Below are 57,671 nucleotides of genomic sequence, written 5' to 3'. Positions count from 1 at the left end.
GGGGAGATGGTCTTGGTGGGTGTTGACGTAGTGATTGACGCCCGCGGCGAAGGCGATCGACAACTTTTTCATTTCGTCACTGAGCGTTTCGTACGTGGCGACGGAGGAGCGATACAGGCCGAGCCGTCTGATCTCATAGTCCTGCTCGACATAGGATTCGCCAAGAATTTCGGCCAGACGCCCTGCAACGAGCCTCCGGTTATATTCCATCTGCCAGAGGCGGTCACGCGCAGTGACGTAGCCTTGGGCGAAAAGAAGGTCGGCGTCATTTGAGGCGGTGATGTGGGGCACGCCGAACACGTCATAATGAATGAGCACCTCGCCCGAAAGCAGGAATTCGCTCTCCTGCTCCTGGTCTGCGGCCGCAGGAGCAGCGGACAACAACAACAGAGGAAGGCATATCAATAAATAGAGAAGGTTCTGAACTCTGGGAAAGAACATGTCTCTCTCCTTCTGCGATAGGACGCCTCACCAAAGCACCCAACAGGGGAATCCGATTTGCGAAAAACCGTTATTCAGAATAGTTTGTGCCGTCTGCCTCGCGGCGCGGCAAGCGAGATTATACCACAGCCAAAAACATTTTCCAAATAGCGGGCGCGCGTTTTTTCTATGGGACGCTGCCATATTTTAAAATCTCGCTTCATGTGCTAGAATATGACTGTTATATTTGGGAGGATGTATGCTGGATAGAGATTCTCATCTTTTCCGCGAAGTTTTTGAGGAAACGGAAATATTGAAGAAGCCGACAGCGGGCTACGTGAGCGGATACCACATGCTTCCGTATATTCTGCTGGGGCGGTCGCTTCAGAAGTCGACCAATGTGGTTGAAATCCGGGGCAGGATAACCGTTTCTCCGAAATTCGTGATATCGCCGGAAGTTCTGGGGCCGACATACGGGGATCTATTCGGCTGTGACGGCATTGACGAAAATATCGTCGGCCGTATCTTTGCTTTTCCCTATGTAAAAAAGAATCAAGTCAACATCGAATCCGAAGAATTGACGATAACTAACCTTGAGACGTGCCTGGAATCGGCGCTTGCCGCGGTTTATGACGAATTGGAACGAAAAGAGATAATAAATACCGGCGTCATCTTTACGCCTAACGTCCGGTTTTATCCCGTCTCACTTGAGAAATTCATCCTTAAGATCCTGGATAGGGAGTTTTGATCTCCCGGAGCGGCTGATGAGCGACAGCGAGAGGGCGAAGCGCTCGAAGGCGGTCGAGGTTGGCAAACATATCGGTACGCTCCATCTACGGGAAGATGCCGGCAGCCCGTATGAACTGAGAATCGATTCGGAAGGCAGATGGTTCCATGGCGGAGTCGAGATTGTCCGCCAGGATATCCTGCAGCTCTTCTCAAGGAATCTGAGGCGATCGAAGGGCGGCGCGTACTATGTCCGGCTCGGGAGAGATGAAGCGCCGGTAGTCGTCGATGACGTCCCCTTTGTGGTGGTTCGCCTGGAAGAGGATGCTTCCGGGAAGCTGGGTCTTCTTTTGTCCGACGGCGTTAAAGAAAGGCTTAAGATCAAGACCCTCACCTTTTCCCGGGATAACATCCCCTTTTGCAGTGTGCGCGGGAACCTGGAGGCCAAGTTTTCGCGGCAGGCATATTACCAGCTTGCGGCCCATATCGAATATGACGAACAGAGCGAAACCTACTATGTACGCTCAGGCGGCGAGCGCAGAAAACTGGAAATTCCAATAAGAAAATGAGAGCGTTCCATCGGGCTGGACTTTTCGAGTGTCTATTTCTGATCGCATTCCTGGTCCTGCTGAATTCGTGCGCACAGAGGAGGTCGGTAAAGACTCCTCTTTTCGAGGACCGGCGCACGGGAATAACACTTCGCGAATGGGTCGATCGAGAGAATGTTCCGGTGGCCATGGGTTACGATCACCCGACCGATGTAAGAACTGATGACTTGAAGTACCTGCTGGGTTCGATTCGCTATCAGGAAAAGGGGCTGTTCGGGTGGTCTGAGACAAGAAATGTTTTTACCGCCGACGAGCTGTATCGAATGACGCCGCATCTTGTTGAAGCTTTTACTCAGGCTGATGGCGGGAAAGAAGTCTTGTTTTATCTGCGCTCCGGGAAGCCCGGGTCGTTATTCTATTTCGAAAGGTTCACCGATGGGACCATGTTCCTCGCCGGCGGAAAGGTTAATGTAGTTTTTGGCAACGTTAATGTGCGCGCTGAGTCGGAATCATCCAATCTCTTTGAAGGGGATCCGCGCAGATATTACGGCGGCGGCCTCTGGAAGTTGATAGCAACCGGTTGGCAGAACCTTGCCGAGGATGAGGGAGGGGTCCATTACAATTGGATCCAGTTGGACATAGCACCCGCTTTGGCTGAAAAACAGCGAGTCGAGAAAATTCTGACCGAGCGAAAGCGTCGCAGGATGGCGCCTCTCCCGAAGAAAGAACGGCAGCTCCGGGAACCGGAGAGCTGGGAGGATTGGGGCGAGGATGAGCAGATATCCGAAGAGCCGTATCCGGATGTGTATTTCCCTGACGAGTTACCTGCCCGTTAGATAAAACAAGGTATTATCCTCCTGTGGTGCTATTGCAGGGTTTGCGCCAGTTTTCGCAGTTCCTTTTTTTGTATCTTTCCAATGGGGTTCTTCGGCATCGAATCGAGAAACTCAATTCGTCTGGGGCATTTGTACTTCGCCAGGTTTGCCTGGCAATGAACGATAAGGTCGGCAGCGGTGGCCTCGGCTCCGGGCGCCTTCACTACGTAGGCAAGTACCTCCTCTCCCATATACGCGTCGCTCTTGCCGACAACGGCCGCCTCCGCCACGGCAGGATGTTTGTATAACACTTCCTCGACGTCCTTCGGATAGATATTGAAGCCGCCGCGTATGATCAGATCCTTTTTTCGCTCGACAATATAAAGATAACCATCCTCGTCGAACATGCCCATGTCGCCGGTGTGCAACCAGCCGCCGCGCAGAGCCTCCTCCGTTTGCTCCGGCATTTTGTAGTAGCCTTTCATAATATTGCCGCCGCGACACAGGATCTCGCCGACAGTGTGCGCAGGGACTTCTTTATCATTTTCGTCGACAATTTTAACGTCGACGCCCACCATAGGTTTACCGACCGAGCCGGGCTTGCGGGGGAACGTATCGCGCTCCGAAGCGACTCCGGGCGACGCTTCCGAGAGACCGTAAGCGACATACATCTCGCCGCCGAACTTCTCTTCGAACTGTTTGAGAGTCGCCTGTGACATTGGCGCGGCGCCGACAAGCCAATTTTTCATTGAGGATAGCTCGTACTTATCCGCATCCGGATAATGAAGCATGTAAATGTACATCGTGGGAACGCCGGCCATATTTGCTATTTTGTATTTGTCGATGCACCGGAAAACCTCTTCAAGATTAAACCATCGCAGAAGCACGGTTTTCCCGGTCCGATCGCTGACATAGCCGCTTACCAGAAGTCCCAGCCCGTATGAATGAGAGAGGGGAAGGACTGCCAGGGAGACATCTCCGCGGTCGCTGTCGCCGGCCGTGTTCTTTATGTTGAGGGCATTCGCGTAAAGGTTCTTATGCGTGAGCATGACTCCCTTCGGAGTGCCGGTCGTTCCCGAAGTATAAAGCAAGACGGCAAGATCTTCATCATCGGCGGGATGAATACTGTCATCTCCTCCTTCCAAAAGGAGATCGTTGAAAGAAACGGAGTCCGGATGCTTTTCAGTGCCGGTCAAGATCACATGGCGCAGCGGGGATACGTTGAGCCGAGCATTTTGGAACTTATAGAGGAATTCCGGAGAGGTGATAACGGCGACCGCTTGACAATCCCGGGCAATATATTCGATCTCTTGTGATTCCAGCAGGAATAGCACGGGAACGATGATGCCGCCGGCGCGCCAGATTGCAGGATAGGATACGAGCACCTCCGGGCAGTTTGGCATGAGCACCATCACCATGTCGCCGGGCTTGATGCCCAGGCGTCTCAGCCCGGCCGAAAGCCGTCTTGATTGTTCGTGCAACTGAACATTCGTATATTCGCGATCGTCAAAAATCAGGTTTACGTATTCGCCGAATTCCTGAATCTTGTTCTCGGCTAATTCCGCTAAATTCATTGGCGCCTCCCCCTAAAACCGCGATGAGATGAACGCGCCATTCTATCATTTGCCCGCCGAAATACGCAACCGCTTTCGCACAATAATGACTTGCAATCGCAAGAAGCTGCTGATAAAATGCTTCACATTAACAGGACTGAACGACCCTGTCCGGCGCCATTGGTTTTCGGGCCGCCAGAGCGGGGATGGAGAATAAGCCGTTGGGAAATGTTGTTGTAACGGTTGAAAGAGTAGCCGGTGCGCCCGCCGCGGCCGTGGCCAATTCCTTTGGGCGATTCCCCCGAATCGAAGGATTGTTGCGGTCATGCGAAAAAGTCTTCATTAAAGTAAATGCGGTATACTTCCATCCGCATCTTCACACATCACTGGATCTCATTGAGGCGGCCGTCGAATATATAAAGAGGGTCGATTCAAAGAAGCGCATTTACTTGATGGAGAACTGCTCGCAGGGAAACTTCAGCCGGCTCTGTTTCTCCACAATCGGGCTGGACGCTCTAGCCAAGAAGCTTCGCGTTTATTGCCTGTATCTGGATGAGGAAAAATCGGTCAAGGTGATGATGCGGGATGGCAAGAACGAATCGGAAGCCCGATTCCCCCAGATTCTTTATGAGAACCTGATCGTTGGCCGCGACAAGAATCTTTACCTCAACATGCCCGTGTTGAAGGCTCACTGCCAGACCCAGATGACAGCAGGGATAAAGAACCAGATGGGCCTGCTGTATGATAAGGATAAGGCCCGACACCATAACCATCGGCTGCATCAGAAGCTTGTCGACCTGCTCGCGTTTATCAGACCTGATTTCACTCTTGTTGATGCCCTCAAAGTGGTCGCCAGAGGGCCTATTCCGGCAGTAAAGTATCTGCCCGACCTTCTCAACGAGAAAGATGTAATTGTGGCGGGGGAAGATGTCGTCGCGGTCGATGCCGTCTGCGCAAAAATTCTGGGGTATGATCCCGTCGAGGTTAAACACCTATCGCTGGCCGCCGCGCAAGGGTTTGGCGAGGGAAATTTGCAGAACATCCGGATCGAGGGACAATTGCCCACCTGCAAAGAAAGGATTCCCTGGGAATATAACCCGCATCTGCCGGACAGCATGAAGATTGTGGTCGGCAAAGGCGGCGCCTGTTACGAAGGATGCCTGGGCCATCTCGAGCAGGTGGCCGAATTGCTTGTGAATGAGCGGCAGACTCCACACGATTTTGACGGCCTGCCCCTGACGATTGTCACCGGCCGAAACCTTGAAGACGACCAGTTCAATGGACTGCGCGAGCCGATCATAGTGTTGGGAAAATGCGCCTGCAAGGAAGCGCTCGAGCGGGTCAGAAAACAGTACATCCATGTGGAGCCGCTCAATACATGCGGCCGCTGTGACAATATCATTGCGCTTCTTGCAGAAAATTTGAACGTGAGCGTGCTGGATCTGTCGCCTCTGAGCCGACTCGAGATTTACCGGCAGTTTCTGACGGGCCGCCTCCACGGTCTCCGCTACAAAATCCCGCGTTAAACCCTGTCTTGGCGAGCCGTTGCCGCGGCGGATCTGCGTCGAACGTTGCTCCAGAATCTGCTTAAACTATGCCTTTTCGAGAGTTCTTCCGACGAAAACATGAGGAATTGTGACCAGTCTCTGAGACTTGTTCACTTTTCTCTTGACCTGCCGCGCCTTCTGGAATATAGTATCTAGCGCATAAACTCGGATGTCTTGCTGAAACAGGGAAGGAGCGTCCCCGTCGTCTGCAGGAGCCGTGCCTCTGCCCCAAGCGAGGTCGGAAAAATACAAGCACTGGCTCTACTGGTGGCGGCCTTCATTCAGCTCGGGTCGGGCAACAATTTACGAGAAACGGAGGAGAGCAAAAATGATCGGTATCACTGCATACGGAGGATACATCCCTCGTTTGAGACTGCAGCGGATGGCAGTCTTTCAGGCCATGGGATGGTTCGCCCCCGCCATCATGATGGTGGCCCAGGGCGAGCGTTCGATGTGCAATTGGGATGAAGACTCATTGACTATGTCGGTCGCCGCCGCCCGTGATTGCCTGGTGGGGATGGATAAGAGCAAAGTTGATGCGCTGTACATGGCCTCCACCACGGCCCCCTTTGCTGATCGGCAGAATTCGGGAATTGTAGCAACGGCCTTGAATCTCAAGGACAATGTTCTGACCGCCGACTTCACCGCTTCCCAAAAGACAGCGACGACGGCGATGGTGACTGCCCTTGAGGCATTAAAAGGCGGCGAAAAGAAATCGGTTCTCCTAACGGCTGCCGATATGCGCATAACCAAGTCGGCCTATTTTCATGAGATGTGGTACGGTGATGGTGCGGCCTCTCTTCTGCTGGGGACGGAGAATGTCATTGCCGAATGCCTCGGGAGCTATTCGGTATCTTACGATTTTGTTGATCATTATCGCGGGTCGATGAATAAATACGATTACAACTGGGAAGAGCGGTGGGTTCGTGATGAGGGCTATTCAAAGATCATTCCCGAAGTAGTCACCGGGCTGCTTAAGAAGTGCAACATGTCTCCGGCGGATATCTCGAAGCTGGTATTCCCGTGCTTCTTTAAACGGGAGCACCAGGGTATCGCCAAGGGCATGGGGTTCAAGCGCGAGCAGTTGGTGGATAATATGCACGAAGTATGCGGCGAGACCGGAGCGGCCCACGCGCTCGTGATGTTCATCTCCGCGCTCGAGGAGGCCCAGCCGGGCGACAAGATTCTCGTGGCGAGCTTCGGGCAGGGGTCGGATGCGCTGCTGTTCCAGGTGACGGATAAAATCAAGTCTCTGCCACCGCGCCAGGGCATAAAGGGTTCTCTCGCGAACCGGAAAGAAGTGGATGTTTACCAGAAGTTCCTCCGGTTCCGCGACCTGATGCAGACGGAAATGGGGATTCGGGCGGAAGCGCCCACTCAGACGGCTCTCACCGTTCTCTACAGAAAACGCAAGTTCCTCCTTGGTTTTGTCGGCGGCGAATGCCGCAAATGCGGCACGCGCCAGATCCCGAGCAACGATATCTGCGTCAATCCCGACTGCGGTTCGGTCAAATCTCAAGAGTCGGTCGAATTTGCGGACACGCCGGCTCACATCAAGACGTTCACCGGCGACATGTTATCTGTTTCCGTCGAGCCGCCGAATTGCTACGGAATGGTCCAGTTCGAAGGAGGCGGAAGAATTCTTGCCGACTTCAGCGATTGCGAACTTGGCGACCTGAAGGTCGGAAAAACGGTCAAAATGGCTTTCCGCAAACGGTATCACGACAAGGAACGCGGCTTCCACGGCTACTTCTGGAAGGCTCTTCCGCAAGCGGAAGCATAAGGAGGAAACTGCAATGGCAACCGGAATAAAAGATAAGGTCGCAATAATCGGCATGGGCTGCACGAGGTTCGGCGAACGGTGGGACGTAGGCGCGGAAGAGCTGATGGTCGAAGCGTTCACCGAGTGCGTGGAGGACGCGGGAATCGAGAAGAAGGACATCCAGGCCGCGTGGCTTGGCACGTGTATGGACGAAGTGAATGTCGGCAAAAGCGCCCTGCCGCTTTCGATGGCGCTGCGGCTGGATAAGATCCCATGCACCCGCGTTGAAAACTTCTGTGCGAGCGGGACGGAATCACTGAGGGGAGCCGTTTATGCGGTTGCATCCGGCGCGTATGACATCTGTCTGGCCATGGGAGTCGAAAAGCTGAAGGATACCGGCTACGGCGGGTTGCCCGGCGGCGGCTCGAGTTCAGGAAGTTTGACGTGGCTCTGGTTTCCTCAGATTACCGCACCCGGCTCATTCGCGCAGCTTGCGAGCGCGTACGCCGCGAAATACAAGATTCCGGACGATGAGCTGAAGCTTGCTCTCGCGCACGTGTCTGCAAAGAGTCATGCGAATGGCGCTCTTAACCCCAAAGCGCATCTGCGAAAACCGGTGACGGTCGAGCAGATCCTGGGAGCGCCCATTATCGCGCATCCGCTCGGCCTGTTCGATTGCTGCGGTGTAAGCGATGGCTCGGCCTGCGCCATCGTGACGACTCCAAAGATCGCGAAGGATCTCGGCAAGAAGGATTTTATCACCGTGAAGGCGCTTCAACTCGCTTTGAGCAGCGGCGAGGAACTCGGTTTCAACGAATGGGACGGCGACCACTTCGTTACAACCGAAAAGGCAAGCCGGAAGGCGTATGAGGAAGCCGGAATCAAGGATCCGCGCAAGGAAATCTCGATGATGGAAGTGCATGATTGCTTCTCCATCACCGAGTTTGTCACGATGGAAGACCTCCATATTTCGCCCAAGGGAGGCGCGCTGAAGGACGTGATGGATGGCTTCTATAATCTCGACGGCGGTGGAGTTCCCTGCCAGGTTGACGGCGGGCTGAAGTGCTTCGGTCATCCGATCGGGGCATCAGGCTTGCGAATGGTGTATGAAATGTATCTGCAGCTTCATGGCAGAGCCGATAAGCGCCAGCTCAAGGACCCGAAGATCGGGCTGACACACAATCTGGGCGGCTTCCCGTTCATGAACGTGTGCAGCATAGCAATTGTCGGCAAATACGGCGTGTAATTTTTCGGTTGAGGGCGGCGGCTGCAGCAAGAGTCGCCGCTTTCACTTCTTCTCTGCAAAATTGATCCTTATTCTGGAACAGGAGTGATATTCCAGAGTTTTCAGCCACAGGGGAATATGCGAGAGTATACCCACATTCCACTGGACGAAGAGGTTCGCTCTATCGGAGGGCATTACGTCCTCGAGAAGGAAGTGCGTCTTCCATTCAATGGACGTGAGGTTCTTTATGTGGTCGGCATGGGAGTGGTGGATACCTCATGCTGCGGAATCACCGGCTGTCGCTATGCAATTGTCCCCGGCTATATTCTCGGCTGGAAGACCCGCCGCAATAGGGATAATCTTGAAGTCTCCGAAGTCGAATCCATCCGTAGCGAAGAAACAAAGCGCATATTGACTGAACAGATCAAAAAAAACGACGTCGTCCAGCACGTCGAATTTCATTAGAGGATCTCCTTCAGCGCTGCCCCACCTTTATTGGCCGATTTGCGCATTGCAGTTGCTTTCAGCATCGACTTAAACCTCCATCGCCCGGTCCGCGCAGCATCCAAATCACCCGATTTATGATATTATGGATTCCCCACGCCATCCGGTATTGAGAGGCCATGAGTCTTTGAAGCCCCACTAATTGTTTTGGAGGTAACCGTATGACTCAATACAAGTCGATCCGCTATGAAGTCTCTGACCTTGTCGGATTATTGACTCTCAACCGGCCAGACCGGGTCAATGCCATCGACGAAACCATGATCATAGAGCTTGAAGAATTCTGGAACGCGCGGCGGCATGACGACGCAACACGCGTGATCATCATGTGTGGCGCGGGAGACAGGGGATTCTGCTCCGGGCTTGACTTGAAAGAGACGGCCGGACAGCTGTTGAGCGCCGACCTCAAAATCATATATCGACTGCAGGCGCGCATCTCGCGATTGCTGCTAAAGATGCGGCAGGCGCCTCAACCGATAATCGGCGCGATCCACGGCGCCGCCGTGGGCGGAGGATTGAGTTTCGCACTCGGATGCTGCGTGCGGATCGTTTCCCGCGACGTCCGGTTCGGGGCTGCCTACATTAACATTGGGCTGGGCGGCGCGGATTGCGGCTCCAGCTATTTTCTGCCCCGAATGATCGGGGCAGGGCGGGCATATGAGTTCATGCTGCCGGCGATTTCATGGACGCTGAGACCGCACTCAAACTGGGGATGGTCAGCCGAATTGTCCGGCGCGAGACACTCCTTGATGAAGCCCGCGACCTGGCAGATAAAATGTGTCGCAAGAATCCGCTGGGTCTGCGGCTGACGAAGGAGGCAATCAACTGCAACCTGGATGCGGCGGGCCTCGAGCAGGCCTTGCACATCGAGGATCGAAACCAGGCGCTGTGCCTGGCGACGATTCGCTATGAGGGACAGCCCCCAGACACCCGCTGAGAAGTTTTCGTATGCCGGGCGCGCACCTCAAGCTCGGGGATGTTGGCTCAGAACAGTGTTGGCAGGCGGGGAGGGCGTTGCGCCGTTGTTGACATTTGACCGGCGATTGCATATATTTGGCCCCGCGGGAAGAATGCAGTTCTTGTGGTGAGTGCTCCTTATCTCAAGGACATTTGAAAGGAGTGATTGCATATGGTTGGAATAGTCGCATGCGGCACTTACATTCCAACGTGGCGGCTGGCGCGGGAGATTATCTCCCGGGAATGGGGATTCCCGGGTGCGCCGGGTGAGAAAGCGGTTGCAAATTTCGATGAAGATAGCCTCACCATGGCAGTTGCCGCGTCACTTGATTGCCTGAATGGAGTAGATCGCGAATCAATTGACGGTGCATTTTTCGCATCAACGACCGCTCCTTTCCTCGAGAGAGGGGCTTCGGTGACGATGGCGGCCGCCGCAGACCTTCGCACCGATATACGAACGAGCGATTTCTCGGATTCGTTGCGGGCCGGAACGCAGGCGCTGCGCGCCGCTGCGGATGCCGTACAGTCGGGAAGCGCAGGCCGTGTTCTTGTTGCTGCCGCCGACACGCGAATGCCGCCTCCGCGCTCGCAGTTTGAGATGCTCTTCGGAGACGCCGCAGCCGCCGTGGTGGTGGGATCTGAGAACGTGGTCGCCGAAATCCAGGGCTATTATACGATGTATCACGAGATCAGCGATGTCTGGAGAACAGACAAAGATGAGTATGTGAAATCCTGGGAGGATCGATTTGTTATCGAGCAAGGATTTGTGAGCGCCTTTCGCCAGGCTGTTTCCGAATGCATGAAAAAGTACAAATGCGCGCCTGCGGATTTTGCCAAAATCGTTTCATACGCGCCCGACTACCGGTGGCATTTGCAGATCGCGAAGCTGCTGAAAATTGAGCCGTCGAGACTGCAGGACGGCCTGTTCGGGGCTGTCGGGCTGACCGGTTGTGCGCATCCGCTGTTGATGCTGGCAGGCGCGCTCGAGGAGGCGGAGCCGGGAGAAAGGATTCTGCTGATCAGTTACGGAAACGGGATTGATATTTTCCTTCTTCGGGTTACCGATCGAATCGATACGATGAAGAAGAGGGGAGGATTCAGGCGAGCCCTGCAGTCGAAGAAGAATGTGCCTGATTATGCCTCATACGCGCAATGGAGGGGAATCCTTTCGGCCGAGGCCGCATCACGTCGTCCCGCGGCATCGCCGCCGTCGTCCTCCGCACTATGGAGGGAGCGTGATCGAATTCTGAGACTGCATGGGGTGAAATGCAGGAGTTGTGGTACGGTGCAGTACCCGCCTCAGCGGGTGTGCACGAGATGCCGCACGAAGGATGATTTCGACAAGGTGCGCTTCTCTGATAAGAAAGGGAAATTATTCACGTACTCGCTGGATTATATCGCGGGCACGATGGATATCCCGCTCGCTGTTTGTATCGTCAACTTCGAGGGCGGCGGTCGGATGCTGTGCACGATGACCGATCGCGAAATCGAAGAGATCGCAGTGGATATGCCGCTTGAAATGTCGTTTCGCAGGGTCGCTACCGTCGGGGGCGTTCCCAACTATTTCTGGAAATGCATTCCTGCCCGGATCAAGGAATGAGGTGAGAAAATGAGTGCATCAATAAAAGACAAGGTCGCAATAATTGGAATGGGCTGCTCCAAGTTCGGCGAACGCTGGGAGAGCGACGCCAGTGACCTCATGGTCGAGGCGGCATATGAGGCCTATGAAGATGCGGGAATAGATCCGAAGGACATCGAAGCGGCATGGCTGGGGACGGTGCAATCCGGCATGACCGGCCAGCCGGCCGCGGCAGCCTTGAAACTGGATTATGTGCCGATCACCCGCGTTGAAAATGCGTGCTGCACGGCGACTGATGCGTTCCGGAACGCCTGCTATGCGGTTGCTGCCGGCATACACGACATCGTGCTTGCGATCGGTGTGGAAAAGCTGAAGGATACCGGCTGGACGGGACTCGGAGGTTTCGGCGCTCCCGGCAGCAGCATGGTCGATGTCAATACACCGCCCCCGGTACAGTTCGCACTTGCGGCGACGCGCTACGCGCACCATTACAACGTGCCAATGGACGAGCTCAAGAAGACGCTCGCGCGGATCGCGGTAAAGAACCACAAGAACGGAGCTTTAAACCCGAAGGCGCATTTCCAAAAAGAGATCTCACTCGAACAGGCATTGAAGGCGCCCATGGTGGCCTGGCCGCTTGGCTTGTTCGATTGCTGCGGAGTGAGTGACGGCTCGGCGGCCGCTATTCTCACCACCCCGGAGCTGGCGAGAAAGTTCAGGGACGATTACGTGCTTGTCAAAGGCATCGGGATGGCTGTCGGCGGCCAGCAAGGGATGCTTCAGGACGATTATGATTTCGTTCATTTCGAGGAAAATGTGCGGGCGTCGCAAATGGCATATCGCGAGGCCGACGTCAAGGTGCCGCTCGAAGAGATCGACATGGCGATGGTGCACGACTGCTTCACCATCACGGAGTTGGTCATCACGGAGGACCTTGGCTTTGCTCCGAGGGGGAAGGGCCCTGAATATCATGAGGCTGGAACCTTTGATAAGGACGGCGAGCTGGCCATTAACATTGATGGTGGCCTGAAATGTTTCGGGCATCCGATCGGAGCGAGCGGGATCCGAATGATTTATGAGGTATATAAACAGCTCCAGGGGAAGGCGGGAGCGCGCCAGCGCAAGAACCCCAGGCTGGGGTTGACGCACAACCTTGGCGGCAGGCCGGGTTCTTTCACCTGCACCGTGGCCATTTTCGGAAAGGAAGATTAGAAGAGTAACAGGAAAAAAACCGCCGGCCGCTATGCGACCGGCGGTTTTTTCCTTTAGTAGTGGAAGGGGTCCTACCGATACACCAGAACCGGAACCGAGTCATTCCAGGTTCCATCGTATCGCCCATCCGCATTATTATCCAGGGAGAAATAGAGTCTGTAAGTTCCTCCTCCAAAGGGAGGGATGCCCGAGTAGATTATTTCCGACGTCATGTCAATGGGTGCGGCCTGAGCACTGGGCAACAAGCCTTTCTTCCACAATTTCTTGCCAAGATCGAGGTAATACCATCCTTTCGGAGTGTCTGCCAGAATCCACCAGTCGACGCTCCTATCAATCGCCCCGGCGTCAAGATCCAGCGTGACGGTCACGACAGTCGCTTGTGTCGTAACGAGGAATCGATCTCGTGCATTGGCCTTGATATCCGGCGCCGGAACCACATGCGGCATTGCGGTGCCGATCTGAAGAGGGCTCGGCTCGTTGATCTGGATTTCGATTGACGGCGGCAAGGTATCATAGTGATCGACTCTTGATTCTTCGACTGCCCAACCGGGCGCATCGGCACTGTGACGCCAGAGCACGTTCGGATTGGGCGTGAACTGATAGATGTCATACGCTTCGAGACCCATATCTGGAATGCCGTCCTGATTGGTATCCTGCACTTGCGCATCCGGAACGGGTAGCACGACGGTGATCGGCCCATCGAAAACTGTGGCCGGTTCGAGGTTGAGAGGGATGCCTATCGGTGTCGCCAGGTCCAGCGCGGGAATTTCATGGACAGGTCCCACGCGGGGGGTTACCGGCTCGTAATCATGAAAGATGACCCTGGCGCCTTCGAGCATTTCATCATCAATGGAGTCTGGCTCGGGAAGCACGGAGATTTCCGAGGTCCCGTCGCCGAGTGCAACTCCCGATTGAACGGGAGAGTTCAGGAGAGCCAACTGGTGCTCCATCTGTGTCTCGGTCTGGAAAACTTCCGTAAACACCAATTGATTTCCCGCCATATCGGCGAGGCTGAGCTTCACGGTGACGACCTGGTCAAATCCAAACGCGGTCGGATTCTGGAACGCAATATCGAGTTCATGCAAATCACCCTCTATCATTTCCCTCACCTTTGCAGGAACTTCTGTCTGATTCACCAGCAAGGAGATGGTTCCTTCGTCGATGCCGACGTTGTCGCCGAGTTGCGTATCATATACGCGGATTACTATCCCTGTGTCGACGGGAACTCGCGGCGTTGGGCCGGTATCCTGAGCCGTTCCCTGTTTGTCATAGGGGCGGCTCTCCAGGAGATTGACCGACGGGGGAGTGCCGTCGACAGTTACTTGCACCTGATTGCTGAGCACGCTGGAACTTCCAGCGGTTTGCTCTGCCCACAGTTGTGCAGTTCCCTCTGATTTACCCGTCACCAGACCGGAGTTCGACACGGTTACAGGTGAAGAATCCGTATGATAATCCACCAGCGACGAGAGATCATATTGAATCGGGTCGCCCTGCAAAGGAATAAACGTGCCCGAGACGGTGAGCTGCGCCGTTCCCTCGATTCCCAAGGGGGCTTCGAGCGGAGCGATCTCGATCGATGCCGCCGCGGGCTTGCTGTCGGGATCGTTCGGGTCGGTGCCCATCTGCTGCTCGAGAGTGTTCGAATAGCCGTCGCCGTCGTAATCATCGGAAGAGCCGCCGATTATATATTGACTTGTTTTAACGGCGCTTTCGTTACGTGCGCGATCAATGGCAAAATATTTCAGGGACGTTGTCTTGGACAACAAGATGGGGCTCGTGTAAACGCTGGACTGCTGAGTCGGCGTGCTTCCGTCGGCCGTATAGAAAATAGCGGAGGGCTCGCTGGCGCTAAGAGTTACCGTGACGCTGGAGGAGTACGTGCCGCCCGCAGGAGTTGCGGAAACCGAAGGGCTTAGTGTATCAATGACCGCTCCATCCGATGAAGGCGAGAGAATGCTGAGGTTTCCGCACGTATCCATAGTTTTCAATTTGTAGTAGTACGTGTTCCCCGTCGTTACAGTAGTATCAGACCATGCAGTGGTGAGAATGAGACTCGGGGAGATTTTCACGTAGGCGCCATCCGGCGCGGTTGCCCGATGTACCTCATACCCCTGCGTATCGGGTTCTGGACTGGGACTCCATGATAATTGAACGAGGGGCTGGTTGATGTAAGTGGCGGCTTGTGATGCTGCAGAGAATACGAGCAGGGACGCGAATGCTACTCCGACAATACAACTGTAGCCTTTGAAACTATGCATAACCTTCTCCCTATATCCGTTTTTGCCCAAAAACAACTTACCAATACGGAGCCTTGTCTCTTCATCTGCGCCCAGCACGAGACACGGCGCCGAAAATTAGAAGTTGCGCACAGATATGTGTTCCAAATAGCCCTCCTTAGAAAAAATTGAAACAGGGCAGGATGATCGTCCTTCTGATAATCTAATCGGCGCCGGCCGCCTATACATGCATCTTGATGGTATGCCGCACCAGGTCGTCGATTGTCGCACGAAGTGCCTCGATCATCGACAGCGACTGAATCGGCCGCGCCCTTGCCTGCCGCGCTTCAGCCGTAACATCTCCTTTAAGAGGTAAATTGGGGGGACATCAGGGATATATGAGGTATGGGTGTCGGAAGTGGCGAAATTATATCAGATGAACCGACGCTTGTCAATTCAAAATAAATTTTTCCTTTGTCGGTAAAGCAGGATAGCGCGGGGGGAGTGCCGTCGATAACGCTCTACCGGTCTGAGCGGGGATTATCTGCAAAGATAATATCGGGAGTTTTCGGCTCAATCTTCTCGATGGTTCTGCGCCTGACGGCGCTCCAGAAGAGGTTCCCCATCAGCAATACGGTGTTGAGCGCGATCTTCACGTCGAGCGAAAAACAGACATTGTCGATGTACTCGCGGTCATTTCGCAGCTTTTCGACGACGTCGTCGACCGACTGGTCCTGTTCCTTGCGCACTTGCGAAAGGCCGGTAATTCCAGGAGGAACTACGAGTCGATCACGGTAACCGTCTACGACCGTACTAAGCTGAGTTATGAAGTCCGGTCTTTCCGGTCTCGGACCGATGAGACTCATGTCGCCACGCAGCACATTACATAGTTGGGGCAGTTCGTCCAGATGAGTCTTGCGAATGTAGTACCCTATCTTCGTGACCCTCGGGTCATTGTCACCGGAGGACCACGCGGCGCCAATGCAGCATTCGGCGTCGGCCGTCATCGAGCGCAGCTTGCAGATGATGAAAGGGCGCCCGCCAAAATCGCGCCCGCGACGGTCGACGTGCCTGCGTTCCGAACGAAGGGGAGGCGGATTGCCGGAGGCGGAGCAGCACCGTCGTTCTCTCCTCCTGCTGTTCATCCCGATGCGTTCCTGAAAATAGAGGGCCGGTCCCGGCGACTCCAATTTGATGAGCAGTCCTGTAAGTAGAAGCAAGGGGAAAGAGAACAGGAGCATGAGCAGAGCGAGGGGGCGCTCCCAGAAGGCTTTGACTTTGATATATCGTTCTCCTTTGAGCCGGAGGAGCCAGATCACGTAAACGATAAGAAGCGCCGTTGCCGCCAGGAGGAGCCCGAGAGAGTTTTCCCATTGCCCGCTCACGACGGCGCTTGCACCGAGGAGATAGAATCCAGGGATCGCCCAGAAGGCGAGAAATCTCATTCCGTTTGCGATTATTTTCAGGGATTGCATGTTCAGTTATTCCTCATCTTGATTAAAAATTTACAGCGAATTCGTGACTAAACTGCAAAGCGACCCCATAGAGTCGGGCAAGCGGGAGTTCCTTGTGTACTCGATCGATCCTCAGGATATATCCCGTGCCCTCCAGTTTCGGTGGGGCGCCTCCAGGAGGCCCGTCGGAAACGATGTGGACTGATAGAAAAAGTTGGTCGCCCTTCCTGACCTTCATTCTTGTGTAGATATATGCACCCTTGGCGGAGATATCTCGAGTGAAACCCACATGCGGTTGCGAGAGCCTCTTACACTTCATGATCTTCCGCATCACCGCAAACAGATGCACTTTTATTCGATCGTTTCCTCGCCTGTCTTTGTTCCTCACGTTTTGGCCCGGTCCCGCGACAGTGTCGAAATTGCGTGCTCTTTCAACCTTCACCATGATGGCCGGAATTGCAATTTCCGAGCCGTCACCGTGAGGCGTGAGCGGCGGTATCATTAACTCGTTGCGGCGAGCCACAATGTGCAAGACAAATATTTTTCTCCATGCTTATTACCCTTACGGACAAGTTCGTAAAAATAAACAAATCGAGCGGTTATGTTGACCTGTCACAACAAGAAAAAATATCTTTTTCCTAGGTTCTCTGCTCTTGCTCAGAAGGAATGCTATGAACATAATTGACACAGGATTTAAGGGGGGTAATCACCCTCTCGTCAGAGTTAGAGGCTGGTCCGGATCTCACAATCCCAACGGCCGGTAAATTTGCAAACAATCGAGCAGCATGTTCGCAGAGCAGGCTGGTCGCGCCATAAAAGACGCTGCTCTTCCCGCCGGATCAGATTTAGCTCCTCATCCGTCATATCGACATTGAGAAAAGCAGAAGGGAGTAGTGTATTTGAAACCCGATGTTACAGACGTCATTCCGCGACAAAGTCATGCAAGGCATGTCTATCCGATGGAGAAGATCGCTGAGGAAGTAATGCTGCACTGCATGGGCGAGTTTGAGGTGGAATCGGGATCGGTATTCCTCATGAAGCCGCAGGAAGCAGCTCTGCGGCTGGTCTCCGCGGCTGGGCCGCGCGCGAATCATCATTGCGGGGACAGCGTCGCGATCGGGAACGGGATCACCGGGCTGGTAGCCAAAAAGAGACAGCCGCTCATTCTGAACGATATGCTCGCGAGAAGCTGCCTGACACCTCGGCAAGAGGAAGGCATGGTAAAGCAGTTTCTTTCTTTTCCAATCGTGAAGGAGGCAACGGTCTTTGCGGTGGTGAACGTGACGGGGCCCAAAGGCGGCCGGAAGTTCGGAAACCGGGAAATCGAGAGGTGCAAGGCAATATCCACTCACTATGGGGACAGATTTGAGCGGGCATTCAAACGCGGTAAATCGGAGCTCTTGAGAAGCAGTCTGTACGCGATCGAAGGTCGGAAGAAGGTGAAAGAAAAGGAGCAGGATCCGATGTGCCGCCTGTTGTCGTGTTTTCCAGGGTGCGTGCTTCTTTTCGACGCTTCCTTCCGTATCACCTTCTGTAACAAGGAAGAGGAATTGCACTCGCTGTTCGGAAATGCGGGCCGGCTCGTAAATGTGGGTTTCGACCTGCGCAAACTTCCGCTTGAGATTTCGCCGGATCTTCTCTCAAGAAAACTCACCGATTTGCGCGACCGAAAACTCCCATTCAGCTTGATTAATGTCAGGGCGGTAGGCTCTCGTCGCGTGCTGAAGGTGAAGTTTTCGGCGCTCGATGCACTGCGCGGCGGCAGTGGCGAAACGGGGCTGGCTGTCCTGAGCGATAACACCAGCAATTACGAGGTTCAGCAGAAGCTGATTGAATCAGAAAGGTTGTCACTTATTGGCAGCCTTACTTCGATAATCGTCCATGAGGTCAATAATCCGCTTGACGGGGTCTTTCGACTGGTGAAGATGGCGCGCTCAAATGTAAGTGAAGGTATTCCTGCCGATGAATACCTTGATCAGGCACTCAAGGGGCTCCAGCGAATGAGCGCCTTGATGAAGTCGTTCTTGGGATTGTCGGCGAAGCATGAAGAACCGTCATCATTGAATTCCGTGATAAAAAACGTCTTGGCGCTCGTTCGCTGTCGGAACAGCGAAAAGAACATAAAAGTTGACCTGAAACTGAGTCCGCGCAATCCGTTGGTGGACGCAAACCATTTTCACCAGATCTTTGTCAATTTACTCGCGAATGCTGTCGACGCGATCAGTTCGGATAACGGAATAATCACTATCAAGACGAGCGTTCGCTCACACCAACTGCGGATTTCCATCGCGGATAACGGCTGCGGGATTCCTGAGGCGCAGCAAGCTCGAATCTTCGATGCGTTTTGGACCACGAAGGAATATGGGAGGGGAACCGGCCTGGGCTTGACGATAGTGAAGAAGGCGGTTGAAAGGCATGGCGGGACCATACGGGCGGAATCCAGGGAAGATGCGGGGACGACCTTTTACTTAACATTTCCAGAGAGCCAGCTTGTCACTTGAGGGCGGAGCTATCAGCATACATGCGGCTCAAGAGGAAGAACGCGCAGATTTTTATTGTCGACGATGACCCGCTCATCCGGTATTCTTTAAGGGAACTCCTTGTTCGCGAAGGATTCGCCGTTCAGGCATTCGAGGACGGGGAGACGGCGCTCAACTTCCTGGAGAAGCAGTCGTGCGACCTGATTTTCGCCGACATTAACATGCCGGGTCTGAATGGTTATGACTTGCTGAAAAGCGTCAAGGAACATTATGGAGAAACTGCGGTCATCTTGATCACCGCGTACGGCTCAATACAAGGCGCGGTGAACGGGATAAAATTGGGCGCCTTCGAGTACGTGACGAAGCCCCTCAACGACGAAGAAGTGAAACTGTGTATTGATCGAGCGCTGGAACAGAAGAGCCTGAGGCTCGAAAACCTGGAACTGAAGAAGCAACTGAGCGAAAAATTCGGGTTCAGGAACCTGGTAGGCAACGACCACCAGATGCAGAAAATCTTCCAGCTTATCTCCATTGTCGCCGATACCGAGGCAACTATCCTGATTGCGGGCGCCAGCGGCACCGGCAAGTCCAGTATCGCGAGGGCTATTCATTATCATTCCCGGCGAAAGAATCAGCCTCTTGTTGAAGTGAGCTGTGGAGCATTGTCGGAGAATCTGCTGGAAAGCGAGTTGTTCGGCCACGTGAAGGGGGCTTTCACAAGTGCGGTCGCCGATAAGATTGGGAAGATCGAGAAAGCCGGGGAAGGCACTATTTTCCTCGACGAGATCGACACGCTTACTCTGGGATTGCAGGTGAAATTGTTGCGATTCCTGCAGGATAAGAAATTCGAAAAAGTCGGCAGCGCCGAAACGATCCAAAGCAACGTTCGTGTTATCGCGGCCGCAAACCGGGATTTGGATCAGTGTGTGGCGAAAGGAGAATTCCGCGAAGACTTGTTCTACCGGTTGAACGTAGTCAAAATTATCCTGCCACCGCTGTCGGAACGTCTCGGAGATGTGCCGGCGCTCGTCGAATATTTTCTCGACAAGTACAATCGTCTGAATTCGCGACACATCAAGGGAATTACGCCCGAGGTGATGAAACGGCTGCTTTCTCATTCTTGGCCCGGAAACGTGAGAGAACTGGAAAACACGATTGAACGGGCGGTAATACTATGTGCGGGCGATCAGATCACGCCGGAATTTCTGCCCGATCAGATTCGCACCACCAGCCGGATGGATTCAGCCAACAGGATGGTGCCGCTCCATCTTGCGGTCGAGGACGCGGAGAAACGCGCCATCGCAAAATCACTGCAGCATTTTAAGGGGAATCGCAATAAAACAGCCGAGTTTCTGGAAATCAACCGGACGACCTTATATCAGAAGATGAAGAAATACGGCTTGCTCGAGTTGACCTTCAAGGTGTAGCACTCTCACCCCCTCTGAAAAGTATCCACAGCAGGCGCTTCTGTCCTTAGAGCGAAAGCACGTTTCTCACTGAAGTAAACCGGGCGCCTGCCAAGAGGCGGCGAAGCTTCCTTTCGGTCGTCTCAATGTTGACGTAGTGCCGAAACCTCTGCAGGGGGGGGAGGGGGAAGCGTGGCTGACTTGCGTCGATTTCCCAGGGATGCAGGTAGATCACTGCCGGATGACCGACCGAATTGAAGCGCAGGATTGCCCAGCGGGACAGCCATAATGGAGCGAGGCGGAAATAACCGCCGCCGCCCAGGGGGATGTTGGTTCCCAGCACCTTTGCGGTCAACGGTGGGACCTCCAGTATGGAGGCTCCATTGCGAAGCTGGACGCGCGTGATGTATTGTGTCCAATCCGGAATGCCGTAGCGGTCGTGGCGAACGGGGAAGACACTCGAATCATAAAGAAAACCTTCCTCCACCAGCGCATCAAGGGCCCAGAAAGTATTGCGGGTTACAGAGAAGGTTGGCGCCCGGTACCCTAATATCCCCTCGCCGGTAATATCTTCAAGAATTGATTTCGCCTTATGGATGTCGTCACGGAATTCGCCCGGCGTCTGTCCGGTTACCATCTGATGCGCATAGCCGTGACTGGCGACCTCATGTCCTTGTCCGTGAATGCGGCGGACGACTTGAGGAGCACGGTCAGCAATCCATCCGAGGACGAAAAAAGTGCATCTTATTTGCTCTTCCTCAAGAATTGCCAACAGGCGGTCGACATTCGCCTCCACGCGCAGAGCAAATTGCTCCCAGGATTCGAACTTGACCAGGGATTTGAAGCTCTCCACCTGAAAGTAATCTTCAACGTCGATTGTCAGTGCGTTTCTCATAGGGCGACCAGTACACATTACTCTAACATCGGCACACCTGAAAGGAAAATGGCAATGGAGACTCTGAAGGTGGAGACCCCGCAGTCCAAGCCGAGCAAAGCTATCGTTAGGGGCAAATCGAAGACGGATTCCCGCTCCTTCGATACGCGCGGGATGGGTTTCGCAGAATGGCAAAGCATTCGGTTGCGGTCGACCTGCTTTTGATCAAGTACGGGCACCGGAAAATTATCTCCGACAATAGACATTTTCAGATTCAAATGTGGCGCAAGGAGCGGATAAGAAGAGGGTGCAGCAAGAGCTGCACCCTCGGTGCCAGAAAGGTATCCTGAGTCTATTCTATCGCTATGCTGGCCGGAGGATTCGGCGGCTGCTTGTCCAGGATGATTGTGTCGGTTATCGGCGCCGACCAATTGCCGGCGACGTCCTTGAATTTCACGTAGACCGTTCTGACTTGTTCGGTGCCGGCCGGAATATCAGTAAGATCCCATGCCTTCGTTGTCTTGTAGGGCTCAGCCAAACTCCAGAGCGTTCCATTGTTGCTGAACTGCATCTCAGCGCCGGCGCCCATTCCGCTGTCGCTGTCTGAGGCGCTCAGGGCGAGAGTTACTGACGCAGTTCCCGTGCGCTCCGTCATCCCGTTCGGTCCGCTTATCTGTATCGTTCCAGTAGGCGGGGTGCTATCCTCCGAAGAACCGCCGATGGGACCGGGCCAGCGGTCATCCCTGACTTCGATGAGCGCCACATCCCACCCGTCGTTGAGGGTACTCTCATCATACGTGCACATCCAGAGATTTCCGTGATACTCGTTGGTCCAGCTGAAGCCCTGGTCGTACAAGTCGCCCAGCCATTTTCCGTAATTAGAGCCGCCCGTGCACAGAAATTTGTCGGTGATGTCGACGCCGTCGAGCCGCATGTACCAACGTTCCCGGCTGGAGTCGATTCTATGCACATTGATCTCGTAGCAATACCACCGTTCGGCTTCCATCGTGATATTGGCTTTATAAACCTGGTCGACTGCATTTATGCCGACTCCGATGACCCACCTGGAACCGACGCCAGGCAATTCACCCGGTCTCCCTTCGAAACGCAGATAATGCTTGGTGTCCCTGTTATCGGAATTGTCAACCCCCTGAAACCAGTGATTGCTGTTATGCAGATTGTCTACCCAACTCTGGTGAACGCGGAAGTATACTCGGACGTACAGGTCGTTCGGGTCGTGGAAAATATCTGAACCATTGATAAACCAGTTCATGTAGTACGGATTGCCCCAGCCGCCGCCGCCCACCGTAACCATGTTAAGGAAATTCTGGCCGTCCGGTCCACCCGATGATACGTATGGATTTTGCAGGGGTGGCGTGTTGTAACCGGAAGTCCATTTGCCGCCATCATTGATTGCGGTTGACGAAGAGCCTGTCGCGGTGTTCCAACTACTGGAAAAAAGAATTCCTCCTTCTGCGATTCCGCTGGTGCACGTGAGCGCGATCGCAATCACACCCGCCGCCCCAGCAAACACCTTTAGCACTCGTTCGCACATGTTGCTCCCCATAATGCTTCCCTCTCGGTTTAGCCTTCTCCAATGGAAATTCAAGGTGGGGACGGCAATGAGTCTATCATATGGTTTCGATAAAATGCAAGCAGCGAGCATAGTCCTAGCATAAGTTGCTTCTTAATAGGCGGATTAACAGTGCCGGCCCCTAAAGCGACGGGCTATAATCGAGTTATCCCTCAAGTAATATAAGCGTTTGCCGCCAATCTTCTCCTCAATTACCAGTCGGTGAACTGCATGTAAAAAAGTGATCAGCGAATCCTAAAATTGTTCACATTAGCTTCAATAGTACTAATTGAGCATTGCGGTCACGCGCGAGGAAAGCGGACGGATAATGCGTAAGGCCGCTTCAAAAAAGAAATAGGACAACTAGAGCTGTGTACCTATTTGCGAGACAAAGTACAAAACCTTTCCGTTCTTCTCAGGGGGAATGTGTGCAACTTTTCGGAACCGAATGAAAAACTCCTTGCCGAAATACTTGTGGAGGCGCTTGCGGAAAATGCGCTCGAGTCCGTCCGTATACGTGTGGTCCGGGACGAATTCGACGATAAGTTCGCGCAAGTTGAGTTGGATGACGCGGAACTGAAGGATTCCCTGTTTCAGGATGTAGGCAAGCAGCGCTGCATGTACCCGGGTACCGTCGGGCCGCAGAATGAAGCTATGGTCGCGTCCGCACGAGAGTTGGACAAGCGGAAGCGGCCTGCCACACGTGCACCTTTCGGCGCGCGGTGCGCCAAGATCACCGGTCCGATACCGGATAAAGGGAATGGATCGACTATGCAGTTCCGTGACGGCTATTTCCGCGAGACAGCCGGGGGAGGCAGGTTTGCCGTTGTTGAGGAACTCGAGGATCACATTTCCGCAAAGCGCGTGCATCTGTCCTCTCTCGCACTCGAATGCCAAAATGCCATTTTCACTGTTCCCGTACTCGCTGATGACCGGGCAGCCGAATGCGTCGGTGAGGAATGAGCGGTGGTTTTCGAGCAGGGGTTCACTCGTGCAGATGATGGCTTTTAGGGAGAGGGCTCTGCCGTTCAGGCTCATATCGTTGAGATATCGGGCGAACAGGACTGCGGCATTGGGATAGCAGTAGATGAAGGCCGGCCGAAACCGTTCCAGTGCGGAGAAAAATGTGCGTGAGGTCTCGCGGGTGATTCCGAAGGCCGAAAGTCGCCGACGATTGAGCAAAAGGTCTTTTACCCCTTGCGCCATTCGCTGGCGGGGGCGAAGGGCGCGGCCCCAGATTCTCGCCTGTCTGTCTCCGATTTCGATGCCGTACCAGGAATATACTGCATGCATTGCGGCATCCATCTGGAGCAGGGAGGGACGATCCTTGCAGAAGCGAAAGGGGAGACCGGTCGACCCGCTTGTGCTGCGCCAGAAGGGAGTGTATTTGCTATCTCGAAAGAGACTGATGTCCTCTCGTATGTCCGCCTTCGAGACGATGGGAAGGCGCGCGAGGATATCAAACGGATCTTTTGTGCGGAGATCGGGTTGTTTGCGGACGATTTCCCGATAGAAGGGAACATTTGAGAATACATGATCGAGAAGCTCCTTCAAGGCCCCTTCCTGATACTTTTCCAATTCAGACTCGGGTTGGCGTTCGATGTCGGCATGAAAGCGTAGCGCAACTTTCAAGTCCCCGCCAAGCGCCCTTTGAATGGGCAAATATATGGCATGTCTTGCGATCACGGGATTCATATGGGCTCCTTAATACTCTTAGTGAGACTTTTCAATTCCGTGTCTCCCGCAGCCGGGAAACAAAATAAGAAACCTTGCCGCTTTGTTCCGGTTGGATTGCTTCCCGTTTCTTAAAGGTGATGTTCATACCGGCGCCGCAGTATTCGAGCAGCTTGTTTCGGTAGTTTTCTTCCAGACCCTTTGAATAATTGTGATCGGGCACCACTTCAACGCTAAGACTGGTGAGGGCCTCCTGCACCACCCGAAACTGAAGCACACCTTCATGAAAAATATAGGCGAGAAGAGCATCATGAACTTTGCGTCCGTCCGGGCAGGCAATGACGCTGGACCCCCGGGTAGGGGAAAGCTTTATAACAGGAAATGTCCGTCCACAGGGACATGGCTCAGTTGTCAGACTGCCAAAGTCCTCGGTCTGGTATCGGATGAAAGGAATGGAGCGGCTATGTAGTTCCGTAACGACGATCTGTCCCTCTATGCCCGGAGGAGCCGGTTTATCTTTATGACGAACCTCGAGGATCACATTGCCGGAAAGAACATGCATGTTCCCGCGCTCGCACTCGATTCCAAGAATCCCGTTTTCACTGTTCCCGTATTCATTGATTATGGAACAGGCAAATACATCCGTGAGAATATTGCGATGAAGTTCAAGTAGTGGTTCACTTGTGCAAATAATGGCTTTTAGAGAAAGCGAGCGTGCATTGAGTCGCATCTGTCGAAGGTGGCGGGCGAAAAGCACGGCCGCATTCGGATAACAGTAAAGAAACGCCGGTCGCAATTTGTCGAGCACAGCAAAGAAGAAACGGGAAGACTCAGATGTAATTTCAAAGGCCGATAATCGCCGGCGGTTGAGCAGCAGATCCTTGATGTCTTGAAGGAATTTCTGCTTTCGGTTCAGCCGCCTGCCCCAAATACGCGCCTGTCTGTCACCGATTTGTATGTCATGCCAGCTATATGCGGCATGCATTGCGGCGTCCATATGCAGCAGCGCCAGGCGATCTTTGCAAAAGCGAAAAGGAAAGCCCGTCGAACCGCTTGTGGAGCGCCACGATACTTTGTGGCCATCGGCGATAAACGATCGAAGATCGCTTCGGAGGCGGACTTTGGAGGTGATCGGAAAGTGCTGGATGATTTCCAGCGGGCTCCCTCCTTTCACATCAAGGCGCCTCATCCCCAAGTCCCGATAAAAGGGTATGTTTTTTATGGCATGATCGATGAGTCTTTTCAGGGCTTTCTCCTGATATGCTCTCAATCGATCGTGGGGCAGACGCTCGAGAGCCGTCTGGCGTTCAATGGCTGTCTCAAGATTCCCCCCGAGAGCCTTGCGGACGGGCAGATAGATGGCATGGCGCGCGATAGTCGGGTGCATGTCTCCTGTCCTCCTTGCTTTTACCAGATGTCTCGGATGTTCATCTTCAGCGAGAAGCTGGAGATGCTACCCCCTTTTCGAAAAAAGACTTTCCTCATTTCAGTATTTCTGATTTAGCGCTTCGTCTTCTCCCGAAGACCCGAAACACTGCTGCAATGTGACGGCAATAGATTTCGGACAGCGAGATGGATCGGCCGAGATAGTAGACGGCATGCAGGACTGCAAGATGAAAGAAGCTGGTTAACGACCGTCTTTGGATAGTACGGTAAGCGGTCGAAACAAGAACTACCATTATTGCTCCGCTGAGTCCGCAAATCAGAAGAATTGGATTTCCGGCGAGCAGAGAGAGGATTATTCCTGCCGCCATCCCAAAGAGGGAAACCAGAAACAGGTTGGTCAGCACAAAGGTGCGATCCTTCCAATCGTGCGAATTCATACAAGCGGCCAGGCCTTTCCCGTACCAGATTTCCTTGCGGAGGAATTTCCGCAGGGACTTCGGATTTCCAAGATGGACGTTTCTGATTGCGCCATCCGAAATGATCTGAAATCCCTCTTTGCGAAGCCGTAGGCAGAGGTCGCTGTCCTCGCCCGTCTCAAGGTGGGGATCGAAGCCGCCCACTTTTTGAAACACTGATTGCCGCACCGCCATGTTTCCCGCCGGCAGGAATGTGACGGCGCGAGCGCCTGAGTCCAAATGCAGATAAAACCAATGCCGTTCGATCCAGCAAGGAGAGGCGCCGAGCGCATATCCGCACCCGGCTGCGCCGACCGCCTCGTTCTTGAGATGGCGAAGCGCGTTAATGAGCCAGTCGGCAGCGATGACGCAATCGGAATCGACGAAGGCAAAAACTTCTCCGCGCGCCTGCTTGGCCGCCACATTTCGCATCTCGGAGACGAAAATGTCGGAGCGAACGATTACTGTTGCGCCCGCCTTGGCAGCTATGTCTCTCGTTTCGTCCTTTGAGCCATTATCGATCACGATAAGCTCGATTTTTTCTGCCGGATATTCGAGGGCGCGAATCGATTGCAGGCAGGGCCCGATCGTGGCCCGGGAATTATATGCGGGAACAATGATCGATACAACGGGAAGGTCCTCTTGCGTTCCTCCGTAATTGCTTTTCATTTGTGCGGATTGTTCGAACATTATTTAATACCTTCGCCTGGTGAGAAGATTCCGGCATCTCTTTATATATTGATAACAATTGGAAATCCTTATTGAGAATTGAATCTCCGAGAAACCGTTTTGGCCGGTATCCTGCGGATCAAAGATGTGGATGCGCCTGATGCGATAGGGAGAAGTGGTCGCACCGTTGACCCCATTAAGGCAGGTGAAGGCGGAACGGTAACCTGAATCCTTGACGAGGGATTCTGTTGCGTCGTCAAATTCACCGTTCGGATATGCAAAATGGAGGACGGGCCGGCGAAGCTTTTCCTCGATAATTTCCCTCGATCGAACAACCTCTTCCGTGCGCACCTTGTCGTCCTCGCGGGGCAATATCACATGCGACAGCGTGTGCGACCCCACTGTGACAAGGCCCGACTCGATCATTTCTTCGAGTTCATGCCAATAGGAGATGGGGCGTTCCGTTCTGATGTGGTTGCGCCTCAGTCCCGGCATCGCTTCAAGTTGTGCCAGTATTTGCTCAATACGAGCGAGCGGCTTGTCTTTCAGGGAGATGGTTGCGAGATTCGCGAATTCGGCCGGAGTTGAATGGGCGTTCGCCTTGATCGGTAGCATTTCCTTTAGGAGATCCAGGTTCGGATTGGATGATTCAATGGAAGAAAGAAGTCGCGCCAAGCGTTCCGGCCAGAAATCCTGCCCCGTTTCTATATGATTCACGGCCACAAAAAGAGTGGCGGGAATGGCGAATTCTTTGAGAATGGGAAAGGCATACAAATAGTTGTCACGCCAGCCGTCATCAAATGTGACCGCACACGAAGGCTGACTGAACCCCTTGCCGGAATGGAGCGCGCGAGCCAGTTCATCCGCAGTCACAACACGGTAGTTCTTCCGTATGTACATCATATGGCGCCGGAACGACTCCGCCGGCACCAGCAGCGAACGCTGCGTTAGTTGTCCCGAGAGAAGGTCCGCCGGCAAAACGCGATGGTAACTCAGAACTTTACAGGTGAATCTGCCCACTGTATTCCTCCTCTCCGGCAGCATATCTCGATCCTTTTTCTTCGCGTAAGCTCGGTTTATTAGACAATTTCCTTACAGTACCGATGAATAGAGCGTGCGAACTGTTCCCAGGTATAGTCGGTTGTGACTTTGCTGTATCCTCTCTCGCCCATTTGCCGCATCAACTTCGGATTTTCCAGCAGGATAATCAGCTTTTCCGCAAGACCTTTGTGATCGTCGGGTCGGACCAGAAATCCGCACTCTCCGTCGCCGATGATTTCCGGCATCGCACAGATGTTTGTCCCCACGCACGGCAGCCTATATGCCATTGCCTCAAGAAAGACGAGTCCAAACGGCTCAAACCTGGAAGGCAGCGCGAAAACCGATGCCGACTGATAGAGCTCCTCAATTTCATCCTCGCGCTCCCGCGGGATCAGGCCTTTGACGATGACACCATCCTGTGAGACGGGTGGTGAGCAGCCGAGGATGATCAGTTTTGCCCTCTTCAGCATCTCTCGCACGCGCCGAAAAGCCCGAAGGAGAACCGGCCCACCTTTTCGTTCGAAGTTCCGACCGACAAAGAGGATGGTTCGTTCATCATACCGCTTCTGGAAGTCGGTGGGGATATCAAAATTGACACCGGGCTTGGCCACTTTGGTCTTACCTTCCGGCACTTGAAAATCGCGGACCATCGAGTTTCGCACCCACTCGGAGAAGGTGACCACCCGCGAAGCGCGATTGTATACCTCCTTCTCGAGAGCTATCGCCCGCCGGAGCGTCTCTCCCCGATAATGCGAGCCCTGGGCATAGGGACCGCCGCTACTGCCAAGGATGACATTGCTGTCATGATATGTGAGCAACGGTTTATGATCATTTCGGCGGCCGGGCATCCACATGGCGCCATCCTGCAGGATCACATCGTATGAGTTGTCCAGTTCGTGCAATTGTTCTTCCGCAAGCCGCGTTCGAGCCATGAAAATGACCGGGTTCTCATAGAATCGGCGCGCCCAGCGCTTGCGGTCGGGGTGAAAGGAGCGGAGCGCCAGCGATATGCGCCGCAATCCGGCGGGTTCAACGTCGATGACTTTGACAACGGTGGCTCGACGCCTGAATTCCTTGTAGAAGCGGAAGTTAACGCCGGCTCGACTCAGCGGGTCTTCCTCGCGGCCCTGAATAAGTCCAACGACCCGGAGTGCCTTATTTTCTCTTGCGGGAGATTCCGATATTTTCATACAGTTGTACCATTTTCAAGGATGTTTCGCCGGAAGAGGGAGGAAGATGCTTTTGCGTGAGATGGCCTTTTTCGCCGGCACGATGCTTCAGAATTTCAGAGTGCAGGCAATCCGCCAGGGTTTCGCAATTGAGGTTTTCAAGCAGGACAGCTGTGTGGTCGTTCACAACTTCGGGAATGCCTCCCACCGCAGGCGCCACCACGCGAATTCCCAATGCCACTGCTTCGAGTAACCCCATCGGAACACCCTCATGATCCGACGTCATCACAAAGACATCGAAGGTAGACATTACGTCATAGATATCCGTACGGAAGCCGAGGAATCGAACTCGCTTCTCGATTCCAAGAAGCTGCGCCTGTCTCTTCAGTTGACTCAGCAATGGACCGTCGCCCGCAATCAGCAGCAGGACTTCTTTATGCTTTTGCTGAAGAAATCGCATCGTCTGAAGGAGGATATCAAGTCTCTTGATTGGTACGAGCCTGCAGGCAACTCCAATTACATAATCATCTCCCACAATGCCAAGCAGATTCTTCATTTGCTCGCGTGAAACCGTCGGTTTCACTTTCTCCGGGTCAATTCCGTTATGGATGCAGATCAGTTTTCTCGCCCATTTCCTCTGCTTAAGGCGATCTTTCATATCGTTGGAGACGACGACTATTTTTTCGGTCAGAAAGAGCGAGCAGCAATTTTGCAGTATTTGATAGCACTTCGCCCGAACACCGGCCAATCCGGAGTACGGTTCCGGCATGCCGTGCAGCGTCCTGACCACCTTCACCCTCTTGCGCAACAGCAGGCTGGCGATGCAGCCGAAAATCTGTTCCTTATGGCCGTGACAATGAATGATGTCGATCCCGTGATTGTCAACATAGCGATGAATTTCGGAAAGAATTTCGAGGGAGGAAAGTCTATCCTCGGGGAGGCAGAGCACCGGCATCCCAATGGATGTCAGCTGGTTCGTCAGCTTTCCGGGATTGAATGTGATCGCAGAAAACAACATGGTCTCGGTCTTGATGAGATCAGACAGGAGATGGTATGCCTGGCAGGCAGCTCCGGCCCACAGATCGCCCGAGATAATGTGGCAGACGTGCCCTGAAGGCTGTCGGTGCGATGCAGAGGATTCCTGGCGCGTGGAATCCGCAAACCCGTCTGCTGCCCCAGAGAAAGAGATTGGTTCATCCATAAGATAGCCCCACTTGACGGTTAAGCGTCTTTTCCGGACATTGAGAGGGAGCAACAAATGGTTTTTTGTCGCTATCTCTTTGAAGGCTCCCAGTAGACGATTCTTTCGCCTCGGAGAAACTTGAGCCAGGCAACGATGATTCCGATATTGCTGATCAGCCCGTACCGGAAAAGCGCCATCGGGCCGATCCGGGAGATTCTCCTGTTCAAGAAGGCCGCAAGTGCGAGGGCGTATGCAACGCACTGTGCGAGGAACGCCAGCCGAAAGAGGGCGCTATCGAATGCCCCGGCGGCGCTGGTAATAAGCATGAGGAACAGAAACAAAGGAACCAGCCATCTCAGCAGCTTATGGCTGATGAGTTGGAATGAAAAGAGACCGAACTGCAACGGGTTCAACAAGTCCGCGTTTGTCATCAAGGTGGTTATTCCGCGAAGGACAGTTCGTATTTTTCGGCGCAACTCATTATGCGGCGCCGCAAGCTCACGATAGTATCCGATGGCTTGCGGGTCGGCCACCCCGCGGTAGCCCAGCCGGACCGCGTTCAGGAGAGTTTGAAAGTCACTCTGCGTATCTGTCCGGATTCCCGCGCAAATGTTCGTGCGCGCGGCAAAAAATGAGCCGCTGAGACCCACGACTGAGTGTGCGCCGGTTTCCAATTTCCGCAGAAGCATTTCATACCGGACATAGATTCCTTCGCCGGAGACCGCGCGGCCGGGAGCCAGAAATACATCCCGGCTACTGACACAGCCGACTGTAGGGTCTGCGAAGTTCGATGTGATGCGGCTGATTCCGCCGATCTCTAACTCCGTGCCGACATCCGAAAAGACGATTACATCTCCTGTAGCTTTGCCCACCGCGTATTTCTGCGCATATTCTTTTCCGCCGCGGCGGTCGGGCCGGATGAGGGTGACTCCACGCTCGGCATAAGCGCCAACAATTGAATCGGTGGCATCCGTCGAGAAATCGGAGGCCACGAGGATCTGCAACCGCTCGTGCGGAAAATCCTGATTCAGCGTATTCTCGAGTTTGTCTCGAATTTTGCTTTCTTCGTTATGAGCCGTAATGATAACCGTGACTTTCCCCGGGAAAGGGTTCCGGATAATGGGACGCCGCCGCAGATTGTAGAGGAGGAGCATGCACACGGGATAAAGGAACACCGGATAGAGTAGCAGAAAGAATGAGATGAAAAAGATTTCATCGATCATTGTTTTACCCGACCGTTATGAACCAAGGCTTCGTACAGGTGTTCGTAATTGCGAAGCATTATCTCGCGACTGAAAACCGCTGCGGCGCGGGTTCTGCCGTTTTCGCCCATCCTCCGGGCGACGCTATCATTGCCCAGCAGGTAGCACACTTTTTCAGCTAAGGCCTTTGCATTACGCGGCTGAACGAGAAACCCCGTCTCTCCCTCGACGACTATCTCGTGATTCCCGCCCACATCGGTTACCACGACCGGCCTGGCGGCCGCCATCGCTTCCAGGATGGACAGCGAAAGACCCTCCGAAAGCGAGGAGAGCACGAACACGTCCATCAGCCGAAGCAGGCGGGGCACGTCCGGGCGGAACCCGAGAAACTTCAGCGAGCCCGAAAGGTTAAGATGGCGCGCCTGCATTTCAAGTTCCGCCTGAAGCTTCCCGCGACCGCAGATGATAAAGTTCGCCAAGGGGAATTTCTGCTTCACAAGGCTCATTGCTTCGAGAAAAAAAGGATAACCCTTGACCGGGTAGAGATTTCCCACCATGCCGACCAGGGGGGTTCCCGCGGGGAGATTTAATTCATGCCGCAGGTCGTCGAGCCTTTCATTGTCGCCATAGACGTCGATATCTATTCCGTTGTAGATTGTGCGAATTCGATCCCGTGATATTCCGACCTCGTTGTGAAATCTTGCGGCGACCTGGTTCGAGACGGCCACCATGCATCCGCGGGATGCGACGAGCCGGCACGCCAGCCGGCGGCGCAGCTTTTCGGCCGCATAGGGGGTTTGTCCGTGGACGGTGGCAATGCTCGGGATCCCAGCCGCTGCGGCGGCCGCAGTACCGTAGAAGTTCATGAAAAACTCGTGGGAATGCACGAGGTCGATGTGCAGTTGTTTGATGAGTTTTCTGAGACCGGCGACAAAACGCACATCGTAGGTGCGCGGGACCGTGAGAAAAGAGAGAACACACTTTTGCTCGAGCTGCCTGTGCATCCAACTGTTCTCACGAATGCATGCAACGGAATCGAACCGTTTTGGATCGAGTCCGCGCACGAGGCTTACGAGGACGGTTTCGGCCCCGCCGGGGCCGGAAGTGTCGAAGAGATGAGCGATCCGGATCATACGTGCCGTTCTCCAAATGCCTGGAGCGCGATCATCAGCGCGTTTCCATTCTCCACCAGGATGCGGAAACAATCTTGAAATGTTTCCGGACCTTTTTCGAAGGGGTCTGGGACCGTGACGGAAAGAGGGCGGTCCTCCAGAGCCCGGAGCAGCAGAAACTTTCTCCTCCATTTAAAATATCTCAGGAAAAACTCGATGTGATGAATCGGCTCCATGCCGACTACCAAGGCAGCTTCTTGAACGTCCATCACTGTAATTGCTTTTCCCCTGTGAGACGTCAGATCAATTCCGTAGTCCGCCGCGCAAAGAAGAGCATCGGGTGGAGCCAGGCTTCCGTCGCGGGTGCGAAGACCAGCCGATAGGAATGTGAAACGATCCTGCGGATAGACAATCGTCCTCAGATAGTTCGCGAGAAACGCGCTCCTGCACACGTTGCCCCTGCATATAATGATGATAATGCCGGAAGCAGGAGCGAGTTTTTTGCGGACGACGGCACTTGGCGTCTGCCTTCGCGCGCGGTAGTAAAAGGCATAGGTCCGGTCCAGGATGGCGTTCCAATGCTTCCATCCTCGAACCTTTTCAAGATTGCTGAGTAGTTTCGATGCCCAAAGGACTTGCATTATCGTTTGTTCGATCATGAGACAACTGGTTCAGATATGACCGCAACTCGAAGAGGAACGGGCGCATGTCAGACCTGTCAAGAGTATCGTAGCCGGTATGGCGCCTGCCGAATGCCGATAAGAACTGCATTACTGTTCGTGGCCGCGAGGGAAACAGTGGCGGCAGCGAGAGTGACTTATCCGGTTTGAGACAGCGCAGCAGCATGTTGTCGAGGTCGCCCAACAGCCACCTCCAACGTATATACGGCTTGTAGAAAACTTGCGGCCGCTGTTCGGCGCCATTCGAAATGGAATTCACCAGCAGGGTCGGAAAATCAATGCCCGCGTCAATCGCAAGCTGCAGGGACCCCCAGAATCTGCCATTAATTTCCATGAGCATCGGGAGATTCGTGCGGCGGTCCAGTTTGAATTCGACCATGGCGATGCCCGACCAAGCCAGGGAATTGAGGAGTTTGAGCGAAAATTCTCTGATGTCGGAACGAAGAGGAGTGCTCTCACTATAGACGCTTACGCCGCCGGCCGGCGGTTTTTCGCGTATGCGCCGGTGACTGAATTCAGCCAGCGGTTTTCCCTGATGAAGCAGAACAAAATATCCCATTCCGGTTCCGAAGATCCTTTCCTGGACGAGAAATGAGTGTCGATGGAGGTAGTCCTTTGCGGCAAGCAGCCGCCGGAGTTCTTCCCGGCTGGAGACACAGGAAACGCCCCCATGCACGAGCCGGTCAGCTTCGACAAAGAGAGAACGGGCCGACTTGACGATAACCGGAAAGCTGGAGATTTGCGAATAGATGTCTCCCGGCCGTACAGGCTGATCACAGTAAATCGTCCTCGGGATCGGGACACCACACTTCTGGGCCAATGGGAAGAGGAATCGTTTGTCGGACGCCTGCAGGGCGATCTGCAGCGGTGGATACGGTATGGAGACGCCGTTGAAGAGCGTTTCCTGATGCGTCAATATTGGAATGAGGGAAACATCAGCTGCCGGAATGAGACAGGCTATATTGCGCCGCATCACTTCACGCGACAATTGTTGCGCCGCCGCCTTGATGCTCCGGAAGGGGGAATCATAGGTAAAGGATTCGGCGCAATATTTCGAGGCGCCCGCAAGACTCGTCCGCGTTTCGGCGCCAACGGCAATCCAATGTCCGCTTTTACCGAGCGAACGGGTGATTGCCAATGCGGCGCGCGTATTGCCATCTGTTATCGCTACTCTCATGATATGCTCGCTTGGGGCTTTCTGTTTCGTCCGCCAACTGATGCAGGCGCTCCTTCAGAAGCCTATTGGTTGCCACGGTGAAACCAATGATCAACCAGAAGTGCCCGTAGTAGAGAACCGAGAGGAATGCTCCGGAGACGAGATAGGCAAGGACAGCTCCCGTGAAACCGAATCCGAAAGCCTCCAGTCTGCCGGTCTCTTCGTCTTTCTTGTCTGGCGGAAGGCGCTTTCTGATTGTCTTATTCAGTCGGCGTGATTCCATTTGACTGACCCACGTCAGTCCCAGGATCAAGAAGGTTCCCATCATGCCGAGTTCCGGCAGCATGGTAAAATAGATCGAGTGCGAGGGACGTCCGGCATGAGAACGACCGGCAAAGCCATCGGGCGGCTCGTAATAGCGCAGGTTCCAGTTGAAGTTTCCGGGGCCGACGCCGATCAAGGGATGATCCTGAAACATCTCGAATCCGCGTCTCCACAAGTACGCCCGCTGCGAACCTGTTCCCACGTTCAAGCCTTCCTCTTGGATGGTGCTCATCTCAGTCCAATACTTGTCGGGAATAAAGGAAACAACCAGGAGCGAGCCGACGAGTGCGGCCGCTATCCCGGTCTTCAGTTTCGAGTCTGTTTTCCACCAGCAGTACAGAAGAGGCGGGAGCATTCCCAGAAAACCGCCCCTGGACATTGAGGAGACGGTTCCGAGGATCAACACTGCCACGCCCGAATAGTAAAAAAGTTTCGCCCTCTTCGAGCGAGCGGCCTGACCGCTGAAAAAAGCCAGCGGGATCATCATGTTCAGGAAGAGCGCAAAATCATTTTCATCGCCGAGAAAACCTGATTCGGGGATGCGGCCTCCCTGCGCAATCCCCGCAATGCTGCAAAGGATGGCGACAGCGATCCACAGCGTCAGTACGAGGCCGAGTTTGTGGAACGTGTGGAGGTGGCCGATAATCGCCAAGAAAACAACGAATTGCAGAGTCATGCTTCTGGTTATCTGATACGCCCAATAGTTGTTGGTTGCAAACGGCACGTGCGCCGCCATCAGGCAGAGCAGCAGAAAAAAGTAAACAGTTTCTCTCTTCTTGAAACGCTCAAAGTCACACGAAAACAGCGAGAGAATGATAATGGACTGCACAATCATCGGAATATGCAGTGGCGCAAGCCCGGCAATAAAACTCTGTGGCCGAACGTACTCAAAAAACATGTAAAGGATTATGAGAAACAAACCGATATTGCTGGTTTCTTTCCGGCGTCCCATGGTTGATTTCATCATTCCGCACCTATCCCTTTGGCTGATCGGACAATTCAGTCACCATTGAGGATGCTTTTGTAGAGATTCTGTATGGCTTCTATATGCTGGCGCACGTCAAACAGCTGTTTAACCCTCTGGATGGCGCTACGCCCAAGCTGCTCGGCCTCATGGGGATTTTTTAGCAAAAAATCTATATGAGCGGCGAGTTGCTCGTCGTTGCCGGCCGCGAATAAAAGCCCTGATTCTCGGTCCTCCACAATTTCGGGAACGGCGCCAAGGTTTGTTCCAATGACGGGCTTGCCCAGACTCATCGCCTCGATCAACACGCGTCCGAAGGGCTCCGGCAGAATTGATGTGTGAACAATCACGTCCGACGCATTCATCCAGTCCGCATTTTCCTTTTTGAATCCAGCGAAGTGAAAGGAATTTTTCAATTCCAGCACATCCGCAAGTCGCTTGAGTTCCTTGGCGTAGCCCTCTTCTATAATTTCACCGAAGAGGACGCATTTAAGATTCTTGTGCCTTTCCTTCAGCCGTGCGCAGGCTCGCAAGAGAACTTCCTGTCCCTTCCATTTCTGGATGTTTCCGAAGAGCGATACTACATAATCAGAATCCTGGAGCCCGAACTCCGCGCGCAGTTCGTGTGAATTCCGATTCGGCCGGAACGTTTGACAGTCGACGGCGTTGTAAATGCGAACTACCTTTCGGGCGTCGACTCCACGGGCCAGAACATTCTGCTTGATGCAGTCGGAGATACAGATTACCTTTACCGGATAGTTCCGAAGCGGTGAGGACAGACTTCCGCTGACGCCTCTCACGTGCTGCACCAAGGGTACTCCAGCCAGCATGGCGGCAAGGCTCCAATAGGTATCGAATGAATTATTCAAGTGCAGCAAGTCGATCTTTTCGCGTTTAAGGAGATGATAATATTTCCTGATCACGGTCGCCCCAAGAAGGATATCGTTATAGAACATGCGTGAGCTGCAGTACACGAAATTGGCGGGTTTCCCGATAGGCGTCGGCCAGTTGCAGAACTTCGTATTCCATCCCTGCCGCGCCCCGAGCCCCGCAAAATAAGAGGCGCTGGGTCCCTCCCAGATGAGCACCTTGCAAACATTCTCGAATTCCGGACGGAGCGCAACATCGGAATTTAAGACAACCATCTTCTCGTATTTCGTGGGGTCCAGATTTTTGATAATGAGCAGCAGGCTATGGTGGGACCCTCCCACTTTTCCATTCAAGCTGCTCTCATGAAAAAGAATCCGTTTCATACCTGTACACGCGGCTTTATCTTGTGTGGGAAAACAATGCTTTGACCCGTTTGGACGATAGCGGAAATGTCGGACCCATTTATGAACAGAGAGTCCTTGGCCCTGATTCCTGATTGGCGCAGGAAAAAGAAAAGGAGAAGAATACTGGTGGACGAATAGGAAATGCTGGTGGCAAGAGCGGCGCCCGCAATTCCCATCCGAGGAATGAGCATGAGGTTAAGGCCGACGTTGATAAGTAAACCAAACAATCCGGCGAAAACTGTCAATTCCTGCCGGTTCCTGCTTGTAAAATTGCGCGTGAGGATCTTATAGAGACACATGGTGATGGTTCCGGGCATCAACAGGTAGAGTGCGCTGGTCGCCGGCAGAAATTCTTGGCCGTAAAGCAGCCTTATGAGAAATCTTCCGAACACGATGATTCCGGCAGCCGGCAGTATGGTTACGAAGAGGGTGTTGCGACAGGTTTGCGCGGTAAAAAGATGGGCATCTTTTTCATTGAGCGAGGCGACCTTTGGGTACATCACATGCCCTACAACGTCGGGAATGTAGAAGATCAATGATACGAGCGCGACCGCAATACTGTAATAGCCGATATCGCCTGGGGTGAGAAAGAGGGCCAGGATATATATATCTATTTTGTAATGAAGGACTCCGGTAAGACTTTGAGCATGTGATTTCAACCCAAACTTGATACTGGAGTACATGCTTCTCAAATCGGGGATCCGGCGGATTGGCTGCCTCCAGAAGCCGACAAGGAAAAAGGCGGCGGATTTGAGCACGAAATAAAGTAAGTACGCCAGTACCACTCCCATCAGTCCGAGATCGAATATGTAGAGAACTGCGACGACAACAAAAGTATCAACGAATCTTAGGGCAAGATTTATCGCTGATAGAAGCTTGAACTGTTCGAATGCCACCAGTAGAGAACTGCCGAAGGTGTCAAACAGAAAAAAAGGAACCAGCAGCAGTATGATGTAGAAGTAGATGTCCGGAAGCTCCGAGAGGAACGTTGAGCAAAGGTAAGGTTTCAGCAGGAGGAGAGTGGCCACAGTGAAGCCGCTGATCAAAATCGTAAACGCCATCGTGTTGCCGCGAATGACGGCGGGATCCATTTGGTGCGTTTGCTTTCGCAGGAAATACACATTGGCCTCGGCAACGCCGAGATGGACGAGGCAAAAGACGAGGGCGGGAAGCGTCGTTATTAACGCGTAGGAACCTTTTCCTGTCGGCCCGAGGCTTCTGGCGACCAGGATACCCGTTGCCATTCCAACAACGGTGGAAATTGCTTTCACAGTGAACACAATGAAGACATTTGAGGAGAAGGTGTCCAATCGCCGGTGTGCAAGAAGGAGCGGTGGGATCCTCGAAACGACACCGTGAGCCATCCTGTCCATGCCTCGCATCGCTGAATCTGCATCCGGGGTTATGGTCATACGCCTCCTCGTCCGACAGTTGACGCCTTGAGTGGCCGCAAAGGAAAGACGGCGCCAATCGATTTCCCTGCGCGCAACAACGGCAACCCGCCGCCTCCTGCAGGGAGAGGGCGGAGCCATTCAATCGCATTGGTTGCTTCTGATTTCCTCATACCGCATTCGTCAAGGGTGAAAGTTCTTTTGCACTCGGCGTGGCATGTTCCTCGAATACTTCCAGGATAATCCGCATATCGCTGCAGGAAACAGCACGGTGCGTCGGCAGCGTTATCAGAAGTTTCGCAAGGGCCTCTCCATTGGGACAATCCCTCTTGCAGCTTTCCGACATCTGAAGCTGTGGGATGTGCGGAATGGCCGCAGGATAGCCCATGGTCGCTCCCATCCCCATGCGAGTCAAACGTCTGTAGATGGTTTCCCGTTCAATGCCATCATGGGCAAGGACGGGGAATCGGGGATAGGCGGCGGAGGCGCCAATCGGTTCGTCCAGAGCATGGAAACCGCACGCCATAAGTTTCCTGCGATACCTGCCGCCAATTTTTCTTCGGGATTCCGTTAAGTCTCTAAGTACGGCCGGCAATCTTTCTGCGAATCCCGCGTTAAAGGCGGGCAGGCGCGCAATGGGAAAATCCGTGGAATAAAGAGTCGTGCCGATTTTCAGGAAAGGGAGACTGTAAGGCAGCCAGTAGAGGAACGGGCGCGAAAACAGATAGATAAAGAAAGCTGTCATAGCTGCCTTGATATTTTCATTCAATCGAGCGGCCGGCAGGCGCGATATCCTTCGGGCCAGCGCCCACGCTATGCGTTCGTCAGCAGTGATGATTAAGCCCGCGGAAACCAGGTACACGTTCTTGCCGCGCCCGGCGCTGAAAAAGGCGACGTCGCCCAGGCAACCTACCGGCTTACCTCTCATAGTGGCGCCCATGGCTTGCGCGCAGTCCTCCAGCACGAATGAACCATGAGTGCGCGCGACAGCCATTAGCGCGTCGACATCCGACGGAATACCGAAAAGATGATTGGCGATGATGCAGAGGGTTTTCTCGTTCACGAGGGGCTGAAGCTTTCTCGTGTCATAGTCCGCACTATCTTTTCCGACATCACACACGACAACCTTCAAACCGGCCCTCACGACTGATGCCGGTACCGAGAAGCAGGTATAAGAAGGGACGATAACTTCGTCTCTGCCGGTAATATCCGACAGCGCCCGGAGTATAACCGTCAGAGCCGCCCGGCCGGAGCAAAGCAAAAATGCGTATTTGGCCTGAAAGATGTCCTTCAGCGAATTTTCCAATTTCACCAGCACGTTCGAGGGCCAAGTCAGGCCTCTCGTGGCGCTGATCAGGGCGCGTAAAGTTACTTCAGCACCCGAAGGTGGTAAAATCCGCCTGATTTTCATGGTCCCTCTTTTTCCCGACCGCCTATAGATCCGGCTAAAACAAAGAGAATCGAATTTTGAATGGCTGCTCGATCGGCGGTCTCCTCCTTCCTCGCGATACAGAAATCTCGGCTATGCAAGTTTTTGTATTATCCGTGGGCCGAGTTTTTCGGTTACGGTGAGCGGGAGGTTTTTCCACACTCGGACCGGAAGACTGTATTTCGAGTTGGTCATGCTCAAATTCGGCAGTGTCTCGCCCGGCGCCAGCCAGTACTGCCAATAGAGTTGCACAGGAATTGCTCCCCACTGCATCTTGAACTGATATGTGCCGTCGCCGGGAGTGGATCGACCGAAATTGAACGAGGCAAAGCCTCTCTCACAGGCATATGATAAGACGGCCCAATAAAGCAGCATGTTCGGACACATCGCGTTGTACTGGCGTAATGACGATGCCCAGGGAATGCAGAGGACGTCTCCCGAGGCGATAGTAAAGCCCGCCGCAACGGGCTTGTGGTTAAGGCGGACACAGAAGACGCGTACCGCTTCCGGAAAATATTCACAGATGTTCTGAAAGAAGGACCTGCAATGTGAGGGAGAACCGAGATCACGCATGTTCCGTGCATAGACAGAAAAGAAGTCATCGATGAGATCCTGTTCTCCGGATACCACCGACAGGCCCGCCTTCCCAGCCTTCCTTATCTGATTGCGAACCTTTGCCTTCAGCGTGTGCCACAGCCGGTCCGGGTCGTCCGGCAACTGAAGCACCAAAGAAGCTTTTGATTGTTTAGAGGGCAGGAGCATTTCTTCCCGGGCGTAGCGGAACTCGATATAGCGGGCGTTTGCGCGCCGGCCGAACTCGATCGCACATAACAACAAGGATTTGCGCGCCTCTTGGCCGTCGGCACAGATACCCGCATGGTCGAAATAGGGAAGTGAGACAAAGAAATTTCCGAAAAGAAGGCTTTTCTTTGAAATCAGGGGAAGTACCCCCACGACCGCTCTTTCAGCCCTGGCAATCAAGTAGAGGCACGTGTTCGCATAGGATTTTTCGAAGACGTGCTTCCATGCATACCGGTGGAAAACGCTTCCGCTCTCGGACTGATCCACGAAGAGGTCCCATTCCTCCTTTTGTTCGTCATCACAGAGCGATGAAACCACGGTCGAAGTGGCGGGAGGAGCGGAAGCGGTGTAAGTCCTGCCGTTTGATCCAGGATGGAGGAGGTTCTCAAAGCCTGACACTTCCTTAGTGAAGGAAACGATATCGGCACTTGCAACAATTCGATCAAGCTCATGCGGATCGGAATCGAGATTATTGAAACCGAAGTTACAGGTGACGGCGAAGCGATAGCCGTTCTTTCGCAACGCTTCCTTATCGCACTGCCTGAAATCCCCTTGCATCCCATTTGGATAGGAAAAAGCGATTACGTCCTCGTTCAACTCGGTTTCGATTCGCCTTTTCGACTGCTCGACTTCTGCCTCCGCCTGTTTCGGATCGATGTGGGCCAGGATTTCATGATTCATTGTGTGGGAGCCGACCTCGAGACCTTCTCTGGCCGCCTCTCGTATCTGCTCCCATGAAGCCGCTTGATAGTCGAAACTGGGTAATTCAGGAATGCTTATGTTCAGGCCGGTGGAAACATCTTCAAGAAAGCGCTTCCGTAGTTCGGTCGACAGTTCCTTATAAGTCCTGTGAAGACGACTGCGCGCAGCCGCCTTGTCCTCCATGGTTGTGAGCCGGATGGATTCTCCGGTGACCGGCAGAAAAAGGGATTCCCGCTCGGTATGCTGAACGGCGTAGTTTATGATGTCCGGCCACAGCCATATCTCTCCATCCACAAAGCGAGTTGTGACAAAAAAAGTTGCAGTGCATCCATATTTCTTCAGCAACGGCAGGGCCACCTCGAAAAAGTCGCGATAGCCATCGTCTACAGTGAGTATTATGGGGTTATTGACTGAGATAATGCCTTGCAGGATCGCGTCGAGTTGCCGGAATGAGATAGGTGTGAAGCGCGACCTGATGTATTTCAAGTGGCTCTCAAAGAGGGCTGCCGGCAGGGCGCCATATTTCCGGGACTGCGCGAAACGGTGGTAGCAGAGTATCGGAATCGTGTTCCTGCGGAAGAACCGGCCGATTTCGAAGATACCGGTCCTGCAAGCGGCTTCGGCTCCAAACTTTTTCCATTTATTTTGAGCATTCATGGGTTCCGATCGTTCCTTTTTGTCAACGGTCTGCCGGCCTTGACGCTTTGTTGCTGGCTCGTCGATTCCTCCAGGCTCATCCGATAACCGCCACTATTGAAGGATCCCAGTCGAAGCGGGAGACTCTTTGGGCGGTTGAACAGGAATTCCCTTCCGAGCACCCGAAAATACCGTGCTTCGCCAACGGGTTCAAAACCGGCGTTGAGTGTCATTCTTATAGAGGCGACGTTCCATGCGGGAATCTGCGCCCAAACAGTGTGGAAACCAGCTTCCTTAAGGAAAGCTGCGGTTGCCGAAAGGATGGCGGCTCCGAGGCCTTTGCACCGATACGAAGGCTCAACGAACCCGTCGTAGAATATGGCGGTGGCGGGCGCCAGATGAACGGCCTGTTTATAATCAAACACGTAGACGTTGGAGATGCCGACTTTCAAATATGCCGTGATGGCGCCGTCGACAAGAAAGCAAGGAAACTTATGCCCATTGAAGGCCGCAACTTCCAGTTCGGATTCGCTGAACATCCACGGAAAGGACACATGCCTGTTTCGGAAATATTCTGTGGCCTGCTCGAGATCCATGAAATCGAATTGCGCTGCAACACGCGGCTTTATCAGTGGCAAGCAATTCCGCAACTCCAACCGGTACCAGGTGGAGCTGTTAGTGAGGAAAGCTTTCCGGATCGCGCTTGAGCAGACGAATGTGCCGGTATCCAACAGGCCATTCTCGCTGTACTCTTCCCGCAATCTGAGGTAGTAGTATTTTGCTCTTCCTGAAAGACTCATAGGTCTGAAATCGCAAGTAGTTTTCGTTGTGCCGCCCGCAAGCGAACCGTGTAGATTCTTTCCAACCTGTCGGAGAAGGAATGACTGCGCTGGACGCTCGGAATGCAGTGCCGGCACATGGGAAGTCCTTTCTCACGCAAGTGCCGATGAAAGCTCTCGTGCTTCTTGCTCCACCAGATCTTTTTGAAATCCTCCTCAAAGAGGTTCCCGAGCTTATATGTATGGAAGAAGGGACAGGCAACCACGTTTCCGCCGGGATCGACAACAACTTCACATCGCTCGGTGTAGCATTTATGTCTTGGGACCGACCCGGTAATAAGGTCGTCTTCGGAGAGACAGTCAATATTGACGCTGCTGACGGTGAAACCGGTAGACGTATGTTTGCGGTGAATCGCGCGTAGCTTCTTTTTAAGAATGACTGCCTGTGCGGGAGATATGAGCACCGATTCTCCGTCTCTGAGAAAATAGGGTGTTGGACTGAAGCCATCTACCATTGAGGAGGCGACATCCTCCTTCGTCATCTCGCCAACATATTCAAAATCGACTTCGTCAAAGCCCGAAGTCGATGCGAACTGAGCGATTTTCTCGAGGGAATCGACATTGTATTTGGAAACGGTCGTGTTACAAATCAGTCGCGGCCACGACCGGTTTCTTCGACTTTTTACGAGCGCCTTAATTGCCCTTTGCACTGATGCAAAAGCATTGCCGATTCCGCGGATACTATCGTGGGTTTCCCGGATCCCATCGGTCGACAGGTACAAGTAATCGACACCCGCGTCAATCAGCATCTCGGCCGTCTCCTCATCGAGGAGCCGGGAATTCGTCGGAATATGGACTGTTGCATTTTTTTTCTTCAGGCGCCAGATAAGAGGAAACAATGCATCTTTCCTTAAGAAAACATCGCCGCCGAACAGTTCGAAAACTGTGACACCCGCATCGGTCAGTGTATCAGCCGCCCGTACCCACTCGGCCGGCGTCAGCTCGCGCTTGGCCTCCCATTGAAGCAGCCACATCTTGCACGTGCGGCAGCGGGAAGTGCAGCGGTATGTCAAAAACAGTACCGCCAGCTTGGGTTCTCCGCGAGAATAGCTCACTTCACGCCGAACGGCATTTGCCACTTCACCTGCTATGGATGGAGTGAATCTTTCGAGCATCTCTCTGGACAGTGACTTTTTCATTGTTTTGCTCCCTATCAAATGCCCAGGTTTTGGCCTTTTTTGCTATTGGCACTATCTTGGATTCCAGAAAGAAGAGCTGTCGTGAATAACTCCTGGAATTGAAGATGAGAATCTCCCTGTGCTCGATTATGTCCGTCGCCCAATGCATCAGATAATCATAGGTGCGCCCGCACGAGTTGCAGCCTCTGATAAGAGGATCATCGAAAAGCCTTTTCATGATAAGGAATTCGAGCAGCGATCCGGGAGAAAGAACATGGTAGAAGTCATCGAAATCTGCGCGAATAGGATAAATGATTCCTTTGTGCTTGAGATGGTATTCAAAGGCTACAACCTTTCCGTTTCTTCTCATCAGCCACACGTCCACTTTCTCCAGCGGGGCCAGTGCGGCCGTGATCTCGCGATAGAAGTTTTCAACATGGACGTCATCGGGAATGGATCGTTTCAGTTGTGCTTTCCAACTCCTCCTCGAGACATCAAAGATTTCCTCCAACGCTTCGGGAGTGATGTCCGCTCCAGTCAACCGCTCCATGCTAAGCAGGCCGTCCTGATTCATTCGATTCAGCTTATTCCTCATCACCTTTCGAAATTTCTTTGACCGACTGGCATAATACTCATCCCAGTCGGCGGTGGTCTCCACGTATGGCGACTGAAAAGTGTCCACGTGCACATGTCGAAGGTTATTCTTGTCCAGGAGAAGAGGGAAATCAGTATCGCACAGACATTTTTGATAGACTTTCTCGAGTCGCAGGATATCCCACCGGTTGCGCCCGTCATGGAGATATCGCAGGAAGTGTTCGAGCCCTTCCGTTTGAGATTTCTCGAAGAGCAGACCGCCTTCTGGTGTGTGACCGTTCAATGGGAAACTGAGCACCCTCACGGGAAACCCCCGGAATTGCTTCCGCCTGAGCATCAGCGGCAAAATTCCCGCAAGCCGCCCCCTCTTCCTGAACAGCAAAATCCACAGTTGTGCGTTTTCCCGAAATGCCTTCCACCAGCAAACCAGCCATTCATGTGTGTGGCTGATATGACTTTCATCGCACCGGTCAACAAAGGAATTCCACTCCTCGCGAAGCGACTCGAACTGTGAAAAGTCGGAAATGTGTTCTACATACATGAAAAACCTTTCTTTACCTTACACATCCTCGGGAAAATGGCGTTCAGCCGGAGCACACGGTACCCCCCGGAACCGGAAAAGTGTAAGGAGCAGGGTTCAGGTACTACTGAATTCCACGCGATTCGAGTATCCTCTCGCTGACTCGGTTGGAATTCAACCACGCCATAAGCTCGGATTTCTTATAGCGCAGGTTCGAGGTCTTTCCGTTGCCGACGCGATACGCCGGAATTTTGGACTCTCGAGTGAGCTTCCAAAGAGTCGAACGGCTAATTTTCAAAAATTGTCTTGCCTCTTGTCCGGTCAGGATTTCGTCGCCGTTCTCAACCATAGTCTTCCCCTTTTTCCTTTTTGCCTATTTCCCTTCAAGCGCCAAAGGTGCGCATGAACCGTAATCGTAGTATTTCCGGTAGTTGTATGGTTGTGGAATACGATATCTCTTGTAGTTCATGATGAATCCGATGACCCGAACGGGGTCGATCTGTTCGAGAATTTGTTCGATGTGTTTCTTCCGGGTTCTGCCTGGTTCGATAACAAGAACAGCGCCCGAAACGCTCTTGGAAAGCACTACCGCGTCGGCGATCGGCAGAATCGGCGGAGAGTCGAATACGACGAAATCAAATCGCGAGCGCAGCTCGAAAACAAGGTTTGCAAGCCTGCCGCTGCTTAATAACGGAAGAGACGAGCGGCCTGCCTTTGTTGATCGGACGATCGACAGGTTTGCCGTAGTGGTTGACTGGATGACCGAAGGGATTTCCGCGGTCCCTCGCAAGACGTCGGTAATCGACGGTCCCTGGGGCGAAGTGAAGAATCCCGAAAGCTGTGGGTTGCGCAGGTCGCAATCCACAAGGCAAACGGAGAGATTGAAATCCTGTGCCAGGGCTATTGCGCAATTTGCCGCCGCTGTCGTTTTGCCTTCCTGGCTTATTGCGCTCGTGAAGAGAATGTCGTTCGTCCCCATCACTTCACAGCATGATTTCAGCCTCGCAGCGATCTTTCGAAAGGATTCTGAAAGTTCCGTGTGTGAAGGCTGAAATTCCCTGACCGTCTGCGTGACATGCGGAACTGTTGGATCGGGCCCCTCATCTCGTGGGGGATCGCTGGGTGGAATTTTCCGTTTGTCTTCTTCGGCTTTTCTTAATGCTCGCTCAATTTTTGACATATCGGCCCCTTTCGAGCAATCGGTTAGAACTCTTTCTTTTTCATCAGCAATGGCGGCTTGCACAGAATGGCAATAGTTGCAGCAAGACTCTGCGCTCTCGTTCGGAGATGATCATCCGCCGCCACTTTTCTCAAGATATGCAAGGCCCGGCCGTACTTGTGTTCGCGCACGAGTTGAATACCCAGATTGAGGTTTGCAAGAGAGATCTTCATGAGAAGTCGTCGTGAAGACGGTCGCATCCGGGCGGCGACTTGATACTTTCGCAAAGCCGTAAGAAAGTCATTCGCGCAGAACCTTTCATCGGCTCCGGATTCCTCCGGGGACGGCGCAAGATAATCACGACAGTCAGCTAGCCCTTGATAAGCCAAATACTCGAATGGCTCATTGTACATTCCGCTTCGATAATCCCCGCACAGGATACCTATGGTTCCCGCCTTTTCTATCAGCGTCCATACGGGCCGCTTCTTTCGCGTTGAATAAAGAAGGAAGCGCGGCTCGGCGAATTCCGCAATGGCCCCCACTGTTCCTTCAAGAACAATCCCGTTTCTGAGAGCAATTACCGCTCGGTGTCCCTCTCCCTCAAAGGGCGTCGGCCACTTCTTTCGCGACTCGTCAGGACTGTTGAGAACCCGGACCGCAGTAACCTCTTCGTAGGAGACATACTGTAGATTCTCGGATGACGCGCAGTCGAGCGATGAGAATTCAAAACCCTCTGCCTCCAGGGATAGTTCCAATGCCGTTCCTTTCGAAACTGTTCCATTCTTGTACAGGACGAAAATCGATGTTGTTCCCGGTTGCGCAGTCGCTGCGTGAGCCTGCTCGGACGGATCGGTCATTTGTTGCGCCAGACTGACGCCGTTATCGGGCGCGGCCTCGATCTGCGGCTGGAATGTTTGCGCGGACGGTGCAGCGTCCGGCTCAGGTTCCGCCTCACTCCTGAGTTTGCTGAGGGCCGCCGGACCGGCGCCGTTTTTCCCCATTATGTATTTGCAGATAAATTGTTTCAAAGTTCCGCGAGGTCTCTCTGTTCCTCCCAGTTGAATAACGCCTATGCCGGCCGTTCGAAAATCTCTTTGGCCGTGACGCCGGAGAAACGATCGCAACGGGACGTACTGGGCCCGCCTTGCGGAGGGCAAGGGGATGGGCGAGGGAGCAGACTCGGCGGCCGCGTGTAGGGAGCCTTGCGTTCGCATCGGCGCCGCTGAGGATCCTCGTCGGGTGCCTCCGATCACCGTTTGAGACAATTCAGAGGAACCATCGCCATTGTTCGAGTCTGAGGAATCCTCGACTATGGGGGGGCGTTTTTCCACCTTGACTTCGTATTGTTTCAATTGTTGAATGCAGGCGGCGGTTTCCTCGGCAGCCTCTGCAGGGGTCGCCTCGGGGGCAGGTGGTTGGCTCTCCACCGCCGGGAGATCTTCGGGGCCCTCGGCTGGAGTATCTATGTCCTCCTGTTCTGAAGATTCGTCGAACTTCCCTTCCAGCTCATTTATGGCCTCGTGCACGGCATCTTTATCGAACGTACTCTGTTCGGCGACGTATCCTATGAGCAGGGTCACGTCGCAGAGGGCATTGATAATACGAGGAATCCCTCCGGAAAAAGAGAAGATTTCGGCACAAGCCTCTTCAGTGAAGTGGATGTTGCCGTTCGAGCCGGCTTTTTGCAGGCGATGGTGAATGTATTCTTTCACTTCCTTCTGCCGGAGCGGTGACAAGTGGTAACGCACCTGGATACGTTGTCGTAACTGTCGCAATTCCGGCAGGTCGAGCGTCTGAGAGAACTCCGGCTGGCCAACAAAAACTATCTGCAGAAGCTTTTCTTTTGAGGTTTCAAAGTTGGAAAGCATCCGTATCTCTTCGAGATTCTTGAGGCTGAGGTTCTGAGCCTCGTCAAAGATGATGATGACGCGGCAGGTGCGCTTGAGCTGAATGAGCAGATAGTCATGAAAGAAATCAAGAAGTTCCATTTTTGAAACGGTAGGCGGGATGTTTGGAATTTCAAGGTCCTTCATGATTGCCTTGAGCAGTTCGGGGAAAGGAGCACATGGGTTGATAATGTAGGCAGTCCGGGTCTTGTCATCCAATTTGGCCAGTACCGCTCGAAGGAGGGTTGTTTTGCCCGATCCTACCGGCCCTGTCAACTGAAGGAACCCCTTTGACTCCTGCAGGCCGTACCGAAGAAAGGCAATTGCGCGCTTGTGTGAATTACTATAGAACAGGAAAGCCGGATCGGGTGTCAAACTGAATGGCCTTTCCTTCAGTTTATAGTATTCGAGATACATGTCGACCTTTTGTTACCAAGTAGGTGTAGATGCTGCCGTTGTTATTCTTTTCAGAAAGAGATGGAACGGTTCCCAGAAATGGCTTACCCAGGAACTCCTTCGCTTCTTCGATGCTTTTGAGGGAGTCGTCAAAATAATTGAAAAGAGCAACTATTCCGGCGCCGGTGCCCGTGCCGATCAGCAGGATGATGAGGAAGAGCTTCAACCTGACCGGCGCGATCGGCCTTAGGGAGGCGCGCGCATATTCAATTACCCGGAACGAGTCCTCATCGGTCGCGGCCGCTATCAGCTTTTCATTCAACCGCGCCTCTTCGAGTTTCTGGAGGAACATGTTGTAAATATTGGCCGTAACTTCATAATTGCGGGTCAGCGTGAGTAATTGCTGCTCCTGCGACGGCATGCTTCGTACACGAGCCGTGTTTTCGTCGATGTTCTGCCTGAGGTGGCCGGCCCGGCTAGTCAGCAACTCCTTTCGTAGGAGAGCGTTTTGCTTGTCCTGGGTCAACTGCTGGTAGACCGGATTTAGAATGGTCGTCTCAGAATTTAATGTCGATTCGGTTACCCCCTCGCGCTGCTTCTTCAAATTCGCAAGACGGGATTTGGTTTCGATTACCCTCGGATGGAGTTCCGTATAATTGGTTATCAGGTTCGTCAGTTCAATCTCCGCATCGATGATCCGCTGGTTAAGCATGGCGAGCATCGGATTCGCTTCGAGAGTCACCTCGGATACGATCAATTCCTTCTGTTTTTTCAATTGCTCATCGATGTACTGTACCCGGCTGGTCAGTTCCTTGATTTCAGCTTCGGCCGCCATCAGTTCGGACTTGTCGTTCATTAATTGGGTAATGTTTATGTTCATGTTTGACGGGAGTTCGGTAACATGTTGCTCCTTGAATTCGCGGAGATTGACCTCGGCTGATTCAAGTTTCCGCCTGTAGCTTTCCATTTCGGCTCGAATAAAATCATAGGTCTGGCCGGCCTGTGCAAGGCCTGCTTTTGTTCTCTCCTCGATCAGCATAGCTACGAGAGTGTTCAGAACCTTCGCGTTGATGTTGGCATCAGTCCCGCTGTATTCGAGCAGCAGAAACTTGGGAGGTTTCTGGGTGAACGTTATCTCCTTTTTGAGAAGATTGATTACCGCTTCTTTCCGTAGATATTCTTGATCGACGGACTTGCCCGATTCTCGGACCGGGCCGACCAGGCCGATTAGCTTGCTGATCGTCCTCAGATTGTATTTATCACTGTTCTCCAGGATCGTGTTCACTCCCACCTTGTCGACCACCTGTGAGAGAATTGACCACTTGATGGCGTTCTCCGAGAAGAATGTCAAGTATTCCGAAAGGTTTCGCGGGCGGTCGCGTTCTGTTTTTAGAGGATTCGCAATGGCCCCGCGATCGACCTCGACCAGGCATGAACTCTTGTAAACCTTTGGCAGAAACGACGTCGCGATCGCCAGAATGAGCATTAGAATCGATGCTGGAATCACCCCATGCCATTTGTACTTGGTGACCATATCAAGATACTGCTGGACATCCACCTTGTTTGAAGCTTGCATGATGTCGCTACCTCTGTTTTGACTGCAGTTACTGTATTAGTCTCCGATTTCCTGAAGCTCGCGAAAATAGCCGATATCCCTGCCAACCCCGAGTATCGGGGTGAAGGGGAAGAGCACCTGTTCGATTGCGTAACCTGTTTTCGCAAATCCGTTCGGAGGCACGTAAACGATGTCCCCCGGCTGCACGTGGAGATCCTTCACCTGAATTCCTTTGCGAACCACATCGCTCATGTTAACGTCGATCACAAGCGGATTTTGCAGGTCCCCCCGCACCAGGATGACTCGCCCAAGTGAGGCCCGTCTCGTAAAGCTGCCAGCTTCCTCGACCGCCTCGAATACGGTCGTCTCGCCCGTATACGGATATGCTCCCTGGCGGAAGACCTCGCCGATGACGTAAATTTTCTTGCTGTTGAATCCGGTGACGATCACAGATACTACCGGGTTCCTCACGTATTTTGAGAAGTCGGTGGTCAGCCTCTCGGAGAGCTCCATCGGAGTGAGTCCCTCAACATGAACGTCGCCAATAAGCGGGAGCGAGATTTTGCCGTCAGGACGGATGATTACAATACGATTTAATTCTTCCTGGGGTAGGACGGCTATTTCAATCATGTCGGGAGCCTCCAGATGGTATACCGCCATCGGTGCGACCGGAAACTCTCCGACAGTCGCCCCTGGTGGGGCCGACTGACACGATACGGGGACAAGGCAGACCAACAACAACACAAGGTATTTTTTCCTCATCCTTATGCCCTCCAAAGAAGATGTTTGTTTTTTCCCACAATCAAGAGAGATTGCGATTGTTTCGAACCTAACTGAGGCAATCTCTGTGCCATTTCCTAATGATTGAACAGAATGCGTATCGCGAGCAGTATCTTTTTAAGAAATAGACAGGAGAGAACCAATCGACTTACAGTAGACGTTAAGGCAAGAGATCTCTCATTCGCAGAAAATGGAAACTGAGTGTGGCGAAGCCGTTGGATCAGACGCGGTCTGGCGGCCCTGCACAGCGGAACTTCAAGCGCGCGTCCGTGGTCGAGTTACTTCCCCTCTTCCGCAAACCGGGTGTTTACGTTGTCTTCTATTTGAGTTAAATGAAAAAAATATGTTTGGAGGAATGAACATTGTTGCTATTAAAAAACATCTTACCTGTTAACCGTCTTGAAGCTGGGCGCGAGCGGATCATTTCCGCAACGCACTTGTTGATTCTGCGAGTGCTGGCACTCAGGTAGCGTACGGATGACCGTCTCCTTTCTGAAAAATCATTTGGATATAGACGGAATCCGAAAAGGATGATAGATTTGCTAAAGAACAACTTGCGCACGCTCGGCTTTGAGGGGAGGATTTCCTATGCTGGAAGAAACCGGTGGAATGTCACATGAAGCTGAAAATGAAATGGATCAAGAATCAAGCAGCACTTCGAGCGTAAGCTCGGAAGAAGTAATCGGAAGTGCGACGGCGGAAAGGATTAGCGAAGAAATCCGGCGGGACATCGAGATGAGAGTGCTTTATTATTCTCAAGCAGGGAAAGACGCAATCGATGACCGACTGGATGAACTCGATGAAGAGTGGGACATCGAACGCGCTTTCGGCGTGAATGCAGCGGGATTCACTCTTGCAGGACTCGCGTTTGGCGTTGTTTTTGGCCGTAAGTGGTATATCTTGCCCGTGCTGGCCGCCGGTTGCCTCTTGCAGCAGTCGCTAAAGGGATGGACGGCGCCCATGACCCTGCTGCGCATGCTCGGCTTTCGCACTCCGGCCGAGATCGATGCGGAACGCTATGCTCTGAAGGCCCTGCGCGGAGATTTCCAGGAAATACACCCGACAGAAGAGAAAGAGCAAAAAGACCTTAGCAGAATCCTTGGCGCGGTGGAACGATAAGATTCTAGAGTATTGGCCTTGAAAGGATGGGAAAAGGGGGGTGAGTTGTTTTCCTCGTTGCCGGAATGCGCTCGTCAAATGACTTAGACATACACTCGACGACGTAGTGGAGATCGTGAAGATGATCAAGGTCAAAACCTTCGGCTCACAATTCAAGATATTTCATATCACGCAGGAATTGACTGATCTGGATGCGCAAGTCAACGAATTCATTGCGAAAAACAAGGTGCGAAAGGTTATTTCCGTATCGGACGCAACCACGACAGATACATCGGGCGCCACAATCGGGATCATTCGAGTCGTGACATATGAGGAGTAGGAGCGCGTGACACAGTACATTAAGTGCTCTTCCTGCGGCTCGATAAATCGAGCCAGTGACAGAAAAGGGAAGAAAGCCGTTTGCGGAAAATGCAAGACCACGTTAGACTTCTCCGGCGCAACATCCGACCAGCCGATTCCAGTCACGGACGCGACTTTCGATCATGAAGTGCTTATCGCACGAATTCCGGTATTAGTGGATTTCTTCGCCACTTGGTGTGGCGCCTGCAGGTCGCTCGAACCATCATTGGACGCCATGGCTTTACGCTATAAGGGAAAAGTCAAGGTCGCCAAGATCGACGTTGGTCAAAATCCGCAATATGCGAATAGATATCAGATCAAGGCTACTCCCACTCTGATTGTCTTTCAGGCAGGACAGCTCGTTGAGAAGGTTGAAGGAGCACTGCCGGAACAGGCCCTTGAGCGCCTGTTACAAAAATATGCCGCCTGATTCTGAAAAGCCCTCAAATCTCAGCCGGGCATGAAATAAATCCACGGGCACAACCTCTGTTGTTACCGCATATCGGGAAATTGAGCGTCCGAAACGGCGGCCTCACTCCGTCGGCCCGTGAGTGATCAACCGCTTGCAGCGGCAGGAGAATCTGCCTCGTCGGCGAAAGATTAAACTCACGCTATCCTCTTCCCGGATTCCGGACCGGGTGAAAGATCATACACCTCCTCGATAGTGATGACGACGGCATATTTTACCTTTGTTCGATCCATTCGGACCGAATCGACAAGTTCGAGTGCCTTCTCAAACACGGGCCCGGAATCCACTATCTGGGCGACCCCCTTGAATTGGTATCCTTCATATGCCGGCGGATTAACCACCGCAATGGCTACGCGAGGATTCTGCAGGAGGTTTCGTTTCGTCTTTTGCGAATAGAGGTCCGCAAACACCAGTTGGTCATCGTTGAGCACGCCAAGCGATCCTTTTGGCACAACATTCGGGAATCCTTCATTGTTGCTTGTTGCCACATAGGCCAATCGCTCCTGGCTCAGGAATTCCTTGATTTGTGCGTTCAATTTTCCCATGGATTCTCTTCCCTTCAGCGGTTCTTCCTTAGTTTGCGGCTTCCCGGGTTGCTGCGCAAGCAATGGAAATCGAGAGGACGATTACCGGCAGAAACTGCTTGACATGATGCCGAAGGTGTGATATATAGTCACTGGGTGACCGCCCAGTCATTCACCCCGGAGAATGAAATTCCCATGGCCAAGGATGCACTTCAAAAAATTGATGCGAAAAAACGCGACCGCATTTTTCGAAATGCCGCCGCCGAATTCGCCCGTTGCGGCTATCACAAAGCCAACGTCAATGTTATCGCACAGCGGGCCGGCATCGGAAAGGGGTCGATCTATCTTTACTTCGCAGACAAACTCGACCTCTATTACTCGACTTTTAGAGAAGCCGTCAGGATCCAGGAAAAGCTGTTCGATTCCATCGAAGGTATGGCGTTGGACCCGCTTGTAAAAATAGAGAAACTTTTTGACGAAAGCCTCAAGATATTCCCGCAGTATCGGGGCATGTTCAAGATGTATTTTGATTTGAGTACGTCAGGCGATGAGCGGTCGCTTGTCGATTTGGCGCAGCTTTTGGAGAAGCGATCGGCCCGATTTTTTACTGCGATTCTGAAAAACGGCATCCGTGAGGGGCGCATTCGAAAGGATCTCCCCCTTCGTTATGCCGCCTACGTTTTGGATTGTATCTATTCCACTTTTTTCTCGAGTTTGGCGTGTTCCTATCAGGGAGAACGCTTTCGCGTATTTACGCGCCAGGAACTCTCACAGAATGGCGACAATATCAAGCAGCATGTGAATCAGATCCTTAACGTTCTCGGAACGGGCATTAATGCGCCCGGCGACACAAGAGGGAACCACTCCAGCCGGTAAAGCAAGGGGAGGAAGCAATGATTATTGGAGTTCCGAAGGAAATCAAGACCGACGAAAATCGAGTGGCAATTACCCCATCGGGCGTTTCTGCGTTTGTGGGCAATGGACATCAGGTGTTGATTGAAAGAGACGCGGGGCTAGGAAGCGCTATTGCGGATCAGGCTTACATGAAGGCCGGCGCCCGCATGTGTGACGATGCCAAGGATGTGTGGGAACGGGCGGATATGATTATCAAGGTCAAAGAGCCGCTCGGCCCGGAATTCTCTTTGATGCGGGAAGGGCAAATCTTATTTACATATCTTCATCTGGCGGCCGACCGAGCCCTCACGGAAAATTTGATGGAGAAGAAAGTCGTGGCCATAGCCTACGAGACGATCCAGCTCGATGACGGGTCGCTTCCACTGCTCACGCCAATGAGTGAGGTGGCCGGAAGACTCTCCATCCAGATGGGAGCATATTGCCTTGAGGCAAAAAACGGAGGCAGCGGCATTTTGCTTCCGGGCGTTTCGGGAGTTCCGCCCGCGAAGGTCGTTGTTGCGGGCGCCGGCATAGCCGGCACGAACGCCTGTTTTGTCGCGGTCGGAATTGGAGCGCGAGTGAGTATCCTGGATATCAATCCGGCGCGCTTGAGATACATTCATGACGTCACGCAGGGGCATGTTTCAACGTTGATGTCGAATCCGGCCAATCTCGAGGAGGAAGTCGTTAATGCGGACCTTGTTATCGGAGCTGTCCTGATTCCCGGTTGGCGCGCGCCCAAATTAATTACTCGTGAAATGCTCAAGCACATGAGGAAAGGCTCGGCATTGGTCGACATCGCAATTGACCAGGGCGGTTGCTGTGAGAGCTCGCATCCCACTACGCATAGAAACCCGACTTATATAGAAGAAGGTGTCGTTCACTATTGTGTCGCAAATATGCCGGGCGCAGTTCCGAGGACTTCGACCTATGCGTTGACGAACGCGACATTGCTCTACGGCCTGGAGATCGCTAACAAGGGCTGGGAGCGCGCGGTGGATGAAAATCACGTTCTTAAGAAGGGCGTGAACGTTGCATACGGGCAGGTTACCCACTGTGGTGTCGCAGAAGCCTTTGGATTGGCTTGTACCTCCGTCTAAGAGAGCGGAGCGTTCGAAATGAAAAGATAATGCTTGCCTAAGGGAAAACATCCGGTATAGAATGTGTCGGTTCTAGTGCGCCAATGGTGTGTTGGAATCGTCAACCTGGTAGCAACGACATTATTCATGGGAGGAATCTCTTTGGCACAGACCACCACGAAACATCTGACCGACCGAAAAGAACTCGAGAAGTTCTTGAAAAGGAAAGTGGCGGATGCGCAAAAAAAAGTACTAGAACTTGCACGGATAGCGATGGGTGGACATTTGGGCGGAGGCCTGTCCATGATCGATGTTACCGTTGCACTCTATCACCATGTCATGAATATCGATCCCGCAAATCCGGCTTGGCCCCACCGCGACCGCTTCATTCTGAGCAAAGGGCACGGCGCCATCGCACTCGATGCCATTCTCGCCCAAGTCGGTTACTTTCCCGAAGATAAACTGGAGACCTTTAACAAGCTGGACAGCCCCTTCGGCATGCACACCAATGCGCATTCCACCCCGGGCATCGAGCATTCGACGGGCTCTCTCGGGCATGGCCTCTCGGTGGCCGTCGGCATGGCGCTTGGCGCCCGCCTGGATCGGGCCGATTGGCGCGTCTTCTGCCTTCTCGGCGATGGCGAGTTACAGGAGGGTAGCGTGTGGGAAGCTTTCATGAGCGGCAGTCATTATAAGCTCGGAAACCTGATTGCCGTCATTGATCGAAACGGTTTTTCACTCGATGGGCGGACCGAGGAGGTCATGGCGCTCGAGCCGCTGGCCGAAAAATTGCGCGCCTTTCAATGGAACGTGCTCGAGGTGGGCGGACACGACATGGCGCAACTGCTGAACATTTTCAACGAGCTCCCGCCGCCCTCAAGCGAAACTCCGACGGCCATTATTGCCAATACCGAGAAGGGGCACGGTGTCTCATTCATGGTGAACAATGCAAAATGGCACTATGGCGCCATCGATAGCGATCTGGAAGCGCAAGCCATTAAGGAAATCGATGCGAGCGTTGCGGAGGCATAGCCCGCTCGCTATCCGGAGGGAAATAGGAAATGGCCGAAGGTTTTACGTATAATATTGAAACAATCGATATGCTCACCCAGGCCGAAGTCTACGGCAAAATGCTGGTAGAAATGGGCCACCGGAACAAGAATATCGTTGTGCTGACCGCCGACCTCATGCGTTCCAACAAGACCGGGGAATTCTTCCGTGCCTTCCCGGAGCGGTCGTTCAACGTCGGCATTGCCGAACAGAACTTGTTCGGCGTTGCAGCCGGACTTGCCCGGGCCGGGAAAATCCCGTTTGTGAGCACCTTTGCAGCCTTCGCGTCAATGCGCGCCTGCGAACAGGTGAGGACGGATATCGCGTATAATTACCTGCCGGTAAAGATTGTGGCGACTCATTCCGGACTGAGCATGGGCACGGGCGGACCAACACATTTCGCGACAGAGGACATCGCAATCATGCGTTCATTTGCGAATATGACCGTAATCGTCCCGGCCGATGCAATCGAGACGGCTCGCGCCGTCTCGGCCAGTCTCGAATGGCCCGGACCGGTTTACATGCGCATTGGGCGGGGTCTGGAGCCGGCGGCCTATGAGAATGACCGGTATGATTTTCAAGTCGGCAAGTCGGTGCTTATGCGGGATGGATCTGACGTTACCGTCATTTCGTGCGGTATGGCCGTTTTGGCGGCAATTGAAACGAGTCGCTCTCTCGAACAGGAAGGACTCAGCGTCCGCGTCGTCAATATGCATACAATAAAACCGATCGACCGGGATGCCATTGTCAAGGCCGCGCGCGAAACGCGCTATATCATTACCGCCGAGGAACACAACATAATCGGCGGTCTCGGAAGCGCCGTTGCGGAAGTTCTTGCGGAGGAAGGACTCCCTGTAAAACTCAAGAGGCTGGGGATTCCTGACGAATATTCGGAAATCGGCTACCCCGAGTTCTTATACAATCGTTACAACCTCGATCCGCCCAGCATGTCGGCGGCAATCAATCGGCTTCGGGAACAAAAAGCCTTCTAAATTCGATTCCCTTCCGGGCTCAGAAAGAAACGCATTTAGGCGTACTCCTGGATCATGAAGAGTGACTGTATCAGGTGGAGGAATCAGATCTATGAAAGCCGCGAAAGATTCTCTTCTGAAATTGTACGAATCGATGCAACGGCTTCGGAAATTTGAGGAAGAGGTATCGGTCCAGTTTGCGAATGGGAACGTTCCGGGGTTTGTGCATTTGTATATCGGGCAGGAGGCGGTGGCGGTGGGCGCGTGTTCGAGCCTGCGTCCG

At 53.2% G+C, this 57,671-nt stretch carries 51 protein-coding genes and 1 pseudogene (1 of these 52 running past the window's edge); 20 read left to right on the top strand and 32 right to left on the bottom strand.

Features of this window, described 5'->3' with window-relative positions; translation table 11 throughout:
- Positions 1–441, bottom strand: partial view of a penicillin acylase family protein gene (locus C4520_11150; protein RJP20705.1) — the start only. It extends 1,980 nt beyond the left edge of the window; 441 of the gene's 2,421 nt are visible here — the first part of the coding sequence; its start codon is at positions 439–441; its stop codon lies off the left edge, out of view.
- Between the two features lie 238 nt (positions 442–679).
- Between C4520_11150 and C4520_11145 the strand changes: the two genes are divergently transcribed.
- The 3 genes from C4520_11145 to C4520_11135 are packed head-to-tail and all read left to right on the top strand — an operon-like array spanning position 680 to position 2,530.
- Entirely contained in the window at positions 680–1,168 is a 489-nt protein-coding gene (locus tag C4520_11145; protein ID RJP20704.1) for a hypothetical protein, read from the top strand.
- Positions 1,169–1,184: 16 nt separating this feature from the next.
- Positions 1,185–1,715: a DUF1285 domain-containing protein gene (locus C4520_11140; GenBank protein ID RJP20703.1), complete on the top strand. Its 531-nt coding sequence runs from the start codon at positions 1,185–1,187 to the stop codon at positions 1,713–1,715.
- The gene (locus C4520_11135; GenBank protein RJP20702.1) at positions 1,712–2,530 is read left to right on the top strand and encodes a hypothetical protein; all 819 of its coding nucleotides are present in this window, start codon (positions 1,712–1,714) and stop codon (positions 2,528–2,530) included. The genes C4520_11140 and C4520_11135 overlap by 4 nt, the downstream gene beginning before the upstream one ends.
- 29 nt (positions 2,531–2,559) lie before the next feature.
- Here C4520_11135 and C4520_11130 read toward each other — a convergent pair whose 3' ends face one another.
- On the bottom strand, positions 2,560–4,083 hold the full coding sequence (locus tag C4520_11130) for a long-chain-fatty-acid--CoA ligase (GenBank protein ID RJP20701.1): 1,524 nt from the start codon (positions 4,081–4,083) through the stop codon (positions 2,560–2,562).
- A 185-nt stretch (positions 4,084–4,268) separates the two neighbouring features.
- Between C4520_11130 and C4520_11125 the strand changes: the two genes are divergently transcribed.
- On the top strand, positions 4,269–5,588 hold the full coding sequence (locus C4520_11125; GenBank protein ID RJP20700.1) for a DUF362 domain-containing protein: 1,320 nt from the start codon (positions 4,269–4,271) through the stop codon (positions 5,586–5,588).
- 66 nt (positions 5,589–5,654) lie between these two features.
- Here the strand turns inward: C4520_11125 and C4520_11120 are convergent, their stop codons facing one another.
- Positions 5,655–5,861 (bottom strand): hypothetical protein, encoded by a 207-nt coding sequence (locus tag C4520_11120; protein ID RJP20699.1) that lies wholly within the window; start codon positions 5,859–5,861, stop codon positions 5,655–5,657.
- 76 nt (positions 5,862–5,937) lie between these two features.
- Here C4520_11120 and C4520_11115 point away from each other — a divergent pair, with 76 nt between their 5' ends.
- From C4520_11115 to C4520_11090, 6 genes and pseudogenes are all read left to right on the top strand, one after another.
- Positions 5,938–7,392, top strand: a complete 1,455-nt coding sequence (locus C4520_11115; protein RJP20698.1) for a hydroxymethylglutaryl-CoA synthase family protein — start codon at positions 5,938–5,940, stop codon at positions 7,390–7,392.
- Between the two features lie 13 nt (positions 7,393–7,405).
- Positions 7,406–8,617, top strand: a complete 1,212-nt coding sequence (locus C4520_11110; protein RJP20697.1) for an acetyl-CoA acetyltransferase — start codon at positions 7,406–7,408, stop codon at positions 8,615–8,617.
- Positions 8,618–8,734: 117 nt separating this feature from the next.
- On the top strand, positions 8,735–9,061 hold the full coding sequence (locus C4520_11105; protein ID RJP20696.1) for a hypothetical protein: 327 nt from the start codon (positions 8,735–8,737) through the stop codon (positions 9,059–9,061).
- A 200-nt stretch (positions 9,062–9,261) separates the two neighbouring features.
- Positions 9,262–10,034 (top strand): annotated as a pseudogene (locus tag C4520_11100) (enoyl-CoA hydratase/isomerase family protein).
- Between the two features lie 192 nt (positions 10,035–10,226).
- A complete protein-coding gene (locus tag C4520_11095; protein RJP20695.1) occupies positions 10,227–11,654 on the top strand; it encodes a hydroxymethylglutaryl-CoA synthase family protein in 1,428 nt (475 codons plus the stop codon).
- A 9-nt stretch (positions 11,655–11,663) separates the two neighbouring features.
- Positions 11,664–12,845 carry an acetyl-CoA acetyltransferase gene (locus C4520_11090; protein ID RJP20694.1) on the top strand — a complete coding sequence of 394 codons (1,182 nt, stop codon included), beginning with the start codon at positions 11,664–11,666 and terminating at the stop codon, positions 12,843–12,845.
- Positions 12,846–12,916: 71 nt separating this feature from the next.
- Here C4520_11090 and C4520_11085 read toward each other — a convergent pair whose 3' ends face one another.
- The 3 genes from C4520_11085 to C4520_11075 form a co-directional block, all read right to left on the bottom strand.
- Positions 12,917–15,103 carry a hypothetical protein gene (locus C4520_11085; GenBank protein RJP20693.1) on the bottom strand — a complete coding sequence of 729 codons (2,187 nt, stop codon included), beginning with the start codon at positions 15,101–15,103 and terminating at the stop codon, positions 12,917–12,919.
- Positions 15,104–15,582: 479 nt separating this feature from the next.
- Positions 15,583–16,536, bottom strand: a complete 954-nt coding sequence (locus C4520_11080; GenBank protein ID RJP20692.1) for a sugar transferase — start codon at positions 16,534–16,536, stop codon at positions 15,583–15,585.
- 22 nt (positions 16,537–16,558) lie between these two features.
- A complete protein-coding gene (locus tag C4520_11075) occupies positions 16,559–17,047 on the bottom strand; it encodes a hypothetical protein (GenBank protein RJP20691.1) in 489 nt (162 codons plus the stop codon).
- Between the two features lie 427 nt (positions 17,048–17,474).
- Here C4520_11075 and C4520_11070 point away from each other — a divergent pair, with 427 nt between their 5' ends.
- The gene (locus C4520_11070) at positions 17,475–19,016 is read left to right on the top strand and encodes a GHKL domain-containing protein (protein ID RJP20690.1); all 1,542 of its coding nucleotides are present in this window, start codon (positions 17,475–17,477) and stop codon (positions 19,014–19,016) included.
- A gap of 20 nt (positions 19,017–19,036) precedes the next feature.
- Positions 19,037–20,422 (top strand): sigma-54-dependent Fis family transcriptional regulator, encoded by a 1,386-nt coding sequence (locus C4520_11065; GenBank protein RJP20689.1) that lies wholly within the window; start codon positions 19,037–19,039, stop codon positions 20,420–20,422.
- Positions 20,423–20,468: 46 nt separating this feature from the next.
- Here C4520_11065 and C4520_11060 read toward each other — a convergent pair whose 3' ends face one another.
- From C4520_11060 to C4520_10940, 25 genes are all read right to left on the bottom strand, one after another.
- Entirely contained in the window at positions 20,469–21,296 is an 828-nt protein-coding gene (locus C4520_11060; GenBank protein ID RJP20688.1) for a DUF3473 domain-containing protein, read from the bottom strand.
- Positions 21,297–21,627: 331 nt separating this feature from the next.
- Positions 21,628–22,842: a hypothetical protein gene (locus tag C4520_11055; GenBank protein ID RJP20687.1), complete on the bottom strand. Its 1,215-nt coding sequence runs from the start codon at positions 22,840–22,842 to the stop codon at positions 21,628–21,630.
- A gap of 369 nt (positions 22,843–23,211) precedes the next feature.
- Complete coding sequence (locus C4520_11050) at positions 23,212–24,543, bottom strand: phenylacetate--CoA ligase family protein (protein ID RJP20686.1); 1,332 nt, start codon at positions 24,541–24,543, stop codon at positions 23,212–23,214.
- 31 nt (positions 24,544–24,574) lie between these two features.
- A complete protein-coding gene (locus C4520_11045; protein RJP20685.1) occupies positions 24,575–25,909 on the bottom strand; it encodes a phenylacetate--CoA ligase family protein in 1,335 nt (444 codons plus the stop codon).
- Positions 25,910–26,003: 94 nt separating this feature from the next.
- Positions 26,004–27,053 carry a glycosyltransferase gene (locus tag C4520_11040; protein ID RJP20684.1) on the bottom strand — a complete coding sequence of 350 codons (1,050 nt, stop codon included), beginning with the start codon at positions 27,051–27,053 and terminating at the stop codon, positions 26,004–26,006.
- Between the two features lie 3 nt (positions 27,054–27,056).
- Positions 27,057–28,076, bottom strand: a complete 1,020-nt coding sequence (locus tag C4520_11035) for a polysaccharide deacetylase family protein (protein ID RJP20683.1) — start codon at positions 28,074–28,076, stop codon at positions 27,057–27,059.
- Between the two features lie 35 nt (positions 28,077–28,111).
- Entirely contained in the window at positions 28,112–29,263 is a 1,152-nt protein-coding gene (locus C4520_11030; GenBank protein ID RJP20682.1) for a glycosyltransferase family 1 protein, read from the bottom strand.
- Positions 29,229–30,443 (bottom strand): glycosyltransferase family 1 protein, encoded by a 1,215-nt coding sequence (locus C4520_11025; GenBank protein ID RJP20681.1) that lies wholly within the window; start codon positions 30,441–30,443, stop codon positions 29,229–29,231. Before C4520_11025 ends, C4520_11030 begins: the two co-directional genes overlap by 35 nt.
- A 71-nt stretch (positions 30,444–30,514) precedes the next feature.
- Positions 30,515–31,648, bottom strand: a complete 1,134-nt coding sequence (locus C4520_11020) for a glycosyltransferase (GenBank protein RJP20680.1) — start codon at positions 31,646–31,648, stop codon at positions 30,515–30,517.
- Positions 31,645–32,760, bottom strand: a complete 1,116-nt coding sequence (locus C4520_11015; protein ID RJP20679.1) for a glycosyltransferase — start codon at positions 32,758–32,760, stop codon at positions 31,645–31,647. Before C4520_11015 ends, C4520_11020 begins: the two co-directional genes overlap by 4 nt.
- Complete coding sequence (locus tag C4520_11010) at positions 32,757–33,398, bottom strand: hypothetical protein (protein RJP20678.1); 642 nt, start codon at positions 33,396–33,398, stop codon at positions 32,757–32,759. Before C4520_11010 ends, C4520_11015 begins: the two co-directional genes overlap by 4 nt.
- A complete protein-coding gene (locus tag C4520_11005; protein RJP20677.1) occupies positions 33,340–34,557 on the bottom strand; it encodes a hypothetical protein in 1,218 nt (405 codons plus the stop codon). Before C4520_11005 ends, C4520_11010 begins: the two co-directional genes overlap by 59 nt.
- Positions 34,532–35,866 carry a hypothetical protein gene (locus C4520_11000; GenBank protein ID RJP20676.1) on the bottom strand — a complete coding sequence of 445 codons (1,335 nt, stop codon included), beginning with the start codon at positions 35,864–35,866 and terminating at the stop codon, positions 34,532–34,534. The genes C4520_11005 and C4520_11000 overlap by 26 nt, the downstream gene beginning before the upstream one ends.
- 32 nt (positions 35,867–35,898) lie before the next feature.
- Complete coding sequence (locus tag C4520_10995; GenBank protein ID RJP20675.1) at positions 35,899–37,116, bottom strand: glycosyltransferase family 1 protein; 1,218 nt, start codon at positions 37,114–37,116, stop codon at positions 35,899–35,901.
- Entirely contained in the window at positions 37,113–38,669 is a 1,557-nt protein-coding gene (locus C4520_10990; GenBank protein RJP20674.1) for a flippase, read from the bottom strand. Before C4520_10990 ends, C4520_10995 begins: the two co-directional genes overlap by 4 nt.
- Before the next feature lie 28 nt (positions 38,670–38,697).
- Complete coding sequence (locus C4520_10985) at positions 38,698–39,939, bottom strand: hypothetical protein (GenBank protein ID RJP20673.1); 1,242 nt, start codon at positions 39,937–39,939, stop codon at positions 38,698–38,700.
- A gap of 111 nt (positions 39,940–40,050) precedes the next feature.
- Positions 40,051–42,117 (bottom strand): FemAB family PEP-CTERM system-associated protein, encoded by a 2,067-nt coding sequence (locus C4520_10980; protein ID RJP20672.1) that lies wholly within the window; start codon positions 42,115–42,117, stop codon positions 40,051–40,053.
- Complete coding sequence (locus C4520_10975) at positions 42,114–42,896, bottom strand: N-acetyltransferase (GenBank protein ID RJP20671.1); 783 nt, start codon at positions 42,894–42,896, stop codon at positions 42,114–42,116. The genes C4520_10980 and C4520_10975 overlap by 4 nt, the downstream gene beginning before the upstream one ends.
- Positions 42,893–44,074, bottom strand: coding sequence for a radical SAM protein (locus C4520_10970; GenBank protein ID RJP20670.1), 1,182 nt, complete (start codon positions 44,072–44,074; stop codon positions 42,893–42,895). Before C4520_10970 ends, C4520_10975 begins: the two co-directional genes overlap by 4 nt.
- Positions 44,016–45,188, bottom strand: a complete 1,173-nt coding sequence (locus tag C4520_10965; protein RJP20669.1) for a GNAT family N-acetyltransferase — start codon at positions 45,186–45,188, stop codon at positions 44,016–44,018. Before C4520_10965 ends, C4520_10970 begins: the two co-directional genes overlap by 59 nt.
- Positions 45,189–45,291: 103 nt before the next feature.
- Positions 45,292–45,516, bottom strand: coding sequence for a DNA-binding protein (locus C4520_10960; protein RJP20668.1), 225 nt, complete (start codon positions 45,514–45,516; stop codon positions 45,292–45,294).
- A gap of 24 nt (positions 45,517–45,540) precedes the next feature.
- Positions 45,541–46,347: a hypothetical protein gene (locus tag C4520_10955; protein RJP20667.1), complete on the bottom strand. Its 807-nt coding sequence runs from the start codon at positions 46,345–46,347 to the stop codon at positions 45,541–45,543.
- 23 nt (positions 46,348–46,370) lie between these two features.
- Positions 46,371–48,629 carry a hypothetical protein gene (locus tag C4520_10950; GenBank protein ID RJP20666.1) on the bottom strand — a complete coding sequence of 753 codons (2,259 nt, stop codon included), beginning with the start codon at positions 48,627–48,629 and terminating at the stop codon, positions 46,371–46,373.
- A complete protein-coding gene (locus tag C4520_10945; protein ID RJP20665.1) occupies positions 48,610–50,184 on the bottom strand; it encodes a hypothetical protein in 1,575 nt (524 codons plus the stop codon). Before C4520_10945 ends, C4520_10950 begins: the two co-directional genes overlap by 20 nt.
- Before the next feature lie 36 nt (positions 50,185–50,220).
- The gene (locus C4520_10940) at positions 50,221–50,925 is read right to left on the bottom strand and encodes a hypothetical protein (protein RJP20664.1); all 705 of its coding nucleotides are present in this window, start codon (positions 50,923–50,925) and stop codon (positions 50,221–50,223) included.
- Positions 50,926–51,531: 606 nt separating this feature from the next.
- On the opposite strand from C4520_10940, the gene C4520_10935 reads away from it, so the two are divergent.
- From C4520_10935 to trxA, 3 genes are all read left to right on the top strand, one after another.
- Positions 51,532–52,062, top strand: a complete 531-nt coding sequence (locus tag C4520_10935) for a hypothetical protein (GenBank protein RJP20663.1) — start codon at positions 51,532–51,534, stop codon at positions 52,060–52,062.
- A gap of 121 nt (positions 52,063–52,183) precedes the next feature.
- A complete protein-coding gene (locus tag C4520_10930) occupies positions 52,184–52,381 on the top strand; it encodes a hypothetical protein (GenBank protein ID RJP20662.1) in 198 nt (65 codons plus the stop codon).
- Between the two features lie 6 nt (positions 52,382–52,387).
- The gene (trxA, locus tag C4520_10925) at positions 52,388–52,831 is read left to right on the top strand and encodes a thioredoxin (GenBank protein ID RJP20661.1); all 444 of its coding nucleotides are present in this window, start codon (positions 52,388–52,390) and stop codon (positions 52,829–52,831) included.
- A gap of 176 nt (positions 52,832–53,007) precedes the next feature.
- Here the strand turns inward: trxA and C4520_10920 are convergent, their stop codons facing one another.
- Entirely contained in the window at positions 53,008–53,415 is a 408-nt protein-coding gene (locus C4520_10920; GenBank protein RJP20660.1) for a pyridoxamine 5'-phosphate oxidase, read from the bottom strand.
- Positions 53,416–53,589: 174 nt separating this feature from the next.
- On the opposite strand from C4520_10920, the gene C4520_10915 reads away from it, so the two are divergent.
- The 5 genes from C4520_10915 to C4520_10895 form a co-directional block, all read left to right on the top strand.
- The gene (locus C4520_10915; GenBank protein RJP20659.1) at positions 53,590–54,270 is read left to right on the top strand and encodes a TetR/AcrR family transcriptional regulator; all 681 of its coding nucleotides are present in this window, start codon (positions 53,590–53,592) and stop codon (positions 54,268–54,270) included.
- Positions 54,271–54,287: 17 nt separating this feature from the next.
- Positions 54,288–55,388: an alanine dehydrogenase gene (gene ald, locus C4520_10910; GenBank protein RJP20658.1), complete on the top strand. Its 1,101-nt coding sequence runs from the start codon at positions 54,288–54,290 to the stop codon at positions 55,386–55,388.
- Positions 55,389–55,514: 126 nt separating this feature from the next.
- Complete coding sequence (locus tag C4520_10905; protein ID RJP20657.1) at positions 55,515–56,399, top strand: transketolase; 885 nt, start codon at positions 55,515–55,517, stop codon at positions 56,397–56,399.
- A gap of 29 nt (positions 56,400–56,428) precedes the next feature.
- A complete protein-coding gene (locus C4520_10900; protein ID RJP20656.1) occupies positions 56,429–57,409 on the top strand; it encodes a transketolase family protein in 981 nt (326 codons plus the stop codon).
- A 91-nt stretch (positions 57,410–57,500) separates the two neighbouring features.
- Positions 57,501–57,671: hypothetical protein (locus C4520_10895; protein RJP20655.1), on the top strand; the 171-nt coding region annotated here is incomplete at its 3' end.

The sequence above is a fragment of the Candidatus Abyssobacteria bacterium SURF_5 genome (assembly GCA_003598085.1).
GTDB lineage: Bacteria > Abyssobacteria > SURF-5 > SURF-5 > SURF-5 > SURF-5.
This window is presented reverse-complemented; position numbering and strand designations above follow the sequence as displayed.

Bases quoted from the DNA above. Each gene is read 5' to 3' on its own strand.
- C4520_11105 (RJP20696.1), top strand. From the start codon at position 8,735: ATGCGAGAGTATACCCACATTCCACTGGACGAAGAGGTTCGCTCTATC.
- C4520_11115 (RJP20698.1), top strand. From the start codon at position 5,938: ATGATCGGTATCACTGCATACGGAGGATACATCCCTCGTTTGAGACTG.
- ald (RJP20658.1), top strand. From the start codon at position 54,288: ATGATTATTGGAGTTCCGAAGGAAATCAAGACCGACGAAAATCGAGTG.
- C4520_10940 (RJP20664.1), bottom strand. From the start codon at position 50,925: ATGAGGAAAAAATACCTTGTGTTGTTGTTGGTCTGCCTTGTCCCCGTA.
- C4520_11145 (RJP20704.1), top strand. From the start codon at position 680: ATGCTGGATAGAGATTCTCATCTTTTCCGCGAAGTTTTTGAGGAAACG.
- C4520_10950 (RJP20666.1), bottom strand. From the start codon at position 48,629: ATGTATCTCGAATACTATAAACTGAAGGAAAGGCCATTCAGTTTGACA.
- C4520_10945 (RJP20665.1), bottom strand. From the start codon at position 50,184: ATGCAAGCTTCAAACAAGGTGGATGTCCAGCAGTATCTTGATATGGTC.
- C4520_11010 (RJP20678.1), bottom strand. From the start codon at position 33,398: ATGATCGAACAAACGATAATGCAAGTCCTTTGGGCATCGAAACTACTC.
- C4520_10965 (RJP20669.1), bottom strand. From the start codon at position 45,188: ATGTATGTAGAACACATTTCCGACTTTTCACAGTTCGAGTCGCTTCGC.
- C4520_10935 (RJP20663.1), top strand. From the start codon at position 51,532: ATGCTGGAAGAAACCGGTGGAATGTCACATGAAGCTGAAAATGAAATG.
- C4520_11020 (RJP20680.1), bottom strand. From the start codon at position 31,648: ATGATCGATGAAATCTTTTTCATCTCATTCTTTCTGCTACTCTATCCG.
- C4520_11035 (RJP20683.1), bottom strand. From the start codon at position 28,076: ATGCTGCCGGAGAGGAGGAATACAGTGGGCAGATTCACCTGTAAAGTT.
- C4520_11030 (RJP20682.1), bottom strand. From the start codon at position 29,263: ATGAAAATATCGGAATCTCCCGCAAGAGAAAATAAGGCACTCCGGGTC.
- C4520_11025 (RJP20681.1), bottom strand. From the start codon at position 30,443: ATGGATGAACCAATCTCTTTCTCTGGGGCAGCAGACGGGTTTGCGGAT.
- C4520_11140 (RJP20703.1), top strand. From the start codon at position 1,185: ATGAGCGACAGCGAGAGGGCGAAGCGCTCGAAGGCGGTCGAGGTTGGC.
- C4520_11045 (RJP20685.1), bottom strand. From the start codon at position 25,909: ATGCACCCGACTATCGCGCGCCATGCCATCTATCTGCCCGTCCGCAAG.
- C4520_10915 (RJP20659.1), top strand. From the start codon at position 53,590: ATGGCCAAGGATGCACTTCAAAAAATTGATGCGAAAAAACGCGACCGC.
- C4520_10980 (RJP20672.1), bottom strand. From the start codon at position 42,117: ATGAATGCTCAAAATAAATGGAAAAAGTTTGGAGCCGAAGCCGCTTGC.
- C4520_11015 (RJP20679.1), bottom strand. From the start codon at position 32,760: ATGATCCGGATCGCTCATCTCTTCGACACTTCCGGCCCCGGCGGGGCC.
- C4520_10960 (RJP20668.1), bottom strand. From the start codon at position 45,516: ATGGTTGAGAACGGCGACGAAATCCTGACCGGACAAGAGGCAAGACAA.
- C4520_10995 (RJP20675.1), bottom strand. From the start codon at position 37,116: ATGAAACGGATTCTTTTTCATGAGAGCAGCTTGAATGGAAAAGTGGGA.
- C4520_11050 (RJP20686.1), bottom strand. From the start codon at position 24,543: ATGAATCCCGTGATCGCAAGACATGCCATATATTTGCCCATTCAAAGG.
- C4520_10955 (RJP20667.1), bottom strand. From the start codon at position 46,347: ATGTCAAAAATTGAGCGAGCATTAAGAAAAGCCGAAGAAGACAAACGG.
- C4520_10930 (RJP20662.1), top strand. From the start codon at position 52,184: ATGATCAAGGTCAAAACCTTCGGCTCACAATTCAAGATATTTCATATC.
- C4520_11090 (RJP20694.1), top strand. From the start codon at position 11,664: ATGAGTGCATCAATAAAAGACAAGGTCGCAATAATTGGAATGGGCTGC.
- C4520_10990 (RJP20674.1), bottom strand. From the start codon at position 38,669: ATGGCTCCGCCCTCTCCCTGCAGGAGGCGGCGGGTTGCCGTTGTTGCG.
- C4520_10985 (RJP20673.1), bottom strand. From the start codon at position 39,939: ATGAAAATCAGGCGGATTTTACCACCTTCGGGTGCTGAAGTAACTTTA.
- C4520_11040 (RJP20684.1), bottom strand. From the start codon at position 27,053: ATGTTCGAACAATCCGCACAAATGAAAAGCAATTACGGAGGAACGCAA.
- C4520_10920 (RJP20660.1), bottom strand. From the start codon at position 53,415: ATGGGAAAATTGAACGCACAAATCAAGGAATTCCTGAGCCAGGAGCGA.
- C4520_11065 (RJP20689.1), top strand. From the start codon at position 19,037: ATGCGGCTCAAGAGGAAGAACGCGCAGATTTTTATTGTCGACGATGAC.
- C4520_11110 (RJP20697.1), top strand. From the start codon at position 7,406: ATGGCAACCGGAATAAAAGATAAGGTCGCAATAATCGGCATGGGCTGC.
- C4520_10905 (RJP20657.1), top strand. From the start codon at position 55,515: ATGGGAGGAATCTCTTTGGCACAGACCACCACGAAACATCTGACCGAC.
- C4520_11125 (RJP20700.1), top strand. From the start codon at position 4,269: ATGGAGAATAAGCCGTTGGGAAATGTTGTTGTAACGGTTGAAAGAGTA.
- C4520_10975 (RJP20671.1), bottom strand. From the start codon at position 42,896: ATGAGTCTTTCAGGAAGAGCAAAATACTACTACCTCAGATTGCGGGAA.
- C4520_11070 (RJP20690.1), top strand. From the start codon at position 17,475: ATGGAGAAGATCGCTGAGGAAGTAATGCTGCACTGCATGGGCGAGTTT.
- C4520_11055 (RJP20687.1), bottom strand. From the start codon at position 22,842: ATGGGGAGCAACATGTGCGAACGAGTGCTAAAGGTGTTTGCTGGGGCG.
- C4520_10970 (RJP20670.1), bottom strand. From the start codon at position 44,074: ATGAAAAAGTCACTGTCCAGAGAGATGCTCGAAAGATTCACTCCATCC.
- C4520_11000 (RJP20676.1), bottom strand. From the start codon at position 35,866: ATGATGAAATCAACCATGGGACGCCGGAAAGAAACCAGCAATATCGGT.
- C4520_11135 (RJP20702.1), top strand. From the start codon at position 1,712: ATGAGAGCGTTCCATCGGGCTGGACTTTTCGAGTGTCTATTTCTGATC.
- C4520_11130 (RJP20701.1), bottom strand. From the start codon at position 4,083: ATGAATTTAGCGGAATTAGCCGAGAACAAGATTCAGGAATTCGGCGAA.
- C4520_11085 (RJP20693.1), bottom strand. From the start codon at position 15,103: ATGCATAGTTTCAAAGGCTACAGTTGTATTGTCGGAGTAGCATTCGCG.
- C4520_11080 (RJP20692.1), bottom strand. From the start codon at position 16,536: ATGCAATCCCTGAAAATAATCGCAAACGGAATGAGATTTCTCGCCTTC.
- C4520_10900 (RJP20656.1), top strand. From the start codon at position 56,429: ATGGCCGAAGGTTTTACGTATAATATTGAAACAATCGATATGCTCACC.
- C4520_11095 (RJP20695.1), top strand. From the start codon at position 10,227: ATGGTTGGAATAGTCGCATGCGGCACTTACATTCCAACGTGGCGGCTG.
- C4520_11060 (RJP20688.1), bottom strand. From the start codon at position 21,296: ATGAGAAACGCACTGACAATCGACGTTGAAGATTACTTTCAGGTGGAG.